51 protein-coding genes and 7 pseudogenes (2 of these 58 only partly in view) are annotated in these 56383 nt (G+C 59.6%); 22 read left to right on the top strand and 36 right to left on the bottom strand.

The annotated features are described in order from the left end of the window. The 4 genes from ACR9ZQ_RS40665 to ACR9ZQ_RS40650 form a co-directional block, all read right to left on the bottom strand. On the bottom strand, positions 1–2034 hold the 5' portion of the coding sequence (locus ACR9ZQ_RS40665; RefSeq protein ID WP_481430792.1) for a TonB-dependent siderophore receptor. The gene continues 447 nt to the left of window position 1, outside the view; 2034 of the gene's 2481 nt are visible here — the first part of the coding sequence; the start codon lies at positions 2032–2034; its stop codon lies off the left edge, out of view. 106 nt (positions 2035–2140) lie between these two features. Beyond that, on the bottom strand, positions 2141–3115 hold the full coding sequence (locus ACR9ZQ_RS40660) for a FecR family protein (protein ID WP_481430791.1): 975 nt from the start codon (positions 3113–3115) through the stop codon (positions 2141–2143). Positions 3116–3165: 50 nt separating this feature from the next. Further along, positions 3166–3675, bottom strand: a complete 510-nt coding sequence (locus tag ACR9ZQ_RS40655) for an RNA polymerase sigma factor (RefSeq protein ID WP_481430790.1) — start codon at positions 3673–3675, stop codon at positions 3166–3168. 1078 nt (positions 3676–4753) lie between these two features. Further along, entirely contained in the window at positions 4754–5644 is an 891-nt protein-coding gene (locus ACR9ZQ_RS40650; RefSeq protein ID WP_481431008.1) for an AraC family transcriptional regulator, read from the bottom strand. 173 nt (positions 5645–5817) lie between these two features. Here ACR9ZQ_RS40650 and ACR9ZQ_RS40645 point away from each other — a divergent pair, with 173 nt between their 5' ends. From ACR9ZQ_RS40645 to ACR9ZQ_RS40630, 4 genes are all read left to right on the top strand, one after another. After that, the gene (locus ACR9ZQ_RS40645; RefSeq protein WP_481430789.1) at positions 5818–6576 is read left to right on the top strand and encodes an SDR family NAD(P)-dependent oxidoreductase; all 759 of its coding nucleotides are present in this window, start codon (positions 5818–5820) and stop codon (positions 6574–6576) included. A 28-nt stretch (positions 6577–6604) separates the two neighbouring features. Then, entirely contained in the window at positions 6605–7279 is a 675-nt protein-coding gene (locus ACR9ZQ_RS40640; RefSeq protein ID WP_481430788.1) for a glutathione S-transferase family protein, read from the top strand. Between the two features lie 26 nt (positions 7280–7305). Then, a complete protein-coding gene (locus ACR9ZQ_RS40635; RefSeq protein ID WP_481430787.1) occupies positions 7306–7902 on the top strand; it encodes a cysteine hydrolase family protein in 597 nt (198 codons plus the stop codon). Between the two features lie 67 nt (positions 7903–7969). Then, positions 7970–8281, top strand: coding sequence for a putative quinol monooxygenase (locus tag ACR9ZQ_RS40630; protein WP_481430786.1), 312 nt, complete (start codon positions 7970–7972; stop codon positions 8279–8281). Between the two features lie 314 nt (positions 8282–8595). Here the strand turns inward: ACR9ZQ_RS40630 and ACR9ZQ_RS40625 are convergent, their stop codons facing one another. Continuing rightward, positions 8596–9249 carry a glutathione S-transferase gene (locus tag ACR9ZQ_RS40625; protein WP_481430785.1) on the bottom strand — a complete coding sequence of 218 codons (654 nt, stop codon included), beginning with the start codon at positions 9247–9249 and terminating at the stop codon, positions 8596–8598. A gap of 115 nt (positions 9250–9364) precedes the next feature. Between ACR9ZQ_RS40625 and ACR9ZQ_RS40620 the strand changes: the two genes are divergently transcribed. Beyond that, positions 9365–10570, top strand: a complete 1206-nt coding sequence (locus tag ACR9ZQ_RS40620) for a polyhydroxyalkanoate depolymerase (protein ID WP_481430784.1) — start codon at positions 9365–9367, stop codon at positions 10568–10570. A 248-nt stretch (positions 10571–10818) separates the two neighbouring features. Here ACR9ZQ_RS40620 and rtcR read toward each other — a convergent pair. Beyond that, positions 10819–12419, bottom strand: a pseudogene (rtcR, locus tag ACR9ZQ_RS40615) (RNA repair transcriptional activator RtcR). A gap of 290 nt (positions 12420–12709) precedes the next feature. Here rtcR and ACR9ZQ_RS40610 point away from each other — a divergent pair. Continuing rightward, positions 12710–14128: an RtcB family protein gene (locus ACR9ZQ_RS40610; RefSeq protein ID WP_481430783.1), complete on the top strand. Its 1419-nt coding sequence runs from the start codon at positions 12710–12712 to the stop codon at positions 14126–14128. A 32-nt stretch (positions 14129–14160) separates the two neighbouring features. Here the strand turns inward: ACR9ZQ_RS40610 and ACR9ZQ_RS40605 are convergent, their stop codons facing one another. Beyond that, positions 14161–15051 carry a LysR family transcriptional regulator gene (locus tag ACR9ZQ_RS40605; RefSeq protein ID WP_481430782.1) on the bottom strand — a complete coding sequence of 297 codons (891 nt, stop codon included), beginning with the start codon at positions 15049–15051 and terminating at the stop codon, positions 14161–14163. Positions 15052–15129: 78 nt separating this feature from the next. Here ACR9ZQ_RS40605 and ACR9ZQ_RS40600 point away from each other — a divergent pair, with 78 nt between their 5' ends. The 4 genes and pseudogenes from ACR9ZQ_RS40600 to ACR9ZQ_RS40585 all read left to right on the top strand — a co-directional run bounded on the left by ACR9ZQ_RS40600 (position 15130) and on the right by ACR9ZQ_RS40585 (position 17922). Further along, positions 15130–15459, top strand: a complete 330-nt coding sequence (locus tag ACR9ZQ_RS40600; RefSeq protein WP_481430781.1) for a helix-turn-helix domain-containing protein — start codon at positions 15130–15132, stop codon at positions 15457–15459. A 616-nt stretch (positions 15460–16075) separates the two neighbouring features. Continuing rightward, positions 16076–16271 (top strand): annotated as a pseudogene (locus tag ACR9ZQ_RS40595) (DUF1269 domain-containing protein); the annotation flags it as partial. A 213-nt stretch (positions 16272–16484) separates the two neighbouring features. Beyond that, on the top strand, positions 16485–17123 hold the full coding sequence (locus tag ACR9ZQ_RS40590) for an HdeD family acid-resistance protein (protein WP_481430780.1): 639 nt from the start codon (positions 16485–16487) through the stop codon (positions 17121–17123). A 106-nt stretch (positions 17124–17229) separates the two neighbouring features. After that, entirely contained in the window at positions 17230–17922 is a 693-nt protein-coding gene (locus ACR9ZQ_RS40585; RefSeq protein ID WP_481430779.1) for a hypothetical protein, read from the top strand. Here ACR9ZQ_RS40585 and ACR9ZQ_RS40580 read toward each other — a convergent pair. From ACR9ZQ_RS40580 to ACR9ZQ_RS40555, 6 genes are all read right to left on the bottom strand, one after another. After that, positions 17876–18292: a hypothetical protein gene (locus ACR9ZQ_RS40580; RefSeq protein ID WP_481430778.1), complete on the bottom strand. Its 417-nt coding sequence runs from the start codon at positions 18290–18292 to the stop codon at positions 17876–17878. The two genes, ACR9ZQ_RS40585 and ACR9ZQ_RS40580, sit on opposite strands and share 47 nt — an antisense overlap. Positions 18293–18345: 53 nt before the next feature. Continuing rightward, positions 18346–19827 (bottom strand): Na+/H+ antiporter NhaC family protein, encoded by a 1482-nt coding sequence (locus ACR9ZQ_RS40575; RefSeq protein ID WP_481430777.1) that lies wholly within the window; start codon positions 19825–19827, stop codon positions 18346–18348. 264 nt (positions 19828–20091) lie between these two features. Next, positions 20092–20292 (bottom strand): hypothetical protein, encoded by a 201-nt coding sequence (locus ACR9ZQ_RS40570; RefSeq protein ID WP_481430776.1) that lies wholly within the window; start codon positions 20290–20292, stop codon positions 20092–20094. A 90-nt stretch (positions 20293–20382) separates the two neighbouring features. Then, a complete protein-coding gene (arcA, locus tag ACR9ZQ_RS40565; RefSeq protein WP_481430775.1) occupies positions 20383–21642 on the bottom strand; it encodes an arginine deiminase in 1260 nt (419 codons plus the stop codon). Positions 21643–21655: 13 nt separating this feature from the next. Further along, on the bottom strand, positions 21656–23092 hold the full coding sequence (locus ACR9ZQ_RS40560; RefSeq protein WP_481430774.1) for a basic amino acid/polyamine antiporter: 1437 nt from the start codon (positions 23090–23092) through the stop codon (positions 21656–21658). Between the two features lie 862 nt (positions 23093–23954). Next, positions 23955–24209 carry a YMGG-like glycine zipper-containing protein gene (locus ACR9ZQ_RS40555; protein WP_481430773.1) on the bottom strand — a complete coding sequence of 85 codons (255 nt, stop codon included), beginning with the start codon at positions 24207–24209 and terminating at the stop codon, positions 23955–23957. A gap of 177 nt (positions 24210–24386) precedes the next feature. Here ACR9ZQ_RS40555 and ACR9ZQ_RS40550 point away from each other — a divergent pair, with 177 nt between their 5' ends. Further along, a complete protein-coding gene (locus ACR9ZQ_RS40550; protein ID WP_481430772.1) occupies positions 24387–24629 on the top strand; it encodes a hypothetical protein in 243 nt (80 codons plus the stop codon). An 84-nt stretch (positions 24630–24713) separates the two neighbouring features. Beyond that, the gene (locus tag ACR9ZQ_RS40545) at positions 24714–25418 is read left to right on the top strand and encodes a VIT1/CCC1 transporter family protein (protein ID WP_481430771.1); all 705 of its coding nucleotides are present in this window, start codon (positions 24714–24716) and stop codon (positions 25416–25418) included. Between the two features lie 190 nt (positions 25419–25608). Here ACR9ZQ_RS40545 and ACR9ZQ_RS40540 read toward each other — a convergent pair whose 3' ends face one another. Both ACR9ZQ_RS40540 and ACR9ZQ_RS40535 read right to left on the bottom strand, forming a co-directional pair. After that, on the bottom strand, positions 25609–25884 hold the full coding sequence (locus tag ACR9ZQ_RS40540; protein WP_481430770.1) for an autotransporter outer membrane beta-barrel domain-containing protein: 276 nt from the start codon (positions 25882–25884) through the stop codon (positions 25609–25611). A 46-nt stretch (positions 25885–25930) separates the two neighbouring features. Continuing rightward, positions 25931–26542: pseudogene (locus ACR9ZQ_RS40535) on the bottom strand (autotransporter outer membrane beta-barrel domain-containing protein); the annotation flags it as partial. Positions 26543–26697: 155 nt separating this feature from the next. On the opposite strand from ACR9ZQ_RS40535, the gene ACR9ZQ_RS40530 reads away from it, so the two are divergent. Both ACR9ZQ_RS40530 and ACR9ZQ_RS40525 read left to right on the top strand, forming a co-directional pair. Next, positions 26698–27342, top strand: a complete 645-nt coding sequence (locus ACR9ZQ_RS40530; protein ID WP_481430769.1) for a plasmid pRiA4b ORF-3 family protein — start codon at positions 26698–26700, stop codon at positions 27340–27342. 311 nt (positions 27343–27653) lie between these two features. Beyond that, a pseudogene (locus tag ACR9ZQ_RS40525) lies at positions 27654–29055 on the top strand (ISKra4 family transposase). Between the two features lie 85 nt (positions 29056–29140). On the opposite strand, the gene ltrA reads toward ACR9ZQ_RS40525, so the two are convergent. The 11 genes and pseudogenes from ltrA to ACR9ZQ_RS40470 form a co-directional block, all read right to left on the bottom strand. Continuing rightward, positions 29141–30619, bottom strand: a complete 1479-nt coding sequence (ltrA, locus tag ACR9ZQ_RS40520; RefSeq protein WP_481430768.1) for a group II intron reverse transcriptase/maturase — start codon at positions 30617–30619, stop codon at positions 29141–29143. Between the two features lie 374 nt (positions 30620–30993). Further along, positions 30994–31119 (bottom strand): annotated as a pseudogene (locus tag ACR9ZQ_RS40515) (LLM class flavin-dependent oxidoreductase); the annotation flags it as partial. A 33-nt stretch (positions 31120–31152) separates the two neighbouring features. Then, positions 31153–31578, bottom strand: coding sequence for a DUF1622 domain-containing protein (locus ACR9ZQ_RS40510; RefSeq protein WP_481430767.1), 426 nt, complete (start codon positions 31576–31578; stop codon positions 31153–31155). 51 nt (positions 31579–31629) lie between these two features. Then, the gene (locus ACR9ZQ_RS40505) at positions 31630–32307 is read right to left on the bottom strand and encodes a YoaK family protein (protein WP_481430766.1); all 678 of its coding nucleotides are present in this window, start codon (positions 32305–32307) and stop codon (positions 31630–31632) included. A gap of 166 nt (positions 32308–32473) precedes the next feature. Further along, the gene (locus tag ACR9ZQ_RS40500; protein WP_481430765.1) at positions 32474–34072 is read right to left on the bottom strand and encodes an MFS transporter; all 1599 of its coding nucleotides are present in this window, start codon (positions 34070–34072) and stop codon (positions 32474–32476) included. Further along, positions 34069–34512: a DoxX family protein gene (locus ACR9ZQ_RS40495; protein ID WP_192732051.1), complete on the bottom strand. Its 444-nt coding sequence runs from the start codon at positions 34510–34512 to the stop codon at positions 34069–34071. Before ACR9ZQ_RS40495 ends, ACR9ZQ_RS40500 begins: the two co-directional genes overlap by 4 nt. Positions 34513–34673: 161 nt before the next feature. Further along, positions 34674–36656, bottom strand: coding sequence for an amidohydrolase (locus tag ACR9ZQ_RS40490; protein WP_481430764.1), 1983 nt, complete (start codon positions 36654–36656; stop codon positions 34674–34676). After that, positions 36656–36943: a XapX domain-containing protein gene (locus tag ACR9ZQ_RS40485; RefSeq protein ID WP_112853634.1), complete on the bottom strand. Its 288-nt coding sequence runs from the start codon at positions 36941–36943 to the stop codon at positions 36656–36658. Before ACR9ZQ_RS40485 ends, ACR9ZQ_RS40490 begins: the two co-directional genes overlap by 1 nt. Positions 36944–37012: 69 nt before the next feature. Continuing rightward, on the bottom strand, positions 37013–37702 hold the full coding sequence (locus ACR9ZQ_RS40480; RefSeq protein ID WP_481430763.1) for a hydrolase: 690 nt from the start codon (positions 37700–37702) through the stop codon (positions 37013–37015). A 723-nt stretch (positions 37703–38425) separates the two neighbouring features. Further along, entirely contained in the window at positions 38426–39334 is a 909-nt protein-coding gene (locus ACR9ZQ_RS40475; protein ID WP_481430762.1) for a LysR family transcriptional regulator, read from the bottom strand. Positions 39335–39509: 175 nt separating this feature from the next. After that, positions 39510–40442, bottom strand: a complete 933-nt coding sequence (locus ACR9ZQ_RS40470) for a VOC family protein (protein WP_481430761.1) — start codon at positions 40440–40442, stop codon at positions 39510–39512. Between the two features lie 119 nt (positions 40443–40561). Here ACR9ZQ_RS40470 and ACR9ZQ_RS40465 point away from each other — a divergent pair, with 119 nt between their 5' ends. Further along, positions 40562–41461: a LysR family transcriptional regulator gene (locus tag ACR9ZQ_RS40465; RefSeq protein ID WP_481430760.1), complete on the top strand. Its 900-nt coding sequence runs from the start codon at positions 40562–40564 to the stop codon at positions 41459–41461. A 24-nt stretch (positions 41462–41485) separates the two neighbouring features. Here ACR9ZQ_RS40465 and ACR9ZQ_RS40460 read toward each other — a convergent pair. Then, a pseudogene (locus ACR9ZQ_RS40460) lies at positions 41486–41569 on the bottom strand (gamma-glutamylcyclotransferase); the annotation flags it as partial. 285 nt (positions 41570–41854) lie between these two features. Here ACR9ZQ_RS40460 and ACR9ZQ_RS40455 point away from each other — a divergent pair. Then, positions 41855–42213 (top strand): annotated as a pseudogene (locus ACR9ZQ_RS40455) (SDR family NAD(P)-dependent oxidoreductase); the annotation flags it as partial. A 109-nt stretch (positions 42214–42322) separates the two neighbouring features. Here the strand turns inward: ACR9ZQ_RS40455 and ACR9ZQ_RS40450 are convergent. From ACR9ZQ_RS40450 to ACR9ZQ_RS40425, 6 genes are all read right to left on the bottom strand, one after another. Further along, the gene (locus tag ACR9ZQ_RS40450) at positions 42323–43252 is read right to left on the bottom strand and encodes a nucleoside hydrolase (protein WP_481430759.1); all 930 of its coding nucleotides are present in this window, start codon (positions 43250–43252) and stop codon (positions 42323–42325) included. Between the two features lie 14 nt (positions 43253–43266). Continuing rightward, positions 43267–44301, bottom strand: a complete 1035-nt coding sequence (locus tag ACR9ZQ_RS40445; RefSeq protein ID WP_481430758.1) for a nucleoside hydrolase — start codon at positions 44299–44301, stop codon at positions 43267–43269. Between the two features lie 29 nt (positions 44302–44330). Then, positions 44331–45329 (bottom strand): ABC transporter permease, encoded by a 999-nt coding sequence (locus ACR9ZQ_RS40440; RefSeq protein ID WP_481430757.1) that lies wholly within the window; start codon positions 45327–45329, stop codon positions 44331–44333. Beyond that, positions 45317–46372 (bottom strand): ABC transporter permease, encoded by a 1056-nt coding sequence (locus tag ACR9ZQ_RS40435; protein ID WP_481430756.1) that lies wholly within the window; start codon positions 46370–46372, stop codon positions 45317–45319. Before ACR9ZQ_RS40435 ends, ACR9ZQ_RS40440 begins: the two co-directional genes overlap by 13 nt. Continuing rightward, positions 46369–47898: an ABC transporter ATP-binding protein gene (locus tag ACR9ZQ_RS40430; RefSeq protein ID WP_481430755.1), complete on the bottom strand. Its 1530-nt coding sequence runs from the start codon at positions 47896–47898 to the stop codon at positions 46369–46371. Before ACR9ZQ_RS40430 ends, ACR9ZQ_RS40435 begins: the two co-directional genes overlap by 4 nt. 197 nt (positions 47899–48095) lie before the next feature. Continuing rightward, positions 48096–49097, bottom strand: a complete 1002-nt coding sequence (locus ACR9ZQ_RS40425; RefSeq protein ID WP_481430754.1) for a BMP family lipoprotein — start codon at positions 49095–49097, stop codon at positions 48096–48098. A 275-nt stretch (positions 49098–49372) separates the two neighbouring features. Between ACR9ZQ_RS40425 and ACR9ZQ_RS40420 the strand changes: the two genes are divergently transcribed. Together ACR9ZQ_RS40420 and ACR9ZQ_RS40415 are read left to right on the top strand one after the other, a co-directional pair. After that, positions 49373–49957: an amino acid synthesis family protein gene (locus ACR9ZQ_RS40420; protein WP_481430753.1), complete on the top strand. Its 585-nt coding sequence runs from the start codon at positions 49373–49375 to the stop codon at positions 49955–49957. Further along, positions 49954–50550: an amino acid synthesis family protein gene (locus ACR9ZQ_RS40415; protein WP_481430752.1), complete on the top strand. Its 597-nt coding sequence runs from the start codon at positions 49954–49956 to the stop codon at positions 50548–50550. Before ACR9ZQ_RS40420 ends, ACR9ZQ_RS40415 begins: the two co-directional genes overlap by 4 nt. 86 nt (positions 50551–50636) lie before the next feature. Here ACR9ZQ_RS40415 and ACR9ZQ_RS40410 read toward each other — a convergent pair whose 3' ends face one another. The 3 genes from ACR9ZQ_RS40410 to ACR9ZQ_RS40400 form a co-directional block, all read right to left on the bottom strand. Beyond that, positions 50637–51836, bottom strand: coding sequence for an amidohydrolase family protein (locus tag ACR9ZQ_RS40410; protein ID WP_481431007.1), 1200 nt, complete (start codon positions 51834–51836; stop codon positions 50637–50639). A gap of 244 nt (positions 51837–52080) precedes the next feature. Continuing rightward, positions 52081–52620, bottom strand: coding sequence for a MarR family winged helix-turn-helix transcriptional regulator (locus tag ACR9ZQ_RS40405; RefSeq protein ID WP_481430751.1), 540 nt, complete (start codon positions 52618–52620; stop codon positions 52081–52083). 84 nt (positions 52621–52704) lie between these two features. Next, complete coding sequence (locus ACR9ZQ_RS40400) at positions 52705–53346, bottom strand: cysteine hydrolase family protein (RefSeq protein ID WP_481430750.1); 642 nt, start codon at positions 53344–53346, stop codon at positions 52705–52707. On the opposite strand from ACR9ZQ_RS40400, the gene ACR9ZQ_RS40395 reads away from it, so the two are divergent. From ACR9ZQ_RS40395 to ACR9ZQ_RS40380, 4 genes are all read left to right on the top strand, one after another. Further along, entirely contained in the window at positions 53345–53548 is a 204-nt protein-coding gene (locus ACR9ZQ_RS40395) for a hypothetical protein (RefSeq protein WP_481430749.1), read from the top strand. The two genes, ACR9ZQ_RS40400 and ACR9ZQ_RS40395, sit on opposite strands and share 2 nt — an antisense overlap. Before the next feature lie 75 nt (positions 53549–53623). Then, entirely contained in the window at positions 53624–54991 is a 1368-nt protein-coding gene (locus ACR9ZQ_RS40390) for an ABC transporter substrate-binding protein (RefSeq protein WP_481430748.1), read from the top strand. A gap of 185 nt (positions 54992–55176) precedes the next feature. Then, positions 55177–56100, top strand: a complete 924-nt coding sequence (locus ACR9ZQ_RS40385; RefSeq protein WP_481430747.1) for a sugar phosphate isomerase/epimerase family protein — start codon at positions 55177–55179, stop codon at positions 56098–56100. Positions 56101–56113: 13 nt separating this feature from the next. Then, a protein-coding gene (locus ACR9ZQ_RS40380; protein ID WP_481430746.1) for a carbohydrate ABC transporter permease crosses the window boundary here: on the top strand, positions 56114–56383 show its start. It continues 636 nt past the right edge of the window; 270 of the gene's 906 nt are visible here — the first part of the coding sequence; its start codon is at positions 56114–56116; the stop codon falls past the right edge of the window.

Genomic DNA, 56383 nt, shown 5'->3' with positions numbered 1-56383 from the left:
GCTAAGCTCCACGCCGCGTACCCGCACCTCGCCGCTCTGGACGCTAAAGCCGACATGCGTCGCATCGGGATCGTCGGTCAGGACGTTCTGCTGCGTCAGGTCGAAGACCGAAGCCTGGACGAAACTCTCGAGACCCTGCGGCTGGTATTTGACGCCCACTTCGTATTGTTGTGCCGTGGTCGGATCGAACTGGTTGCCATCGAAATCCGTTCCCGCCTGCGGCAGGAACGATGTCGTGTAGCTCGCGTAGGGCGCAAGACCGTTATCGTACAGATACACCGCGCCGACGCGCCAGGTAAACGCATTGCTTCGTTCCGTTACCGTCTCGCTACCGGGCGTGAGCAGGTCTTTCGTACTGGTCTTTGCCCAATCCTGACGGATGCCGCCGAGGAAGCGCCAGTTGTCGAGCTCGATCTGGTCCTGGGCGTAAATGCCAACCTGCTCCAGCTGGCCCTTGTCGTGTGCGATGACTGGTGCGTCCGGAATGGCAGCGCCATAGACGGGATCGAAGACATTCAATGGCGGCACGCCCGCCATGACCCAACGGTGCGTAACTGTTGTCCACTGATGCTTGTAGTCTAGGCCGAGGAGCATGGTGTGGCTCAGCATACCGGTGTCGAATTTGGCTTCGGCCTGGTTGTCGACGGCGACGGAATTGAGGATGCCGTCGGTTCCCCAGTTCCATCGGCTGATTTCCGTGTTCGTCGCATCCGTAAAATCATTCGGCTGGACTTCGCGATAATGACCTCCCGCATGAAGAAAACGGAAGTTTTGACGAACCGACCAGGTTTCGTTGAAGCGATGCGAAAACTCGTAACCGATGGAGGCCGTTTCGCGATCGAGCTCGTCATAGTCCGGTTCACCGAAATAACGGTCGCGCGGAATTTTTCCGCTGATACTCGGCAGGAGTGTCCCCTGCAAGGGTAGTGAACTGAAGCCCAGTCCGTCGGGATCGCGCTGGTAGCTGCCAAGGATGGTCAGCTCCGTATCGGCGTCGGGCTGCCATGTGAGGGAGGGCGCGACCGCAATACGCTCGTTTGCCGTGAAGTCGACCTGAGTTCCTGTGTGATAACCGACACCCGTCAAACGGTAGAGAAGATCGTTGCCGTCACCAATCGGTCCGCCGAAATCAAATCCGCTATAGGCACGGCCGTAGCTTCCGGTTCCCACAACGACCTCATGAAGCGGCTCCTCGACGGGTCGCTTGGATCGAAAATTGACGATGCCGCCTGGCGCCGCCTGTCCATAGAGGACCGAAGCAGGGCCGCGGAGCACCTCGATCTGTTCCAGCATATAGGGGTCGATCGTCGGCGAGTTGACATAAGTGTCGCCCGGCAGGCTCAAGCCATTCCAAAAGAGCAGGCTCGGGTCGTCGCCAAACCCTCGAATATAGACCTGAGCATCCAGAGTGCGCGAATCGTTGCCAAAGAAGCCGGTCGCAACGCCGGGGGTATAGCGTAACGCTTCGGGAAGCGATTGCGGGTTCTGCGCGTCAAGCTGTTTGCGGTTGACGACGGAGACGGAATATGGCGTCTCGACGATCGGCGTCTCGCTTTTTGTCCCGGAAACCGAATCTTCGGCGATGAAGCCCTTTTGTGGGCCGAACCCGTTTTGGTCACCCTGAATGACGATCGGCGCAAGAACTGTGGCATCACCCGTGGAAGCGGCCGTAGCCTGCGCCGCGGAGCCGATCGTCGCGCTGTTCGGCCCGGTGAAACGGTAGTTGAGGCCGGTACCTGAGAGAATTCGGGCAAGCGCCGCCTGCGAACTGAGATTGCCGTTTACGCCGGGCGAACGAAGCCCCTGCGTCACCGAGCTGCTGTAGAGGACCTGCACGCCGCTTGCCGCGCCGAAACGCGCCAAGGCATTGTCGAGAGAACCGGCGGGAATGGAATAGCTGACCGTCTGTTGCGCAAGCGTGATCGAAGGATTGGTCAGAATGGCGGCGCATGCAATTGATGCAGATAACCTCGCAATTCTCCACCGGTGTGTCCTTGCCAGGCAAAAATGCTTTTCGAAACCAAACAGCCCCATTCCCAATGTCCCTATCAACCTTGCCGCGATACCCAAAACGCGGCCCTACTGATAAGAACGATGAGAAATCGCCGACCCGAAACGATCGGCGAAATTTTTTTATTTGCTATTGGAGCAGCACCACGCCGCCGAACAGGTTGATCGGTCGGACTTGAAGCGTGTCTTCCAGATGGGCCAGAATTTCTTCCGGGCGCGCAAGATGGAAGACGCCGGAGACATGCCGCGACCGAAGATCGCGCCTGGCTATCATGACCTTGCCCTTGCGGTGGCGGTTGAGGTCCGACACGACGTCACCGAGCGGACGGTTCTTGAAGATCAACAGGCCCTTGCGCCATGCAGCTGCCGTTTCCTTGTCCGAAACGGTCTTTTCGCCAAGCCCGAGTGAAGAGTAACTGATGCTTTCTCCTTCGACGAGTTCAGCAGTACCAAGACATTCCACACGCATATTGTCTCTAAGACAGTCCACCGATATGTCGTCGACCCCATGCGTCACCGACAAAGAGCCACCTGAGGTGACTGAATTGCCGGCCTGCGCCGTTACGATGAATGGCTTTCGATCGTCCACCACAACATCGAAGACGGCTGCTCCCGTCGTGAGATGAATATTTCGGGCCTGTTGCGTGAAATCGAGCGAAAGTGTCGTTCCGCCATCAAGCATCGCGGTCGAACCATCCGGCAATTGCACCGTCCTTTGTTCTCCGACCGCCGTGGCATAGTCCGAGAGCAACGCCCCGATTGTCGGCAGGAGGCCAAGTTGAGAAAGGCCGAACCCTACGCCCGCGGCTCCGGCCGCCAGGCTCCCTGTCGCAAGAAATGCCCGTCGCGTCAAAGCGGAACTCGACGACCTGCCCCTGCTCCCCAGGGCGGGGCCAAGATTCCTCCAGAGCCGAGCCGCCTCCTGAAACGCCCGCTCATGCGCCCCGCTTCGAGCGCGCCAACGCAGGAGGTGGTCGGCATCCTCCTTTGTTGCCTTCCCCGAGGTAATTCGGACGATCCATGCCGTTGCTTCTCGTTTGAGAGCTTCGAAATCGTCGCCCAATACCTGCCCTCCGGATAGCCAGCGTTCTGGCGGGACGCTCATGCGCCGTGCCTCTATAGCTATAAACGATTGAAAATGAAAAAACCGAAACGTTATATTCGATTTATTTCATCAAGCCGTGCGCTGCAATAGTCCAGCGCCTTACGAATCTCCAGCTCGATGGTGCGTACGGAGACGGCGAATTCGGCAGCAAGCTCGGCATGCGGCCGTTGGTGAAGTCGGGTCGCGACGAGGATCCGGCGCTGCCGCTCGGGAAGCTCGGCCATGATGCGGGTCAGCATCCGCAGCTGATCCCTTCCATCGATCTCGTGCTCAGGATCCGGACGCTCATCCGCGACGGACAAGAGATCATCGACCTCGACGCAGGTCAATTGGCGCCTGCGACCGCGGCCATGGTCCAGCGCCAACGTCCGGACGATCCGCATCAGATAGGGAACCGGGGCGGCCAAAGCCGTGGCGCCGTTTCGCGCGAGCTTGATCCAGGCTTCCTGGGCAATGTCTTCCGCGTCCTGACACGATCCGGTTGCCTTTGTCAGATAGCGCTTGATCTGAGGCTGGGTGCTGAGAAAGGCGGACAGCAGATCGTTATCATAACTCGTCATCGTCGCCCCCTTACGTTCCTACCCGGACGCTCGATCTGATAGCCGCTAAGCAGTGAGGTTACAATAGTGGAGTTTAATACTCACGTTTTTGGGATTGATCCAATGCCCGTATGTTGCGCATTGGGTACAGTCTCGGTTGTAACAGAACGATTTGGAGACGACCTGATCGAAAATTGCCAGCCGTGGCGTAATCGACGGCTGATCGTCTTCAGTTGGTCAGCACTGTGGAGGCCATTTATAGGACTTCCTCCGTTTCTCGATTTCCGACGCGGCGCACGCATCCCTTCAACTGGTCCGCTTTTTACCCTACTTCTCGCCATGCGGGGGAACAACTTCGGAAACTACGGTATTGACAATCCTGCGTATATTGTTCGGAAAAATTGCAACCTTTACTTCTCTCCGTCGATGTCCAGGGGTCGCACGACCGGCATCCAATACCTTCCCGGTCCCGCAAGCCTCTCTGCTGCCGACAGAAATCACGAACCGCTGCAAGGCGGGTTTCACGCAAGCAATGAAGAGCATCGGAGAAATCAGCATGGCGCCACCGCAAGGCGGGATTTCGAGCATTCTCGCCACGCTAGGAGTCGTCCGTGAACTATCCCTACCTCGCTGATAGTGCTCGGTAATTTCCGCTTTCCTGCGGCGAAGTGTTGCAAGAAAGGCGCTCGCTGAGGGTGCTTTTCCTGCAATCTGATTTTCCGGTTTTCTGTTCGCAGAGACCGCCTGCTTCGCTTGGGAGGAAGCTGTTGGCACCTATGCTTCGCCGGTAACGTCTTGGATACAAAGAAGCGTGAAGCCACTTTGTTCGACGTTCGGATTAAGGGCGGGCATTGTCGTTTTGCATTTAATTGGGGTCTTCCTCACTTTGTGTGGTGGTGGAATTTGCGGTGGGCGAAACGCTCGGCGCCGCACGGGCGGAGGAGAATTTCCGTGAAGTAGCTGCCATGCAGAGATCAGATCAGCCGATTGAAGACGATCAAGCGGGCGCCTTATGGCAGAATTGACCGGGAGCATGCTCGGAGAACGCATGCTACCTCTCAATTGACTGGGTCACCAAACAAAGTGAGGAAGACCCCAATTAAATGCCAAACGACAACTGCCTGAGTTTGCGCACGTCGCGGACGGGCGGAGCCCCGAACTGCCGCAGGTATTCGCGGCTGAACTGAGAGGCGCTTTCATAGCCGACCGCATAAGCGACATCAGAGGCACTACGGTCGCCGGCGAGCAGCAACTGGCGTGCCTCCTGAAGTCGTAGCTGCTTCTGATACTGGATCGGGCTCAACCCAGTCAGCGCGAGGAAGTGTCGATGCAGACTAGCGCGGCTCATGCCGGCGGCTTCGCACAGCGCCTCGATCCGCAGCCGGGTGTTGCCGTGGTCTCGAATCCACTCGACCGCACGGCGGATGCCGCCGATCGCGCCTTCTGGCCGGGCGATGTGACGCAACAGTCGCCCCTGCGGACCCTGCAAGAGACGATAGAGCAGTTCGCGTTCGGCCATCGGCGCGAGCGCCGGGATGTCCGCAGGCGTGTCGAGCAACGCCAGCAGTCGCAGCAGCGTGTCGCGCAGCGGCGGCGTCATCGGATTGATCGCGATGCCGCTGCCTGGAGATTCTGCGTCGCGCACCGCCGGCATCGTCGATGCGACCTCGGCGAGAAGCGCCGGATCGAGGACCAACGAAACCGCCACATAGGGACTGCCGTCGGCGGCGTCATGGATCTGCCCGCTTAAAGGCAGATCGAGTGCACTGACCAGATATTGAGACGCGTCGTAGCGCAGCAGGTCGTCGTGGATGGCCACCTCTTTCGATCCCTGCAGAATGAAGCAGATCATCGAGCGGTAGAGACACGGCGAGGTTCCCGAGGTTGCCTGTCCTACGCCGATTTCCAGGCGTGGGATTGGCGTGAGGGTCATCCCGGTCCGCCCGTGGCGGAGCGCGAGATCGCGAAGGGGATTTAGGTTGTCGGTCATGCCAAGGAGTATGACATCAATATTCACGCATGCAAGCGCTTGAGACAATTAGGCAAGCAATTGAGAGTATTAGGCGGCGCGTGGGACGCAGCAAGCGCCTATCTGACCGGGATGAATGGTTACGCCTCAGCGGCGTGCCGTCTGGAAAAATCAAAATCACAAGGAACGTAGCCATGTCTCAGAAGATCGCACTTATTACTGGTGCCAGCCGCGGCCTCGGTCGCAACATGGCGCTGCATCTCGCCAGGCGTGGTGTGGGCGTCATCGGTTCCTACCGAAACAGCGCCGCAGAAGCCCAGACGCTGGTTGACGAGATCGAAGCCTTGGGCGGCAAGGCGGCGATGCTGGCGCTCGACGTCACCGACACGGCAAGCTTTTCCGACTTCACGCAGGCGGTCACCGACACGCTGGGGGCGACCTTTGGCGTCGATCGGTTCGACTATCTGGTGAACAACGGGGGCGAAGGCCTCTACGCAATGGTTGCCGAGGCGAGCGAGGAGCAGTTCGACCAGATGGTCGACATGCACCTGCGCGGGCCGCTGTTTCTGACCCAGAAGCTGCTGCCGCTGATCGTCGACGGCGGGCGCATCCTCAACGTCTCTACCGGCTTTGTGCGGACGACCATGGCCGGTTATGGCCTCTATGCCGCGGCTAAGGCGGCAATGCAGACGCTGACCAAGTTCATGGCGGTCGAACTGGGCGCACGCCAGATCCGCGTCAACGCGATCGCGCCGGGCGCCATCGCCACCGACTTCGCCGGCGGCCGGGTGCGCGACGACAAGCACATCAATGACTTTGTTGCCGGTAATATCGCGCTCGGCCGCGTCGGCCAGCCCGACGACATCGGTGGCGCGGTCGCCGCCATCCTGTCCGATGATCTCGGTTGGGCCAACGGCACGACGTTCGACGTCTCGGGCGGCCAGTCGCTTTGATCCGTTTTAAGCACATCGAGACACCGTCATGACCGAGCAAAACCTCACTCTCGTCAGCCACCCGCTGTGCCCATTTGTCCAGCGTGCCGCGATCGTCCTCCTTGAAAAGGGAGTGGCGTTCGACCGGGTCAACATCGATCTATCGGCCAAGCCTGACTGGTTTCTGGCCCTGTCGCCGACCGGCAAGGTGCCGGTGCTGAAGGTACGCCAGCTGAACGGTGAGGAGGCGATCCTCTTCGAAAGCGTGGTCATCTGCGAATATCTGAACGAGACGCAGGGTGGCGCGGCGATGTATCCCGACGATGCATTGCTGCGTGCACGGCATCGCGCCTGGATCGAATTCGCCACCCAGACCTTTACGGAGGGTTGGCAGTTCCTTCACGCCAAGGACATGGCGACCGCCGACGCCAAGCGGGCCGCCTTCCGTGATCGGCTGAGCAAGATCGAGGCGGAACTCGGCGATCGCCCGTATTTCGCCGGGGCGGACTTTGGTCTGGTCGATGCGGTCTACGCACCGCTGTTCCGTTATTTCGGGATCATCGATCCGGAAGTGGCGGACCCGATCTTTGCTGGCCTCCCACGTGTGACGGCGTGGCGCGCGGCACTTGCTGAGCGATCCAGCGTCAAGAACGCCGTGATCGACACCTATCCCGACCTGTTTCGCGACCACCTGCGCCAGCAAGGAGCGATGATCGCGGCTTAACAACCAGAATTCCAAGGAGTGATATCATGACCGACCCATCCAATAGCGCGCTGATCCTGATCGAATATGTCAACGACTGGCTCTCCCCGACCGGCGGCATTTATCCGGCGTTTCAGGACCGGGAGCAGGTCGACACCGCTGTCGCCAATTCGAAGATCATCATCGAAGAGGCTCGCCGTCGCGGCCTGCACGTGATCCACGCAGCGCTGAAGTTCGAGCCGACCTTCAAGGTGCTGGGCGAGGCCAAGTACGGCCTGCGCAAGATGACGCGCGACCATGGCGCGTTCCTGGGCGAGCAGGCCGATTTCTTCCCCGGCTTCGAGCCGGCGGAAGGCGAGCATGTCGTTCGCGAGCGCGCCGGCGGCAGCAGCGTTTTCGTCGGAACCACGCTCGACGGCTACCTGCGCAACAACCGCATCGATGAGATCTACCTGTCGGGGTTTTCGCTGCGCCAGTGCGTCGAGTCTTCGATGCGCAACGCGCACGACCTCGGCTACCACACCAACGTTATCTACGACGCGTCGGCCGGCTATACCCGCAAGCAGCAGGACGACTTCGTGGCCGAGATTGCGCCCTTTTACGCCAACGCCATCACCGCGCAGGAGTTCGTGGCGAAGGCATAATCCGCCGCTAGGCCCGGCCCGGTTATAGGGCCGGGATTCCGTCCGGCCGTAGATGCGAGGCTATACAATGATCGGAATGATGGTCGAACTCACAGTCACGCCGGGCAACACCGACACATTCGAACGAGCCTTCGCGGTTCAGGCCGCCGCAGTGCCTGCCAACGAACCAGGTAACCGTCTGTACGAACTGTTCAGGTCGCGCACCACGGCCGACAGCTACACGCTGATCGAAATCTACGAGAGCGAGGCCGCGCTCGCCGCGCACCGGGCATCGTCGCACCTGGCGACAAATCGACCGCTGACCGCGCTGTTCCTCGCTGCACCGCCCACTATGCACGCATTCGAGGTCTTGCCACACTCCCCATGGCTATGTCGATAGCAGCAGGCGGGCGCCACAGTGAACCGGGCGCGGAAGAATTCGTTGTCTACGCGCGCGCCCTCCCCGCCCATGAGGTATCGCCTAGGCGACCCATGTCGCGGCGAGGCTGCTGAGCATGAAAGGCTGTATTGCGCCGAACGCGTTTGCCGATCCCGTCGTGGTCGACGACGAGCCGCTACCGGCATTTTAAAGTGACACGTTATTCGCCTTGAAGGGATCCTGACCGCCGACCCCCCTATTACACGATCTTGCAGTCGAACCAATTCGAACCGCCGCTTTCGTGTAAGCGGCGTGCCAGGCGAATCCCGCTCCCCTCAGAATTCCACTTCCAGCTCGACGATTTCGTCCGGCTCGGCGATCGCGCCGGCTGTCCATTCGATCATGAGCGGCCAGGACAAGACGGTGTCGGCGTAAGCTGCCAGTTGCGGTTCGAGTTCCACGGCATAGGTGCGGAAACGCGTGCAGACGGGCGCGTACATGGCGTCGGCAACGGTCGGAGCACCACCGAAGAGCCAGGGGCCGCCGCTGGCATCCAGGCATTCGGTCCAGATCGTCTTGACGCGCTCTACATCCGGCCGCGCCCCCGAGAAGATCTTGAAGCTCTCGTGCCTTGACTTCAAGTTCATCGGCAGTGCCGAACGCAGATTGTGGAAGCCCGAATGCATCTCGCCGGAGACGGATCGGCAGCGGGCGCGTATTGCCTGCGCGGCGGGCCAGAGGCCGGCCTTGGGAGCGATCTCGTGCAGATATTCGGCAATCGCCAGCGTATCCCACACAGTGACATCGTCGTGGGTCAGTCTTGGGACGAGCACCGAAGGCGAAAGCAACAGAAGCTCCTGGCGGGCATTGTCATCCAGTTCGACGAGCACTTCGGTGAAATCTAGCCCCGCCATCCGGCACAGTAGCCAGCCGCGCAGCGACCACGAGGAATAGTTCTTCGAGGAAATCGTCAGTGTCGCTTGCGTCATTCTACCCACATCCTTCGAACAACATTGCTTTCGCGGACAATCTTCTCGCATCGCAAGAAATATTGCACTAGCATTTTTGCATCGCGAAATTCTGTTGCGATGCAGGAGATGCGTCATGCTCTACCAAGCCTATCAGTTCCAGGAAGACCTCTTCGCCCCGATGCGCGACTGGGCGCGACGCCTCGAGATGTTTTCCTCAAGCTTCTGGAGCGGCGACCTGAGCCGCTACTTCGAGGCGGCGATGGAGATGATCTCCCGGTTCCAGCTAACCCACGAACGTCCGGATTTCGCCATAACATCGGTGACGATCGGCAATCGCGATGTGCCGATAACCCTGGAGACAGCCCTCGATCTGCCTTTCGGCAAGCTGCTGCATTTTTCCGCGGACGTCGATACGAGACGGCCACGGGTGCTCGTCATCGCCCCGCTCTCCGGCCATTTCTCGACACTTCTGAGGGGTACGGTGCAGACGCTGCTGCGCGACCACGACATCTATATCACCGACTGGGCCAACGCCCGCGACGTTCCGCTTTCCGCCGGACGCTTCGGCATGGACGATTACGTGGACTATATCATCCGCTTCCTGGAGGAGATCGGCCCCGGCGGACATATCCTTGCCGTCTGCCAGCCCTGCGTTCAGGCGCTCGTGGCGGTTGCCGTGATGTCGGAAGTTAGGCATCCCGCCACGCCAAGAACAATGACGCTGATGGCCGGTCCGGTGGACCCGCGCGAGAGCCCCACGAAGGTCAACGAACTCGCCGTCTCGAAATCGCTCGCATGGTTCGAGAATTCGCTGATCAGCTGCGTTCCGTTGCGCTTTGCCGGCGGCGGGCGGCGGGTCTATCCGGGCGTCGTCCAGCTCAGCGCCTTCATGAGCATGAACATGGAGCGCCACCAGACCGCCCATCACAAGCTCTTCGAGCACCTGGCAAAGGGCGAGACGGCCGAAGCCGGGAAGATTAAGACCTTTTACAACGAATATTTCGCAGTGCTCGACCTTACGGAAGAATTCTATCTCGAGACGATCGACCGCGTCTTCCAGAAGGCCGAACTGGCGATGGGCGAGTATACCCATCGCGGGCGCAAGGTCGATCCGGGCCTGATACGCAACACGGCACTGCTGACGGTCGAGGGCGGGCGCGACGACATCTGCGCCCTGGGCCAGACTTCGGCCGCCCACGACCTCTGTCGTTCGCTGCGCCCTCACCTGAAGCGCCACCACCTGCAGGCCAACGTCGGACATTACGGCGTCTTCAACGGCCGCCGCTGGGAGACGGAGATCTACCCTGTCGTGCGCAACATGATCCTGGCGATGGAGTAGGAGACCCGTCCGACCGTCTGAAGGCCTGCGTCCCTGTAACCACTTTCAACCAGATTCCAGATACGCAAACGCCCGCTGTGCTACACTGGGCGTTTCTGCAATCGGCCGACAATCAGCGCCGGCGAATAAAGCCGCCACAGCCTTTGGGAAATGTCGCTTGTACAGGCCGGCTATGCCCAAGAAGATGCCGATCCGCCTACCTAAGCTCTTGAAGGGGCTCGAACCGACGACCCGCTCCGTCTCGGACATCACTTCTTGAGGTCCTCGAACCGGAGATCGAAACGCGCGAGATACTTCGTCAGACGATCTGCATCATTGCTGCTCTTCTTCTCCAGGCGCGAGTTTGCGAATAGGGCTCTGCCGGCAGCGCTTGCCGTTGGGTGTTCTCGGCAGGTGTGAAGGACGGTGGCAAGTTGCGCGGTGTCAAAGCGATCGAGACGATCGGCAACTTCGGCGCCCAGGAATTCAATGACGATTGCGTCGGCTGCAGCGCCGTCATTTGCTGTGCGCCAAAAGGCCTTCAGTCTTCTGACTTCGTCATCGACAACGTCGGTCGTGATGCGCCCATGCGGCGCGAGTGTCGCCATGCGCGTCACCGAGGCCGACAGATCACGGAAGTTGGCGCTCCAGGCGGCTTGCGGGCCGGCCGCAAAGGCAAGATAGCGTTCGCGCGCTTCCTTGTTGAAGGTGACGTTTTCGCCTTCACGTTCCAGATAGCGCTTGAGCTCGAAGTCGAGATTGGGCTCGATATCTTCCTTGCGCTCGCGGAGAGCCGGCAGTTGGAACGTCCAAAGGTTCAGGCGGGCATAGAGATCTTCGCGGAACCTGCCTTTATGGACGTCCTCGCCGAGATCGCGATTCGTGCCGGCAAGCAGTTGAAAGTCTGCGAGCGCCTCCCGGTCTGCCCCCATCGGCAGAAACCTCTTCTCCTCGATCGCGCGCAGGCACATGGCCTGTTCATCAAGGCCGAGTTCGCCGATCTCGTCGAGAAACAGCACGCCCTTGTCGGCGGACTTGAGCAGGCCGGCGCGCTCACCGGCAGCACCGGTGAACGCGCCTTTCACATGGCCGAACAGGGTGGACATAGCCTGGTCGCCGCGCAAGGTCGCACAATTGACCTCGACGAAAGGTCCGCTGACCTTGCGCTGGCTCTTTTTCAGTTCGTAGATCCGGCGAGCGAGCTGCGACTTGCCGGCACCCGTCGGCCCGGTCAGGAGAACGGGCGCCGTCGAGCGGATCACCACCCTTTCGATCTCGTCGATCATTCTGTTGAAGGTGGTACTGCGGGTCGAAATCCCCGATTTCAGGAAAGAGGCGGCGTCTTCCCGCTCGGAGGCGAAGCGCTTGGCGATCTCGTCATAGCGGGAAAGGTCGAGGTCGATGATCCGGTGCGTGCCGGCGAAATCCTGTTCTGGCTCTCGGTCGCGGGGCGGCGAGAGCTGCAACAACTGGCCGGGAATGATGCGGGCTTCGGTCAGCAGGAACCAGCAGATCTGCGCCACATGGGTGCCTGTGGTGATGTTGACGAGATAGTCTTCCGTGTCGGGGTCGAAGCTGTAGTTGCGGGCAAAGTCCCTGAGCTTCGTATAGACCTCCGAAAAGTCCCAGGGATCGCGGAAATTGACGACAGTGCTGCGCACCTCTGTCGCCGGCGAAACTGCCCCGATGTCACTGATGATACGATGACACAGCGGCTGCGCGTGATTGTCGTGAACTAATTCCAGTCGATCGATGAAGAGCCCGGGTTGCTGGCAGAGCGCGACATTGGCCGCCAGCGGCTCCAGCGATTTTCCCATTTCCCCGCATCCAGGGTGGTTCCCAATATGCTGATAGCCACACGTCGTTTCATGTCTTATCCAAAATTATAAGATCATATAAGGATGGATAATATTCGCCGATTTGCCAATCCTGCAACTAGAGATTTTTACGACGAAGACGGAAATTTTTACTCCATTAAAACAGTCAGATACGAGGATCTTTCGTTTTCTTGACGCTCATTTCTCCCAGTTGGCACGCCACTTGAAATGTATCTTGCACGAACCGTTTCAGAGCGGCCGTCACGGTCCTCCGGCACGGTTCGTCGCCAAACAGCGCATAGAAGAGAATTGAACAAGAAGGACTGCAGACGCAGAAAAGACAATGATAGCGGTAGTGAGCGGACAGGATTTGATCGATGCCGGCATGAGCCAGGGGAAGTGGTTCCGCCCGGCTCTCGATGCGGCCAACGCGGTTTTGGAAAAGGGTGGCTCGGTGGCTGATGCTCTGGAAGCGGCAAGGGCCTTCCAGCCCGGGCCGACGCTTGCCTTGAGGGCGGACAACGATATCGAGATCTACTCCAACATCCGCGCCGAGAATGCCTTCGAACAGGACAATGTCGAGAAGGTCAACGCGACGATGCGCGCACTGGTGCGCACACCGGTCGTCCGGGCCGCGGCTATCATGCCGGACGCCTGCCCGGCCGGCCCGGTCGGAACGATCCCGGTCGGTGGCGTCGTCGCCTCCGAAGCAATCCATCCCGGCATGCATTCGGCCGATATCTGCTGCTCGATGGCGATCTCGATCTTTCCAGGCACGGACCCGAAGTCGCTCCTGGATGCCGTGCATGCCGTGACGCATTTCGGTCCCGGCGGCCGTCCGCGCGGTGCTCAGCTCAAGCCTTCTGCGGCGACGCTTTCGGCCTTCGAGCAGAATCCTTATCTGCGCGACGGTGCACTGAGCGCTGGCATCGAGCATTTTGCGACCCAGGGAGACGGCAATCATTTCGTCTATGTCGGAACGATGAAGTCGACCGGCGAAACCGCTCTTGTCACCCATCATGGATCGCGAGCACCGGGTGCACGGCTCTACGACAAGGGCATGAAGGTCGCGAACAGGTTTCGCGAACTGATCTCGCCCGAGACGCATAGGGAAAACGCCTGGATTCCGGCCGATACAGAGGAAGGTGACTTCTACTGGTCAGCGCTGCAGACCATTCGCCAGTGGACGAAGGAAAACCATTATGTCCTTCACGACATGGCGGCGGACAAGCTTTCGGCAAAGGTCGCGGATCGTTTCTGGAACGAACACAACTTCGTCTTCCGGAAGTCGGACGGGCTGTTCTACCACGGAAAGGGTGCGACCCCTGCCTTCGACAACTGGGCGAATGATGCGACCGATCTGACCATCATTCCGCTCAATATGGCGGAACCGATCCTGATCGTTCGGGGCTCGAATGCCGCGCATGGTCTCGGCTTCTCGCCGCATGGCGCAGGCCGAAACTTTTCGCGCAGCGCACATATGAGGCAGTTGTCTGCGGAGTATGGGGCGGATTCGCGAGGCCTTAGCCCGAACAATGTCGCGGCTATTGTGGAGAAGGAAACAAGCGGCCTCGACGCGCGGTTCTTCTCCGGTTTCGCGGATGTGTCGGAACTGCCGAGCGCCTACAAGAGTGCTGCGAACGCGCGGTCGCAGATCGAGCACTATGGCTTGGCCGAAGTGGTCGACGAGGTGATCCCCTACGGGAGCATCATGGCCGGCGACTGGCAGAAGAACGCGCCCTGGCGCAAAAGGCGCCAGTAAAGATAGGGGAAGGCAACCAGGTTTGCCTTCCCTCACCTGCCCGGCCGCGCGAGCGATCGTGCGATATCGATGATGTCGTCGCGGGTCGCCGTCGGATCCTCCCTGTTCCAGGCGACACCGAGCCCGATCTTGAAATCGATCCCCCGCACCTTCTTCAGTTCAAAGCCGCGATTGGGCAGATCCTGCGTCCATTCCGGCACGAAGCCGATGCCAAGCCCGGCTGAGACCAGTGACACCAGTGAGAAGGTGTCGTCGCATGTATAGGCGACATTGCCGGTCAGATCGTGCTCCTCGAATTTTTCGGCGAAATAACGCTCACTGTAGGAGAGGTTCTGACGGGAAAAGGAGATGATCTTCTCATTGCGCAGATCCTCGATGTCGATCTCGCTCTTCAGCGATAGTGGGCTCTCCTTGGCGACGGCCAGCAGGTAACGCTCGTGAGCAATCGAGAAGAAGCGCAAGGAGCCGATATTCTCCACCGGCCGGATGAAGCCGAGATTGATGCGGCCTGCCTCGATATGGCGGATGATGTCGTCGGTGGTGCCGCTTTCGATATGCAGGCGGATATCGGGATATTTGCGGGCGATGCGCGCAAGGAAGGACGGCAGCACGCCGATGGTGGCGGGATAGACGGTACCGATCGCAATCCTGCGCGCCGCCTTGCCGGCCACCGACCGGGCGATCTCGGTCGACAGATCGACTTCGCTGAGGATCCTGACCGATCGCTCGTAGAAGGCCGCCCCTGCCCGCGTCAGCTCCACCCGCCGTGTCGTGCGGATGAAGAGCTGCACGCCGAGTTCCTTCTCGAGCGCCATCACCTGGTTCGACAGTGCCGGCTGGGCGATATGCACCTTGGCTGCCGCGCGACCGAAATGCAGCTCCTCGGCCACCGCAACGAAGTAGGATAGCTGGCGTAGTTCCATGATGCCCACGTTTTGTTCTTTAATTTCACAACGTATTGTACATGGACCCGTGGTGCCCGTCATGAACAAAATGTGGGCATGGAGACTTTTTCTTCGAACCTCAAAAAGCGAGCCGAACAGCTTGGAATTTCAAACGCCGAGGTCGCTCGACGCGTCGGTTTGAGTGAACGCAGATACGGAAATTATATCTCCGGAACCAGGCAGCCGGATCTCGCTACGCTTGTAAAAATCTCATCGGTATTGAAGATGAGCCTTGATGAGTTGCTGTCGGACGATCTCAAAAAATCCGAGAAAAGCACGAAGCGCAATCTTCAAGAGCGAATATCGTCTGCGGTGGAAGTTCTGAACGAGGAAGATCTCTCCCGGATTGCTATTATGTTGGATGCATTGGCAGCAGCCCGCTCATAGCAAAGCTTCGGATCTGACCCTGCAATAAAATGATCGCTTTGGTTGCATAAAGTTGATTTATGGAACTTAAGTTCCGGCGGACATCAACAGCCGCGGCGACCTTACCAATCAAATGGTGCTCGGCACCCAGAAATTGAACATTGAGGAGCTGCGGCGGCCCAAAGCCCCCCGACCAGGACCGCGCGAATGTCGGGATGGATCTGGTTGATGTTCTGATCCGAAGGCGCGCGGCGCTGCAGCGCGACACGACTTTGCGCAAGCGCTTTCAGCGACCAATCGAATCCCTCTGGAAATTTTGCAGATTGCACGCTAATATTGCGACAACAAACTTTATGTTATAGAAGTGGTGCCCTGGACAACCGCTTCAAGTCATAGGCGCGTTCCAGAGTTCATCCGGCACCACCAACGGTACGACACCTGATCGGCTTCCGCACCAGCGCGGATGATGCCCACATTGGTGGACCTGGGAGTTTGTGCGATGATGGCCAAGGCTGATCAGAATCTATCCCTGTGTGCTCTCACCGCGAATCGTTGTCGGCTCCACCGATGCCGGTATCTCGCACCCGCGGACATACGGCATTTCGAAAGGGCCGTTCAGCGCAATCGTCGCCTGGCGGACAACTTCATGAAGGAACTTGCCCCGGGCCTTCAGCCAGGCAATGCTGCGCTCTTCATTTTGGTGAAGGAGATGACTGAAGATAAGGTGCTGAAGGAGATATCGCCGTTTGGCGGCACCATTCTGAGGACCTCTCTAGATGAGAGCAAGGAACAAGTACTAAAGGGACGCTTTACAGCAAGCGAGCGTTGCGTAGTGCGCTCGTGCTGGTGGCAAACTGAACCGATCCGCCAGACTTAGGACCGAACCCGCATTTTCCCTTGGATTGGAGCCGACCTGAAGAGGAGAACATGCGGTGCTCAGAGTCCAACAGCGAACTTCGTCTGTCCGAAACCACGCGAGGCGCTAGCACACCCTTTGCGCGTATTCGAACGCTCCTATCCAGAACTCCTCCAGTCGGAGCATGGTCGTGGCAAAAAGCAACGGAAGTAACGAGGTATCCAGGGTATCTCACGACACCCCTCCGGCATCAGTTCGCGTGGTGCTGGGCGGCGTTTTGCTTCTGGCCGGATTGGTCGTCCTGACGGATGTGGCTTTTGCATCGGTCGTTACTCCGGGCTTTATTGGAACCTCTGCGATCTTGGTCGGCACATTCGAAATTGTCCACGCCTTGTGGGCGAGAAGGTGGGGCGCACTGTCATGGCAGACGCTGCTAGGATTTCTGTACATTGCCCTTGGATTGATGCTCACTAATGTCGTCGGCTCGCGAGCAATGGAGATTCTGACAAACGTCGTGGCCCGGTCTCTACGCACACAAGAGTTGTTGCAAAGCTACACAATCGGCCTGCTGTTCATCTTCTCGGGCATCGTCAGGATCCTCGTCAGTATACGCCACTGGCGTGAGGGGGGATGGACCATGATGTTGTCGGGCGCCTTCGGCGCCGGCGCAGGTCTCGTCATTCTGGCCGACTTCCCATGGATGGGTCTTTGGATCCTCGCGATCTTGCTTGGAATAGATTTCCTGGTGCACGGCGTCGCGTGGCTGAGATTTTCCTATTTCCCTCGCCCTGACTCGGATCAAAGCGATCCAGCATCACCTTCCGCGTAATCGGCCGCCACCTCCAAGCCGGACAACTCCGAAAGCCACCTGCTGGACGGTATCCCTCCGGTGAGAGCCGCGCGAATATCAGAGATGTCGCAGATCATTCGCGTCAGTGCCGAAGATCTCGATTGCACCGTGGAGGCCGGCGTCACCTGCCGTTGTTCCAATTTCGCAGATTGCGTTGCCCTGCCCCATTGTGGCAGTACCGGCATGCATCGATGGCCGAAAGGTAGTCTTCTCGGACTTCAAAGCCAAGAGACTGTCGTTGCAGCGACGAACGTTTGCAGGCTCGTGCCCTTATTATGGACTGGATATGACTGCCTCACTTTATGCCGATTATATTCAAGACCTGAAGGCAACACTGGACGATCTCTTCGAGCGCCCTGATCGCTATCAGACGTTCGATCTTCACATTGAGCTTGCGATGGGTACAGCCCTCCTCGTCTACGAAACCAAAAGGCAGAAAAGCCAAACGGATGCGATCGCCTATGCCCGGACGGCGAAGGGAAATGTCCAGGTGTCGCCAGCGCTCGCTCATCAGAGGATCTCATCATTCCTGGCGATGCAGGATCATATTGCATTGACCGGCGATCCCATGATCGGCCTCAATGAGAAATATCCGCATGCGGTCATGCGCTTCGAGCACCGCATCAAGGGCGCGCCGCTCAAAAGCTCGATGAAGATGATCTTCGTTGGGGTCAATGATGCCGAGGATGCCAGTCGCTACGTCGAAATGGCGGGCGCACCTGCGGCCATCGTCACCACGCGACCGCACCATTCCAAAAACCTCTGGGAGTGGAAGTAAAAACTGCGTCCTCCGTGTCGTGCTCACCCATCAGCCGATAGGCTAAGGCATCGATGAAACGCAGGCCGCGCATTTCTTGCTGGCACGCGAAATGACGGAGGGCAAGGGGATGGCTGAACAGAAAATACTTCATCACGCGCTCAGCTCGGGGCGAAGATCGCAAATCCTCCGAGGCGTTAGGCAACTGCAACTTACGGGGCCGATCTGCGCCTTCCAGGCGATGTCGCGTCACCTGTGTCGACAGGCCAAAAGCAAGCAGCAGCGCTGTGGCGCAAATGGCTGCAATCGCTCGCTGATGCGGGGCAGCCGGCAAATGCAGTTCGTGCGCAGGTCTCGGCAAGACCAGTGCCGATACCGCCAGCATCAGCAAGACCGAGACTATTCCGCGGCGTCCGGCTCTCCAACTCCGGTTCCCGCGCGTTGTCAGTCCGTGTCCGATTGGGCCGGCGAGGTCTCCTCGACCATGCCCGATCCACGCAGCATCCGCACGCCAGCGAAGGCAGCTGCGATCACCACCAGCGGGCTGATCAAGTTGAAGATGGCGTACGGGGCATAACTGAGCGTCGCCACGCCCAAACTCGCGGCCATGTAGGCACCGCAGCTGTTCCAGGGAACCAGCGCTGACGTGGGTGTCGCCGCGCCCCCGATGGTGCGTGACAGCACGACTGGAAGGAAACCACGGGTTTCTAAGGCTCTTTTGAACATCCGCCCAGGCAGAACAATCGCAATATACTGGTCGGCGGTGACTATGGAAGTAGCAAACACGGCGGCGACAATCGCTGCGACGAGTGCGCCGGTCGATTTCACCGCCGCGATGACGGGGCTGATGATCTTGTCGAGGACGCCTGCTTTTTCGGCCACGCCGCCAAAAGCGAGCGCGGCGATCACGAGCCAGATCGTATCGAGCATGCTTTCCATGCCGCCGCGCGATAACAGCTGATCTATATCCGCGACCCCCGTAGTGGACACATACCCGTTTGCGAACGCCAGCCACACGCCCTTGAGAAGCACGAGCCACTTCGGAATATCCTCGCGGCCGGCAGTGCCGGCGAATTCCACCACTCGATCGGGCGCGACGACGACAGCAAGTGCGCATGCTATGATCGCGCCGATGAAGATTGACGTGAAAGGCGGAATCTTGAGGAGCGCGAGACCCACCACGACAACAAGCGGCAGGAACAGCATCGGGGATATGTCAAACGCGCCTTCTATGGCGGCGATCTCGTTGCTTGTGTTGAAATCAGTGGGCCTTCCGAGCATCCAGAACACGAAAAGCGCGATGGCCAGCGCGACGGACGATGTTAACGCCGTTTCGCGGACATGCTCGTAGAGATTGACGCCGGCGACACCGGCGGCAAGGTTGCTAGAATCGGAGAGCGGGGACACTGTGTCACCGAAATAGGCTCCCGAGATCACGGCACCGGCCGTGATCGCGGCATCCATGCCAATGCTGACGGCGATGCCCATGAGCCCGATGCCTATGGTGCCGACAACTGTCCATGAGCTGCCGATACAGAACGAGACCACCGCGCAGACGAGCGCGGACGTCAGGTAGAAATAGGCCGGGCTGATCAGTTGCATCCCGTAGTATATCATCGCGATGAGAGTGCCGCTCAACGCCCAGGTGCCGATCAGCGCACCGACCGCGAAGAGAATGAAGATCGCGCCGATCCCCGAGCTTACGCTCGCCGTTGCCGCCGCGTTGAGTGACGAAAGCGAATGGCCGCGCCGCCAGGCGACGAACACCGTGATCATGGTGGCCACCGCGAGGGCGACCTGCGTCGGTCCGGATGTGCTTGCGTCGCCGAATAGATAGTAGGCGAGTGCGATCAGGAAGGTCAGACTGACAACAGGAAGGAGCGCTTCTGCGAGCGTGAGCGGCTGCGGCTGATCGGGCTCACTCATGGACCTCACCTCTCCAGCCGAATTCCCACTTTGCAGTAAGGACGGCGATCAAGCGGCTGATGCAAGCCGGCCCACTGCAGCCGCGATCGATCACGAGTTCGGCAGCCTGGCGAGCGATCGAGTCTTGCCTCATCCAGTCAGAATTCGACACTTCCGCCGACCGTTCGCAGGCAGATTGTAACGGTCGACAGGTCTGCGCAGGTAATAGCCAACATATCTCACGGGTCGCCGCAAAAGAGAGGCCGGGCATACTTGTGGGCTTCATCAGCGCTGGCCGCGATTTCGTCGGATGATCTTGCGGACCAAAAGGACCAGGCCCACGGCAAGAGAAACGACCCCTCCGGCGATGTACCAGGCGTTCCCGGATCTGTAACCCGCCGTTGCCAGCAGGAAACCTACAATGACGAGGATCAACCCGCTGAGCTTGTTGATCAAAGGGCTGGGCATTTCATCGCCTGCAGCCATAGCGAACCTCCGCGTTAGATTGGGCCTGCAACGACTTATGGAGCGAGGGAGAGCAGGTCACTCATGGGAGTCGTCTCGGCAGCTCCGCCGTCAGAAGTCGACGGCATCCCGGATGATCGGGCACGTCATGCAATGGCCGCCACCACGACCGCGGCCAAGCTCGGCGCCTATGATGGTAATGACCTCGATGCCCTGCTTACGCAAAAGCGTGTTGGTATAGGTGTTGCGGTCATACGCGAAGACAACACCTGGGGCAGCGCAAACGAGATTGGCACCACTGTCCCACTGCGTGCGTTCGCGCATATAATCATTACCACCCGTTTCAACGATACGTAGCGCCTTGAGGCCTAGAGCGTCTCGGACAGTCTCGACAAATGTTCCCTTATCCTTGTGCAATTCGACCGTTCCCGGCGTTGCACCGGGCCGATACGAAAAGGCGGAGATGCCATTGACGATATCGGGATAGAGCAGCACGCAGTCGCGGTCGGCAAAGGTGAACACTGTGTCGAGGTGCATCGCGGCACGCAGCTTCGGCATCGCCGCGACAATGACCCGCTCGGCTGCACCTTGCGCGAAGAGATTGGCGGCAACCTGGCTGATCGCCTGACGCGAGGTGCGTTCGCTCATGCCAATGAGCACATTGCCTTTGCCGATCGGCATGACGTCTCCGCCCTCGAGCGTGGCAAGACCCCAGTCCTTGGTCGGATCGCCCCACCATACCTTGACCTTGCCGGCGAAGTCGGGATGGAATTTATAGATGGCGGTAGTGAGTATAGTCTCCTCGTGGCGTGCCGGCCAGTAGAGCGAGTTCAGCGTCACGCCGCCATAAATCCAGCAAGTCGTATCGCGGGTGTACAGCGTGTTGGGCAGCGGCGGCAGCAGATATTCGGTGACGCCAGCCGCCTCGCGTACCAGCTTCAGCATCTCGCCGCCGTGCGTCTCAGGAAACTCCTGCGTGGACAGGCCACCAATCAGAGTTTCCGCCAACTCGCGGTTGGACAATCCTTCGAGATAGCTGCGGATCTCATCGACGAGGCCTAGACCGACCTGGTTTGGCACCACCTGGTTGTCGAGGATCCACTTCTTGCCTTCAGGGACCGCAACGGTTTCGGCGAGCAGATTGTGCATCTCCACCACTTCGATGCCGCGGTCGCGCATTTTGGTCATGAAGTCGAAATGATCGCGCTTGGCGTTGTCGACCCAGAGAACGTCGTCGAAGAGCAAGGCGTCGCAATTGGTCGGCGTCAGGCGCTGATGGGCACGACCAGGCGCGCAAACCATCACCTTTCGCAATTGGCCGACCTCGGAGTGAACGCCAAAGGTGGGCTGGGTGGAGCTTTCAGAAGGCATGGCCATCTCCCTTTCAAATTGTCAGGTAGCCGGTGGACAATCCTATGACCGCGGCAATGCAGCCGATGACTGCAGCGGTGAAGATCAGCCAGTCGACGAACGTATTGAAGATGGGCTTGCCCCGCTCCCGCCTGGCCCAGAAGTAGAGGACCGTGCCGGGGGCATAGAGAAGCGCTGACAACAGGACGAACTTCATGCCGCCCGCGACAATCATGAAAACCGTGTAGATCGCGGCGATACCGGCGACGATCAGGTCGCGGTTGCGTTCCTGTGGCCGGATGATCTCGTAGGTCGTGCCGCGTCGCGCGAGCAGTAACCCGAACGCGGCAACGAACAGATAGGGGATCAGCGCCATTGCGCTGGTCAAGTTCAGCATCAGCGCGAACGCGTCCCGCGACCAATAGGTGCTGATGACGAACAGCTGGACAACGATGTTGGTGAGCCATAGCGCGGCCGCAGGCACCTTGTTCTGGTTCTCGGTGCCGAAAAGCCGGGGCATGTCGTCCGTGCGCGCGGCGACGTAGAGTACCTCAGCGCACACGAGGGACCAGGCGAGGTAGGCGCCGAGCACCGAGACGATCACGCCGGCGCTGATGAAGACCGCGCCCCAGGGACCGACGACGGCCGCAAGCACGCCGGCCATGGACGGCTGGCTCATGGCTGCGATCTCGCTGCGCGGCAGGGCGGCGTAGGGCAAGAGAGTGACCAGCACCATCAGCGCGGTGACGCCGATGAAGCCCATGATCGTCGCCGTGCCGATATCGGAGCGCCTCTGCGCATAGCGCGAATAGTTGCTCGCGCCTTCGATGCCGATGAAGACGAAGACCGTCGCCAGCATGGTCGCCTGGAGCTGCTGGAGGAGAGTGGCCTCCGGCATGCCTTCGCCGCCCCGGAAATTGAGCCGGAACAGGTCGAGCTTGAAGAAGAAGAACAGGATGATGATAAAGGCGATGATCGGGACGACCTTGGCGACCGTAACGACGGTGTTGATGAACGCCGCCTGCTGAACCCCTCTCAGGATCAGGAAATGGAAGAGCCATATGCCGATCGAGGCAACCAGGATGGCGACTATGGTGTTGCCGTCGCCGAAGACTGGGAAGAAAGCCCCGAGCGTCGATTTGATCAGCACCCAGTAGGAGACGTTTCCGATGCAGCTGCCGATCCAGTAGCCGAAAGCGGACAGGAAGCCCGGATAGTCGCCGAAACCGGCTTTGGCGTAGGCATAGACGCCGGCATCGAGGTCGGGCTTGCGTTCGGCGAGCGCCTGGAAGACGCGCGCCAGCATGTACATGCCGCCGCCGGCGATGCACCACGCGATGATTGCGCCGAATGGGCCCGTCGCGATGCCGAAGGTGCGCGGCAGCGAGAAGATGCCTGCGCCGACCATCGAACCGACCACCATCCCGGTCAATGCGAACAGTGACAGCTTCTGCTCCGCTTTGGTCGCCATCGCACTGCTCCCTAATTTTGCCGTCATATCGGTGCTACGGTTCACGCCGGGGCAAGCCATGTCCCGCGAGCAGACTGACGCCTCACGCGGTACTGTAAGGCTCCCGCACAGCGCTAAGTTTGAACTGCGCACGAACCCAACAATATCTTCTCTCGCCGTAGTTGAAGTTAGCGTAGAATCTCACAGCCGTGCGCTGCGTCTCTATTTTGGAGCGGCCGGCTAGCGGAACACATTCGGGGGAATTTCCCTCTGACTGACGACCGCGTAGAAGTGCTCAGCCGGCAAAGCTAGAGATAAAAATCTCCGGTCTTAGAAGGGGAAGCCCCACGAGCGAAGGCGACGGCCATGGGCTAATACCAAAGTCTGATAAACGGTATTGAAGTCAACGACTGTACGGTAACACACACTTTCGGAACGAACGTGTTGGCAGACGACCGGTGAGTTCTTCACCGGCCGCGATCCTTGGCCCCTTATCTCGTTTCCATTCGGATTACGCGTCCGGAACCCGTAACTGTACATTTTGAGAATGTAGTGTCGGGTGGCCATCGTCAGTAACCAGGTGGGGCCGGTCCGCGCGGCCGCTTTGACGACGCTTGCTCCACCTCGAGCACTCTGACATCGATCGCCCGTCGGCTGCACGCCCGTAGAGCCCGAGCCAGGGCGTTGCTGAAATCAGGGAGCGGGGTGGCAGCGGGAGTTTGGCCGCATGCGGACGGCTTTTTCGCTGGCATGTCGTATTGCGTGGCAGCAACCGCCTGAAGAAACCAGGCAAGCCACTCGGCGATTGCACTGGTTTCAGGCATGCCCTTGTTGGTCGCCAGCAGAGGCCGCCAGACTACCCGTCCCAGTACTCCCTCATCTCCTACCGGCATCTTGCTTCGAATGTGCGACCCGAGCGATCGCGATAAACACAATAGCCTCGGCGTTCAGTCGATCGACCAATAAGGGCTCCGGCGACCCCGCCGGCGACCGCTCCTACCGCGGCACCCCCCCAACTATTGGAGACCGCGCCGCCAATGACTGCGCCGGTTCCCGCTCCAATGGCTGTCCCTTGTTCAGTTGCTGTACAGGATGCCAGGGCGCTCACAACAGCACCAACGAGTATAAATTTCTTCATGGTATTTCTCCTTGTGCTTCAGCCCAGAATACAACTAGGGCAGTATTCAAAAAAAGCGATGCACCGATAGGTTATACCATGGGCGTCGCCTACGCTCGTTGGCCAGCCGGCGGGCACGTCGACCGCGCTATCGAGCGACTTCGTGCGGGGATAACATTGAAATAAGGAAATCCTGCCTTGGACGGTCCTACTGGCGTGAACCGGGCGCAGCAGCGCGACCGCCGCCGCCCACGTGCCACAGGCGAGCAGAACCGCCATCGCCCATCCCATAGGCGACGGCCAGTAGCTGAACTTGAACAGCACAACCATGTGAAGACTCGGCGCCCGTTCTACGACATCGGCCCACCCGTCAATGCCGGCAGGAAGATCATGGCGGCTCTGAAGAGCGCGATCGTGATCATGATCTGGCATGCTCGGTGACGGTATGCATCTATGCAAACGAAGGACAATGGTGCACGGGAGTTGGAGCAATCGGTTCGCCGGCGACCCGTACTGGATTCAGCCATGAAAAGTATTGCAACTGCTTTGCTTACGAGGCTTCGTTTGGCTGTCACGGATTCAGGCTCTCGTCGCGCCTGGGCACTCGCCGCGAACGATGGCATTGTTGCAACCGCTGGCATATTGGAAGGGTTTGCTGGGGCAGGCGCAGATGATGCGACCCTTGTCTTGGCAGGGGCGACCGCGACGGTGGCAGGGATGTTTACCGCCGGTGGCGCGAAATGGGCTGAAGCGGCGGCGGAGCGGGAGGCGCAGCTAAGCGTGATGAAGGAAGAGAGGTCGGAGCTCAAGCGTCAGCCGCGCGTGGAGCTCACCGAACTCGCAGCCTATTATGAGAAAAAAGGGCTGAGTCAGGTGTTGGCACTCGAAGTGGCTGTTCAGTTGATGAAGCACTCTCCGCTCAAAGCACAACTGGAAAGCGAACACGGTATTCTCCATGTGATTTCACGCGCTGATGTCGCACAGGCAAGTCTGGGTTCGGCAATTGCGTACGCATTGGGTGCGGCAGTCCCGTTTTCCATCACCGTTGTGATGCCGATCCGACTCGAGACATGGATGGTGCTGGTGTCTGTGGCCGTGTCGCTTGCGTTCATATCGTGCGTAGGCGCGCGTGCAGGCCAACTGAATGTCGCACGGACACTTGTGCGTACCCTGATTATTGGCATCGGTACTGTCGCGATAAGCTACCTTGTCGGGATGCTTGGCTTCTGACGAAGGTGACGGAGCCCTGCCCGCTTTTCGCTTGTGTGTTTATCATTAGAACGGGGCCGGCAGTTCTCATAATTTCGACAACCGGGAACTTTGCCGGTATTTTACGTTTCACTAATGGATTGCGTGACGAATTGTTTGTCCCTCAACCTTCCGCGGCTCGGTTGTGCGGTCCGCTTTTCCACTCCCCCTACTACGGCCCGCTCTGGCGGGCTTCTTTTTGCACGTTCCCGTACTCGTCGCGATAAAGGTCCATTCCGAGCTGGAGAGCTCCGAAACGGTAGTCGAATTCCGGTGCGCCGCCATAGATGCCCAAAGGCGCTCCATCGCGATGTCCCCAGTAACCGATACCGCGACCCCACACTCCATTGAAGTTGGTGCCGTCGGAACGATCGCCCGATAACTGCTCTTCTTCGCCCACGCGCTCGTGGAGCGTATCGATCAGATGTCGGCCATAGATTGCCGCCATCGGTGGAATTGCGGCGTAGAGAGTCTTCCTGGCGAAAAAGCGGAATGGGTGTCGGGTCCGAACCCGGAGGGACCGGCTCGGCCTCCGAACGTAGATACCAGTTTTCGGGACCGTTTCCATCGAGGCTCGAGCGATACAGTAAATATTCGTAAGGCCCTGCAACCGCCGGAGCGTCGAGTGTGAAGGCACCGGGCTGCGTTGTCCCTCCATTTATGGCATCGACGACAAGGATACCGTTGCCGTTCGTCACCGATCCGGGCCCGCCGACATTGTCTGTGACCAAGCCAGTGAAGCCGGTTGCAGTACCGCCATCGATGACCAGCCGATCCGAAGGCGCGCCGTCGCCCGCGAGATAGGTATTGAGATTGAGGATACCTCCCAACCCGATATAGTCGCCCCTGACGGTGAGGTTTGTATCGGCCTGGCCTCCGGTCCGGACAAAGCCGGCGTTCTGCAGGCTCGGCACAGTCTGATCGAAACCGGCGAGATCAAGCGCGCCTTCGCTTTGGACGATATGCACGGAGTTGGGACTGAAGGTATTGACCGCACCGGCTTGCAGTGTTCCCGCGGAGACAGTTGTCGTACCCGAATAGTTGTTGACCCCGGTAAGCACCGTGGTTCCCTCGCCAGTCTGCGCGACCGCCCCGGTGCCTGAAATCGTGAGAGCATGAGGAATTGTGTGGCAGTGCCTGATCTAGCTTGAATGGGCTATGGAGGTGGCGATGATTTTCGCGGAGGCCCATGGTTTTGAAATCAACAACCAAGAGACGTCAGTCGGCGACAAAACGTCCATTGAAGCCGGATGAGTCTCTCATGAACCTGCAATTCCGGATCTTTCTGAAAGACGTGAGCCCCATGGTCTGGCGGCGGGTGCACGTGCCCTCGACCATGACGCTACGCGAGTTTCACGGTGTGCTTCAGGTCGTGATGGGCTGGGAGAGCATTCACCTTTATCAGTTTGTCATTCGTACGGTGCGTTACGGCTCCTGGGAAACGGCCGCTAACTCTCCGAAGGTTGCGCTTGACGATCTGAAATTGCGCAAGGGTAGCCGCTTTCTGTATGAGTACGACCTCAACATCCCATGGGAGCACGAGATCCGACTGGAAGAGCGCGGGAGCGTCAATCCGAAAACTCGCTATCCGAATTGCTCCGGAGGGGACGGCAATTGCCCGCAGGAGGATTGCGGTGGCCCGGAGGGCTGGATGTGGCGACAGGACAACGCCTTCGGATACGAAATGGTCGATGATCTGGCTACGACGGTGGCGCTTTTCCAGGAAATCAGCGAAACGAAGTCCTTCGCAGTACTGGAGGACCCGGGCCGGTTGGAAGAATTCCGTGAAACGCTTGAACGGATTGAGCAGTGCGCTTCTTGGAATGGCCAGCCATTCGAACGCCGGAAAGTGAATGAGCGCCTGCGGCAGGGCGACCATCTTGTGCTCATGCATCAGCAGATGTGAGCCGCCTTATGCGGCGATTTTCCGAGAGAAGATTGGCAGCCAGAAGCGCCGTCTTGTCACCAACCTGCGCATGGGCGCAGGTGATCGCCGCCTTGCTTTGCGGGTAATCGATCCCTCCTGATCGGGATGCTTGCGATAGCACTTGCGGCGCGGTCTATCGAAGTCATGGCGGCTTACCAAAGAATTTTCGGATTACTAACTCATGCGGAATATCACCGGCCCCGACAAGACTGGAGAACGGAAAAGCATGTTGCAGGCGCAATCTATTTTCCATTCCGGTCATTATGGAAAACGCGTCACGGGAAAATGATATGCGGGCACGGGTGGTACTGGAAATGGTGGGTGACAACGGCGAGACCATCGCGACCGAGACGGTTGCCGATCTGGCAAAAGTGACGAAAGGGGCCGAGGATCTCGGTTTGTCGTTGTCGGAGGCGAAGACCCTTCTCGCGAAGCTTCAGCAGAAGATGGTGGAGACGCAGGTCGATGTGTGGCTCCGGCAGTACCATGAGGGTGATGGGCGTGCGTTGCGGCACAAGGGATATTACCCTGTCACATTCCACACACTGTTCGGGCGATGTTCGCCTGAAGAGTCCGCGATACTGCCTGCCGCGCAGCGAGAGAAGCAACGGCCCGGTAACAGTATCGCCTCTGAGGCAATTGATCCCCGATCATGTCGCGCCCGAGCGTCTTTATCTCGAAACGCGCTGGGCTTCGCTGGTGCCCTACGCAGCGGCGGCAGAGTTGTTGGCGGATGTGCTGCCGATCGACTGCGGATCCAACGCAACGACGGTGCGGCAACATGCGCTGCGAACGGCCAGCCGGATCGAACAGGAACTGACGGAAGAACGGGTTTCCTTCATGCAGAATTCCTGTCCACGCGACTGGATGGACTTGCCCATTCCTGATGGGCGGATCGTCATAGGCCTGGATGGCGGATATGTTCGCGATCGCGACGACCGCAAGAGAAACTTCGAGCTGATCGTCGGCCGCTCGCTGCCCGAAGACGGCGATCCACGTTACATCGGCTTCGTTCATGGGTACGATCGCAAACCGCAGCGCCGGATTCTCGACCATCTCAAAAAACAGGGAGTGCAGGCCAACCAGGATATCACCTTCATCACAGATGGTGGCGAGGAAGTCCGCTCACTCGCGAAAATGATTGCACCGGCCAGCGAACATGTGCTGGACTGGTTCCATATCACCATGCGGATCACCGTTCTTCGCCAGTTCGCACAAGGGCTCGAAAACCACGATGAACAGGCCGGGCTGAATATGCTTGACGCCCTCAAAAGGATCAAATGGTATCTCTGGCATGGCAACGGATACCGTGTGCACGGCGAAATCAGCGATTTGTACTGCGTCGCTGAAGCAATCGAAACGGCTTATCCGAACATGCGGAAATTCCTGATGGCTATCGGCGAATTCCGTTCCTACATCGCCGCAAACGATGCCAGCCTGATCAACTACGGTGAGCGCTACCGGTCTGGCGAGCGGATATCTTCGGCCTTCGTCGAAGCCACCGTGAACGCCGTCATCAGCAAGCGTTTCGCCAAAAAGCAGCAGATGCAATGGAGCCGGACCGGCGCGCATCTTTTACTACAAACCAGAACGCAGACCCTCGACAGCTCGCTGCGCTCAACCTTCGAGAAATGGTATCCAGGCATGGCAAACGACAATCACGAACCCGGCAACAATTCCGCCGCAGCCTGATTGCCACACAATTCCTCATGCTCTCTGCCCATTACTGGGCACCCCCCGCACAGATCCGGACGAGCGGAATTCCCGCACCCGGCTCCTACCTTGGGTGTTTGACGGCGAAGCGTATACGCGGCCAAGGGTGAAGGATCCGGGGGCGCGGGAGCCAGTCATTGGCAAGCCGTATCATTCTCTCCCAGATCAATCGATGTCTCTGGCTCCGCCGCCGAAGCGTCTGAGCCCAGAGCCTGATGATGCGGTCGCGAAAGGCGCCGAGCGACCGAAAATTGGTCGGTACAGCGTGATAGGCATAGTAGCCAGCAAGCACCTGCTTCAGCCATCGTCCCTGCTCTGGGATGGGCCAATGCATGCGCCGTCGCAACTCATTCTTGACCTCCGTCAGCTTCGCCATTCTGCGGTCCCTCCGGCTTTTCCGGAGGATCTGGAACCGGCCATGCCGGGTTTTGCCACAGATGTGCGTAAAACCGAGGAAGTTGAACGTCTCCGGTTTGCCAAGCCCTTTCCTGCTGCGGGCCTGAGCCGCATAGCGGCCAAACTCGATCAGTCGGGTCTTTTCCGGATGGAGTTGCAACGCAAACTCCTGCAGCCGTTGCCGCATCATGTCCCGGAAACGCCGGGCATCGGCTTCGTGTTCGAAGCCAACCACGATATCGTCCGCGTAGCGCACGATAATCACGTCGCCGGTGGCCTCACGTCGTCGCCAACGATCGGCCCAAAGATCAAAGACGTAGTGCAGGTAGATGTTGGAAAGTAGCGGCGAAATCACCGATCCTTGTCCCGTTCCCCTTTCACCTACAGTAACGATCCCGTCTTCCAGAACACCCGCCCTGAGCCATTTGCGGATCAGGTGGATGATGCGCCTGTCACCGACGCGGTGCTCCACGAAACGGACCAGCCAATCCTGGCTGACGCCGTCGAAAAAGCCCGCAACGTCGGCGTCCAGAATGTAGCTCACCTTCCGCGTTTCGATTCCGACAAACAGAGCGTCCAGCGCATCATGCTGGCCGCGCTCTGGTCGGAACCCATAGCTGAACCCGAGGAAGTCCTCCTCGTAGATTTGGTTCAGCACCGTCGCCGTCGCCCTCTGGACAATCTTGTCTTCAAGGGCGGCAATTGCGATCGGTCGCTGCCGTCCGTCTGGCTTCGGAATATACGTCCGCCGGGCCGGAAGAGCACGATACACTCCCCGTTGAACCCGACTATGCAGGTCCACGATCCTTTGATCGAGGTCTGCTTCGTAGGTTCGCCACGTTTGTCCGTCCACGCCGGGGGCTGCGTTACGCTTGAGTGCGTGGAACGCCGTCCTCAGCATCTCTGGATTGATGTGATGGAAGAGAGCGGTGAACTTCTCCTTCTTCCTTTGCCTTGCAGCATTCCGTATGCGGTCCAGCGCATGGGACACACTTTCCCGGTCCTGTGCCCGGCGCGTGCTTTGCTGATCCGCATTCCCCTTGGTTCCTGCCCTTGGCTCCCCTTGCTCCGCCACCGATACTCCGGCGTTGTTCGCAAGCTTCGTTGCTACTATGGCAGGATCTGACTCCTCGAGATCGTTCTTCACCGGATTCGGCTCCTCGCCTTCCCGATGCGGACCAGCAGTGGCATCCCACTCTGGCCAATCCCGAGGTCTCCCGGTTCCCGCGCAAGGAGCGTCCGTGCATGCCAGGGTCTCAGACCACGCCGGGTTGAATCGACACTCGCGCTGTCGCACCGATTCATATTGCCTTCCATACACAAGACGAACGTCGGCACCCGAGAAGCGTCAATTTCGCGGTTCAATGGCTGGCCTACACGCTCCCCTGTCAACGCTTCACGCCCAGCCTCACGGCTGACCGCGCATGACTCGGGGTCAATGTGAATCGCTACTCCTTCATTGCAATGGACTTTCACCATCTACTCCTTGCCGGTTTCTACCGGCGCACCTTGTTCTGACCCCTTGTCGGCGAGAACCGCCTCCTCGACGACATTGCGGATCACCTGCGACTGGGGAAGCAGCTGCCCATCGGCGCCGGTGGTCACGTCACCGAATGTATCAAGGCCGAATTCGAGAGCTTTTGTCATGGTCGGTTTCCGATCGGATGCAATTGAAGGATGTCAGCGCCCGTCGGGCAGCGAAGACGATGGCGAATGGGTCTGTGGGCCCGGCATCGAGTTCTTCGTCCACGGCCACTGGCCTTCGATCTCGGCTTCCAGGGAGAAGCTGAGAAATGTCCGGATAAGCACGATCAGGCCAAGAAGTCCGACACTTTCCCACGTAAGGGGAGCGATTATGGTGGCGATGATGTCCGCACCTATCAGGATCTCCAGGCCGAGCAAGATTCCGCGACCGAGATTGGCGCGGTAGCGTTCGTAAGCCTCGCGTTGCTCGGTAGAGAAGACATCACGCGCGTAGCCGATGGTGGCGATCAGAACGCCGACCAAAATCACGCCCACGCCGAAGAATTCCAACCCGGTCGCAAGCGGTTTCAGAATAGGGGCGATCAGGCTGGCGACACCGCCTGTTTCAATATCGATGTCCATAGTGGTGTCCTTTAAAATTCGACGGATCAATATCGGAGGGGCTGTCGGGTTTCAGGACTCGGCACCTGCGCTGCTTGCAAAGAGCGCGACCGTGGCAAGTATCGCAGGAAAGCTGAACGCCGCTGCGGGAGCGTACATGTAACCGACAGCGCCGACACCGCAGCCGAGGGCGAAGGTCGCGACGGCTGCTGCCATCTTTTTAACCCGTGCTTTCGCTGTTACGACTTCGTCGGCTTTCGGATCGGCCAGAATGTCCGCGAGATCGAGCATGATCTGTGTGGTCGTGCCGGTCATCAGCGTGGAAGGCGGCGCTTTCGACAGATGCGCCTTGTGAAGCCCGTTCTGAATAGCCATCGCCGAGACCAGGGCCATGCCGACCGTCAGCGTGACGGCGCCTTCTTCAGCCCGAAACGGGCCATGATAGAGTGCGTAGGCAGCAACTCCCACGAACAGTAGCAGCTTGACGACCAGCATTGGCCGGATCGGTGAGCGATCCCGACTTTGAAGTATCAGGCAGACCAGTCGTGACACAAAGACAACCAGACAGAACATCGGTAGTGCCAGGAGTTTGGACAGTGCTCCGTCCAGACCGTGCGCCAACGTGGCGCCCAGTGTCACGAAGTTTCCAGTGACGTGGGCGGTGAACAGCCCGGAAAGCGCTAGGAAACCGAGTGTGTCGACATAACCGGCATTGAAGCTCAGGAGCGTGGGGAGGGAAGGAGATTTCATGATCGTGACCTCGATTGATGCTGTTGCCGTATTCCGTGTCTCGCACGGCACCTGAGTTTTGCCGCTGACCGTTGGATCTCGCAATTGCATCAATTGTGTCGAATTCATTGCGCCAGGCGACATAATGGAAAGGGCAGCCGAAGCCGCCCTGCCCTTTCCGTTTTCGTTATGCGGCACCAGGCCGATTGATCGTCAGGAAGTGACGGACAACAGGTTTCTCGGGACCGACATGGTAGGTCAGCACTTTGCCCTGCAGGTCGGCGTCGGCATTGGAGACCCGCTTGTGCTGGCGAAGATGTTCAGCCCAGGATTCCACCATGAACCATTCGACGATCTTCTCCGGGTCAGCCAAGTCCTCGGTAACACCCCAGCCATAGGCGCCATCGCGGCGGCGTTCGTTGGAAAGATGATCGATGGCGTGCAGGAAGGCGCTGCGGTGCTGTTTCTCGACCTTGTATTCGATCAGGATCAGAACCGGACCACGGTCATGGGCAACGGGTTCGGCAACAAGTGGTTCGGGCCAGTGGTTGGACGGGACCATGTCGGCATCGCCTGCAGGAAGCTTCACGCGGTGCATGATGAACCCGGCGACAAGCAGCCCGGCGGCTCCGATGAGCAGGGTCGATTGGATACCAACAGCCTCGCCGACTGCGCCCCAACCAAGGCTCCCGGCAGTCATCGCACCATTGAAGACGGTGAGGTAGACGGCAAGGCCGCGACCACGCACCCAGTTGGGAAGAACAGCCTGGGCCGCGCCGTTGAGCGTTGTCAGGGCAGTGATCCATGCGCCCCCGAGAAACAGAAGAACGATGATAGCAACGATCTTCGGCGGGGCGAGTGACAGGATGCCCATGACGGCTGCGGTGATCAGAGCCGCACCGAGTAGAAGGCCGTCGGAAGTCAGGCGTTCGCGCAGTTTTGGCATGATCAGCGCACCACCGATCGCACCAGCTCCAACCGCACCAAGCAGGATGCCGTAGAAGCTGGCATCGCCACCGAGCAACTGCCTGGCAACGAGCGGAAGAAGTGCCCAGACGGCACTGGCGAAAGCAAAGAAGATGGCGGCACGCAGAAGCACCACATGCAACGGCCTGCTGGAGCGGGTGTAACGAAGGCCTGCGCGGAAGGCGCCTAAGAAGTTTTCCTGAAGCGCATCGTTGGCGTTCTTTGCACGCGGCCACCAAACGAGAGCAGCAATGACAACGATATAGCTGGCAACATCAGCACCATAGGTGATCCCCGCCCCGAAAGCGGCAAGAAGCAGACCACCGGCGGCAGGCCCGATCGAACGAGCAATGTTGATGCCGAGCGAGTTCAGCGCTACGGCGCTCTTGACATCCTCGCGTTTGACCAGTTCGGGGACAATGGCCTGCCATGTCGGTCCCATCAGAGCAGCGCCAATGCCGCCGAGGAAGGTCAGACCGATCAGCGCGCTGATCGACAGCATGCCCGTCTGGGACAGGACCATAAGTGAGATGCTGACGGACGCCAGCAGGAGCTGGACGGCGATCAGGAACTTGCGGCGATCAAGGATGTCGGTCAGAACGCCCGCAGGAATGGCAAGCAGGAAGATCGGCAGGGTTCCGGCCGCCTGGACCATGGCGACCGCGGCCGGCGATGCCGAAAGATCCGTCATCAGCCAGGAGCTTGCGACGTCGCGCATAAAGCTTCCGGTATTGCCAAGGACAGTGGCGATCCAGAGAACCGCAAACACAGGCTGTGCGAGCGGCGCGAAGGTTCCGCCGGATGCTTTTGCAGCGCTCATTTGCCTGCTCCCTTGGCGAGGTCAAATGCGGCGACGAAGAGGAATGCGCCAGCGAGGCCAACATGTTCAAAGAAGGCGTTGGTTGCCATCATGCGGTCCATGCCGGGCGCCATCTCCCAGAAGCGGAGAGCGATGAAGGTCGCGAGAAGTGTGAAGCCAGCCAGCGCCAGGGCGCCTGCCCAACGCAGGAAGCCCGAGACCACCATGGCTGAAGCCGCAAGTTCGAACACGATGACGGCAACTGCGAAGAAGGCGGCTGGGTGGAGACCGAAGTGGTCCATTTCGGCCAATGCGCCGTTGAAATCGAAGATCTTGGTGAGCGGGCCCTGAATGTAGGCGGCGCAGAGCGCAAGTAGCGACACGGTTCGCGTGACCGGAGAAGCGACGATGCGTGCCAGACTGCTCCGGACTGGATTCGACATATGGGATTGGTGGGTCATATCTGCTCCTGCATGTTCGCCGATCTGATCGAGCGGCTGCGTTTGATGGAGCGATATTGGCTGGTTACCGACTTACCAACAATTGCAGCAATCGTTTCGATTTAATTGCGGTTTTTGAAATGCTCGGGCGGCAGCGTGGCCGCCCGAGCGCAAAGCTGAGTTTAGACCGCCCAGCAGGAGCAGCCGAGAGCGCCGAAGAATCCCTTAAGGTCGGCGATCGGAAGCTTAGATGTCCAAGCACCGGCATGATCGTGGCCGTGCACGCCGCAATCGCTGGCACACCCGCATGTGGAGATCGCCGTGCGGCGCAATGAGCGCGCGCCTGCGCCTTCGGGTTCGCCCCAGGCCGCGTAACCGCCGAACTTGCGTACGGGAGACCAGTCGGGCATCGCAGGCGGGATGTCGTTCTCGTCGAGCGTCTTGAAGTCGCCCGCGCCATAAACGATCTTGCCGCCGACCATGGTCAGTTCCGAGGTGAGGAACGAGATCTCGTCCTCGGCGCAGGAGAAGAAGTCCTTGTCTGGCACCACGAGGTCGGCAAACTGGCCCTTCTCGATACGACCCTTCTTGCCCTCTTCGTTCGAGAACCATGTGACCTTTTCGGTCCACATGCGTAGCGCCGTCTCGCGATCGAGGCAGTTGGCTCGCGGATAGAGCTGCATACCGCCGACAGTCTTGCCGGTGACCATCCACGACAGCGAGACCCACGGATTGTAGGAAGCGACGCGGGTGGCATCGGTGCCTGCGGAGACATTCACACCCTTGTCGAGCATGCGCTTGATCGGCGGCGTAGCCTCGGCCACGCCGTGACCGTATCGCTCGACGAAATATTCGCCCTGGTAGGCCATGCGGTGCTGCGTGGCGATGCCGCCACCGAGTGCGGCGATGCGGTCGATCGAGCGATCCGAAATGGTTTCGGCATGGTCGAAGAACCAGTTCAGTCCTTCGAGCGGAATGTCCTTGTTGACCTTCTCGAATACATCGAGGGCGCGGGAGATGGTCTCGTCATAAGTGGCATGCATGCGCCAGGGCCAGCGGTTCTCGGCGAGAACCCGGACGACCTCTTCCAGCTCGCCTTCCATTTCCGGAGCCATTTCCGGACGGGGCTGGCGGAAATCCTCGAAGTCGGCAGCCGAGAAGACGAGCATCTCACCGGCACCGTTGTGGCGGAAGTAGTCGTTGCCCTGCTTGTATTTGACCGACTGCGTCCAGTTCAGGAAGTCCTGTTTCTCTTCTTTGGGCTTCTGGGTGAAGAGGTTGTAGGCCAGACGCACCGTCATCTGGTTCTTATCGGAGAGCTTCTGGATGACCTCGTAGTCGTCTGGATAGTTCTGGAAGCCCCCGCCCGCATCGATCACGCCTGTCACGCCGAGGCGGTTCAGTTCGCGCATGAAGTGACGGGTCGAGTTGACCTGGTAGTCCAGAGGAAGCTTTGGCCCCTTGGCGAGCGTCGAATACAGAATGCCCGCATTCGGCTTCGCGAGCAGCATGCCAGTCGGGTTGCCGTTGACATCGCGCGTGATTTCGCCGCCGGGAGGGTTCGGCGTATCGCGGGTGTAGCCGACGGCGCGCAGGGCCGCGCCATTCAGGAGTGCCCGGTCGTAGAGATGCAACAGGAAGACCGGGGTATCGGGAGCAATCGCATTGATCTCCTCGATCGTCGGCAGGCGCTTTTCGGCGAACTGATGCTCGGTAAAGCCGCCAACGACGCGCACCCATTGCGGCGCGGGCGTAATCGCCACCTGGCGCTTCAGCATGTCCATCGCATCGGCGAGCGACCGAACGCCGTCCCAGCGCAGTTCCATGTTGTAGTTCAGGCCGCCGCGCACGACGTGGGTGTGGTTGTCGATCAGACCCGGCAGGACGCGCTTGCCCCTGAGGTCGACGATCTTCGTGTTGGCACCAGCCAGCGCCATAATCTCGCTGTCGGATCCGACTTCGAGAAACAGGCCATCCTTGATGGCGATCGCCGTGGCGTTCGGATTGGTCCGGTCGAGGGTCGTCACGCGGCCGTTGTGGAGGATCAGGTCGGGATGCATGGTGTCTACTCCGGTCTGGTTGGGATCGGCGGCTTTCGCCGGGGAGAAGAGGTTCGAGAACGCCAGGCTCGACGCGCCCCCAAGAAAGGATCGACGAGTCGTCATCAGCTCCGCTCCTCCGCTTTCGCCTCCGCCTGATGGGCGAGGTCGATAAGATCGCCGCCCTTAGGCAGGTGGCCGAACATGTGCGGCTTGATCTGATGAAGCCATGAAACGGCTGCTGGCTCCCTGCTCCACAAGGTCTTTGCGAAAGGGATGATCTGTTCACCGACGAGAATGCCGAGAAGGCCGACCAAGGCGATGACAGGCGGAGCCGGCGAGCGGACGTTCAGGAGGCTGTAGACGATGCCCACAAGCAGACCTGCACCGAGAGAAAGAAGATAGATTTTCACGGGATGCCCTCCACGGTTAGAGAAAGGCCGCTCCGACGGGGTTATCGGAGCGGCCTGATCAGCAGGCCCTTACTTGGCGGGGTTCGGGCCGATGCGCTTGCCGTGCTTGACGCGTTCCTCTGCGCCGTGAACCATCGTGTAGGCGTAGTCGACGCCCATGCCGTATGCGCCGGAATGCTCCTTCACGAGGGTGGTGACAGCATCGTAGGTTTCCCTGCGAGCCCAGTCGCGCTGCCACTCGAGCAGGACCTGCTGCCAGGTGACCGGGATCACGCCTGCCTGAACCATCCGGTCCATCGCGTATTTGTGTGCGTCGGAGGACGTGCCGCCGGAAGCATCCGCGACCATGTAGATCTCATAATCTGGAACATCATGCAGGGCCGAGAGTGCGAAGGTGGTGTTGCAGACCTCGGTCCAGAGACCGGAGACGACGATCTTCTTGCGGCCCACGGCGGCGTTCTTCGCCAGCGCGTCACGGACGTTCTGGTCGTCCCAGGAGTTCATCGAGGTGCGCTCGAGAATATCGTTCTCCGGGTAGACGGCAAGCAGTTCCGGAAAGGTGTTGCCCGAGAAGGATTGCGTCTCGACCGTGGTGATCGTGGTGGGGACGTTGAAGATCTTGGCGGCCTTGGCGAGGCCGACGACATTGTTCTTCAGTACCTGGCGATCGATCGACTGGACGCCGAACGCCATCTGCGGCTGCTGGTCGATGAAGATGAGCTGGCTGTTCGCGGGGGTCAGGACTTCGAGCTTGGACATGAGATTTTCCTCTTCGGGTGTTTGGACCGCGAATGCGGCGGGTTATAAATTGGGCAGGGCCTGTGAGAGGGCCCTGAGTGGGTGGAAACCGATGCTTCCCTTCACTCGTTGCCTCGGTTGCTGAAAGGAAAAGTAGTGTGATTTGCGCTTGTGCAAAATTGCAATATTAGTTGCGAATGAGTTGCCTTTATCGCAACAATTACACTGGCGTTCAGTTGACCTCCAGACGTCGCGCGAGGCTGCGCTACGCGACCATTCGGTCCAGGATTTGCTCAGGAAAATTCCATCTGGACTGGCGTCCCTCAGGTAGTCTGCAGGGTCGCTGTTCATGCTATTCGGCGTGGAGCGATTTGGCTGATTTCGCTTGGGGAGAGACAGCCCGTGGACAACAGGAGAGAAGCGTGTGAGCCGCGAAATGCTTGCCGGTCTGCCATTGAGCATTGACGCGACTAGATGGTGAATGCGCTATACGCGCAGGGACTCATATCGCGATTACTTTGTCTTCTACTTGCTCTCAACAGGCGTTGCTCCAAATTCAGAGATCGATTTATGTCGAACAAGGAGGCGAGTGCCATGTCACGGCACCTCCCATACAGGAAAGGGCCATCACCCAGTCCGCGCTGTCCGACGACGGATCAAATCAGCCGTGGGAAATATCTTCAAAGGAGAGAGTGGAGAAGCCCGTCGTTGTGGAGTAACTATCCATCGATATGGATAAAGCGATCAGGCCGGTGCGGTGCCATCGTCATAGGCAGAAAACACGCCCGCGACCCAGTCTGCAAATACCTGATACTTAATGCTTGGAAACCGGCCTGCTGGCCTGACTATGTGAACAGGATAACGTGGTGGCGCCCAATCGTTCATGATTGGGACCAGTGCGCCACGAGCGATATGCGGTCGTGCCAAGAATTCGAATGTCTGTCCAATACCCAGTCCTGCTAATATTCCATGCAAATGCGCCGTCGCATCACTGGTGGAGAGCCTGATGGGGCTATAGATTTCGACTTTCTCGTCACCATTCATCAATCGAACAGGTGCAGCTTTCAAGCTGCGTGCGAAAAAGTACTGCACGAAAATATGATCACGCTGCAGGTCTGATGGCAAAGCTGGCACGCCGTGCTTTTCAAGGTAGGACGGGGTTGCGCTCTCAACGCTGCATAACTTCCTCGCAACAAGAGATGCACTGGGCAGATCGCCGGCACGAATGACGCAATCTATGCCCTCTTCGACGATATCGGCCTGACGTTCGGTTACACCAAGATGCAACTCGATCTCTGGATAGAGCGCGTAAAATTCTGGCAACCGAGGGATCAGAATCGTATTGGCGAAGGTTCCTCCCACGTCAACCCGAAGTTTTCCCCTGGTAGCAAGGCGCCCACGGGTCGCCTCATTGTTCATTTCATCGAAATCTGCGATCAGGCGGATAGCGCGCTCGCAATACGCAACGCCCTCAGGTGTCACGCTGACTGAACGTGTGGTGCGTTCGAGCAGCTTGATGCTCAGGTTTGCCTCAAGATCCTGAACAAGCTTGCTCACGGTCGATCGTGGCGCACCCATCGTGTCTGCAGCCTTTGCAAACGATCCGGCTTCGACCACGCGAACAAAGGCTCTGATAGCTCCCAATTGATCCATTGCATCTCTCCATCGAAGTTATGCGTGCAAATGTTCTTGGGGCTTAACTATCGATTGTTGCACAGCATATCAGGCGTATTCGAATGTCTGAAAATCGTCGTTGCAAAAGCCTCATGGTGCCGCCTGGGTCGACATGCGGCGTCCCGAAATCGAGAAGCCCCAGTTAATGCCATGGTCAGGCTGCCAGTGGCTCGAGGTTGGCCTGGATCTGGTCGCGAAAAGCTTCATATCGGTCCGGTAGCTTGAGCGCTTCCCCAAGGTGAGCCGTGTCTTCGTCGCGATTGAAGCCCGGCTCGTTGGTGGCGATCTCGAACAGCACGCCACCGGGCGTGCGGAAGTAGATTGCCCAGAAATAATCGCGGTCTATGACGGGCGTGACCTGATAACCGGTGTCCATCAGCGCCTTGCGAACCTCAAGCTGCTTTTCGCGGTTGTCGACCGCAAACGCGATATGATGGACCGAACCGGCACCTTGACGGGCAAACGGCGTCTTTGGCAGAGCTGCGATATCGATTGTATCCGCGCCGTTTCCGTTGGGGATGATGAAGCGGGTGACGTCACGCTCCTTCCCGGCTCGCTGGTAACCCATAAAACCGAGAAGCTCTTCGGTCGCGGCCGCATCATGCAGGCTGAAGCGCGCGCCGGCAAAGCCGCGGATCGCTGCATCGCTTGGAATGCTGTCCGCCAGCCATGGCGCGCGGACGTCATCGGCCGATTCAATCAGTGCAAGGCTGTCTCCGTCTGGACCCATAAAGCGCAGTCTGTTGGCGCCGAAGACGGTGTCCGTTTCCAGACCGTCGACGCCCTGGGCGACGAAGCGATCCTGCCAGAACTTCAGCGAGCCCTGGGGAACCGAAAACTGCGTTTCGCCGACTTCGCCGACGCCCGGCCGTCCAAGCATCATGTTGGGAAACGGGAAGTAGGTCATGACGGTGCCTGCGGAACCGTTCTCGTCGCCGTAGTACAGGTGGTAGACACTCGGGTCGTCGAAGTTCACGGTCTGCTTGACGCGGCGCAGGCCCAGCGTGTCGGTGAAGAAGCGGTTGTTCTGCCTTGCATCCGAGGCCATCGAGGTTACGTGATGCAGTCCCTTGATATCCCTGATCATGTCCTTGCCTTTCAGTGTCAACGTTAGTGTTTCGCTGTTGACGAATATTTAGGCGGATTGATCAACTCAGAGAATTGCAATATTCATTTCGATTGCGTTGCTATTTTGGAAACAATGACATGAACGATTACAAAGCTCTTCGAACCTTCCTGCTTGCTGCGGAGAAGCGTAATTTCGCCCAGGTGGCGCGCGAACTCGATATGACGCCGGCGGCCGTCACCCGCGCCATAGCGGCACTGGAGGCCGAGCTCGGCGTGCAGCTGTTCGTGCGGACGACGCGCCAGGTTTCCCTGACCACAGATGGTGCCATCTTCGCCGCCCAGATACAGCCGGCGGTGAAGACGCTCGAAGACGCGCGCCGCGATGTGATGAATGCCCATAAGGCGGACCAGGGAAGGCTGCGCATCAGCGCCCCCACATGGTTCGGCAAGGCCGTATTGCCGCCGATCCTGTCGGGCTTCAAGGAAAAATATCCGAAGATGAGCTTCGAGATTTCACTGTCCGACGGGCTCGTGAATATCGTTGATGACGACTACGACCTGGCGATCCGCATCTCTTCCCAGCCATCGGACAAGTTCACAATCTGGCGGAAGATTCGTGTCGTGCCGCGCATTCTCGTTGCCGCACCGGGAAGCCGGTTCGTGGAAATGCAGCATCCGAACGAACTGACGCCGGACGACTGCCTGGCCTATAGCGGCGAAAGCCGGCGTGAGAACTGGGTTCTGTCCGACGGCGGCTCAAGCATGACAATTTCGGCGGGCCGGGCATTCAGCGCCAACAATGGCGAGGTGCTCGCCGATATGGCCGCCGACGGCTCAGGTGTTGCCATGCTGCCAAACTTCCACGTCTCAGAGCATTTGCGGACCGGGCGCCTCGTGCATGTGTTCAAGGGCTGGGCGCCGCCCGATCTGTGGCTGACATTGTATTACCCGCCCTATCAGGCGCTGCCTCCACGCATCGCCTCTTTCTCGAAGTTCTTCGAGGAGCAGGTGGCGGCTCAGATGGTCATGCTTGATTGACGTCACGCCACCCCGCCCGCCAGGTCAGTGCTGCTTTGCGGTGATCTCGGCGGCGACCAGCGCTTGCAGGTTCCAGAGGTTTCGGTCGCGGATGCCTTCGGCTTGAAGGGGGCAGAACAAGATTAGTGCGAAATCGTACGTATAGCCGAGAAAGTGATGATCGAGATCGATACTCGTTCCAAAACTAGGCCCTAAATAGCATTTCCGCCTAGAACTTTATATTCAGCACAAGGCGCAAACTACGGAAATTATGCACAAATTCGGCTAGCGTACGATTTCGCACTAATCTTGTTCTAACCCCTAATGGCGGCAGCCTCGACCTCATCGAACTCGACCTGGCATCGCTGGCAAGCGTTCGCGCTTGCGCGGATGCGCTGCTCGTGGATGGTGGCGCGGGGTGTGCGCGCGACGGCGGTGCATCCCGGCGGCATCCGCACGGAACTCACCCGTCATCTGGATGACGGAACACTGGAGGCGATAGTTGGCAAGATCAACGAGGAACTCGCAGCCGAAGGCAAGCCCCCTATGAGCTGAAGTCCATCCCGCAGGTTGCTGCTACGTCCGTATGGGCCGGCATTGTTGCTGCCGCTGACGAGGTCGGCGGACTCTACTACGAGAATTGCCATGTCGCGACCGTGACGGTGGACCCCGCCAGCCGCATCAGCGAGGGTGTCCGCGCCTATGCACTCGACGCCGAGCGGGCCAAGGCCCTGTGGAGCAAGAGCGAAGAAATGGTCGGCGAGCGTTTCTGATAAGTGAGCAATCTCGCAACGTACCTCGCGATGGCGGGGCTAAAGTGCTGCCACACTGTCCTCGCCTTGAGGGACTCTCACCCAATCTTGTAGACGGCTACCGCCCCGATCATGGGTCACGCAACAGATCAAACATCAACTTGAAGAATCGATCCGCATCCACCTCATAGGCAATCCGAGCATTATCAGGCTCGCCCCGCTCCTTCCAGAAATCCGCGACAGTCGCGCCGAAAGCATAGGTGCCGGAAAGATCGACGCCGATATGCGCGGGGCGGGTCCGCACCAGCGTAGGATCAATGGCGAGCGCCAGGGCCAGCGGATCGTGCATGGCGCCGCCGACCCCCATGGAGTTGCGGTGAAGCTTCTCGTAAAACCGAAGCCAGTCCATGACCAACTGACCGAGCGGCGTGTCGATGGTGGCGAGTTCCGCATATTGCGGCGCCTCGATCAGAACCTGCATGGTCACGTCGAGCCCGACCATGGTGATTGGCACGCCGCTGTCGAGCACCAGCTTAACCGCCTCGGGATCGCAGAAGGCATTGAATTCAGTCGACGTGATGATTTCGCTCTTGCGATAGAAGACGCCTCCCATCCAGATCAGTTCCTTGATCTTCGGAAGGACTCGCGGATGCTTGAGCACAAGAAGACCCAAATTGGAGAGTGGCCCGGTCGCGACCACGATCATCGGTTCGGGTGCTGCCGTGAGCTTTTCCGCCAGGAAATCGACAGCGTGCTGTGCGATCGCTTCCCGCTGCGGCTGAGGCAGATAGGGCGAGCCTTCGAGCCCGCTCGGGCCGTCCGCGGTACCAAGCACCAAGGGGCGGGCAAGCGGGCGCACGCAGCCGGCGGCAACTGGCACGTTGCTTGCGCCGATGAAGTCGAGGACGCGGATGGCATTCGAGGTGGTTTTCTCAAGCTCGGCATTGCCGCAGGTGGTTGTCACACCAATGAGCTCAATATCGGGTGAACGATGCGCCATCACCAAGGCGATCGCATCGTCATGGCCGGGATCGCAATCGTAGAGAATAGGGGTCGGCATGTCAGAACAATCCTTCAGGCTTTGGTTACGGGGGCAGCGGTGCACTCGTAGCGCGCCATGGCCGCCTTGAAGATCGAGAGGAACCGGCGGCCGTCGAGCCCGGTAGCTATGCGCGTGGTCTTGGGTCCCTCGCCGCCCGGCAGGATCTGGTGTCCGCGATAGGCGACCGTCTGGCCGCGAGCGACGCCCTTGTCGAGCACCACGTCGGCGAAGAGCGGCTCGGTGGTGGTGACCAGTTCGGGCGCGAAGCAAAGCGCCACGGTGATGACATCGTCCATCGGAAAACCGACAAGCCCGAAGAACTCCCGCCAGATGTCGATATAGATCGGGAAGGTATCGCGGATCATGGCGACGACCGGATTGTCGCCCATAACGGCCGTCATATCGGCAATGTCGTCGCGCGTCAGCATGCTGTCGGCCACGCGATTATCCTCGCAGACGTCGAGCGGTACGAGGATCTTGACGACATCGGCATTGAGCACGATGCGCGCAGCCTCCGGGTCCGCCCAGATATTGTATTCCGACAGCGGCGTCATATTGCCAGACGTCGTGAAATTACCCCCAAGAACGAGCATGTTCTTCAGCAGCGAGGGCAGCCTTGGCTCCTGGAGAATGGCCATGGCGGCGTTGGTGGTCGGCCCCGTGGTCACCAGCGTGATCTCCCCAGGATTGGCCTTCGCTGTCTCGATGATAAAGTCCACCGCATGGCCGGGATTGGCGGGACGCTTCGGCGCAGGCGCAGGTGGATTGAAGTCTTTCAGCCTCTCGCCGAAGCGGGCCGTTAACCGCTTCTCGAAATGGACGGGCGCCTCCATGTCGGCCTTCGAATTGCCGACGATCGGCCGCCAGGCGCCGGCATGAACGGGAATGTCGTCGCGTCCGGCGAGCAAGAGCGTGTTGAGGACGACATTGGTCACCTGGGTGATCGGCCCGGCCGCGCCGGTAACGGTCGTCACACCCTCCAGCTTGATTTCCGGATGAGCGGCGGCAAAGAGCACGGCGAGGATATCGTCGCCGGCGGAATCTACGTCGAGGATGATGCGCTGCATGGGAAGCCTTCGAAATCGTCTGGAGGGTTTCAGGAGCGGGGAAGCGGCGCGTCTCGCACCTCTTCCGTCGAGGTGGGATGGGCGAATGCACGACGCATGGTATCGAGCGTCTCGCGGATCATTTTTGGCCGCCCGCGCCAGGAGAGGGCGAAGAGTGCGGCAAGTGCTACGGCATAGGGCACGGCGAGAACGAGATAGGAGGGAAACCCGAAGGTCTGGAGCCTAAGCGACAAGGCGTCGGCAAAGCCGAAGAGCAGGCATCCGCCCAGCACCTTCAAGGGATCGCCTGCCGAGAAGATCAGGATTGCGACCGCCATGAAGCCGCGCCCCGATGACATGTTTTCGGTGAACATGGTGATATAGCCGAGCGACAGGTGCGCGCCCGCAAGCCCCGCTAGCAAGCCGCAGAGCAGAGCGGCGGCATAGCGCACCCCGGCAATCGAGATGCCCAGCGCCTCGGCCGCTTCAGGCTTCTCGCCCACCACCCGGATATAGAGTCCCAGGCGCGTGCGGCCGTAGAAGAGGACGAGCAAGGGCACGGCGATGAAGGCCACATAGACAAGGGGAGTGTAGCCTGAGATCAACTGCGCGTAGGCCGGCCCCAGCACATCGCGCGCGCCTGGTACCTGTAGCTTCGGCAGGCCGATAATACCGCGCCCGACGATCGAACCGCGGGTGCCGAAGATCGCCTTCATGAGCGAGACGGTCATGCCGCCGGCAAGGATGTTGAGCGCCAGGCCCACCACCACCTCGTTCGCCCGGAAGCTGACGACCAGGACGGCATAGACCAGGGCGAAGGCGAGCGCGGCGGCAACCCCGATCAGGAGTCCGCCAAGCGAGGAACCGGTCCAGATCGAGCCAATCACAGCAAAGAAGGCGGAAATCAGCATCTGACCTTCCAGCCCGATGTTGAAGATACCGGCCTTGGTGGTAAACGAGCCACCGAGCGCTACAAGCAGGATCGGCGCCGTTGTGCGGATCGTCGCGACTAGCAGCGCGACATTGAAGAGATTGTTCAGAATTTCCATCGACGCTCCCCCGTGCGGTCGCCGCGCCGGCGCATCAAAAGGTCGGCCGATACGGCCAGAATGATCAGAGCTTGAATGACGGTGATGATCTCGCGCGAGGCGGTGGTGTCGACTTCGAGAAGCAACGAACCGGACCTCAGCGCTCCGAAGAACAGGGCGGTGAAGATGGTGCCGATCGGCGAGCCATTCGCCAGCAGCGCCGCGATCACGCCGTCGAAGCCGAAGCCCGGCGCGAACCCCTCCATGAAGCGGTGATGTACGCCGAGCGTCTCGATACCGCCGGCAAGGCCACCGACCGCGCCGGAGGCAAGCAGCACGCCGAAGCCAACGCGGCGCACATCGATGCCGCCATATTCGGCAAATTTCGATGCAGATCCGACCATCGTGACGGAATAGCCGGTCGAGGTCCAACGGAAGAAGGCGGCGACCGTGATGGCAAGCGCCAGTCCGATCAGGAGACCGATATTGAGCCGGGAAAAGGAGAATAGCTCCGGCAGAAAGGCACTTTCATGGATTGGCGGCGTTTCCGACCAGCCGCCCGGCCGCTTGAACAGAAAGATGGTGAAATAGGAGGTGAGCAACGTCGCGATGTAGTTGGCAAGAATGGTGGATACCACCTCGTTGGTGCCGAAGCGTACCCGGAAAAAGGCGGGTACGGCCACCCAGGCGGCCCCCGCGACAACTGCGAGCGAGATGGCCGCCAGCACATGCAGAACCGGCGGAAGATCGAAAGTGAAACCGACCCAGGCGGCGGCAAAGCCGCCGAGAAAGAGCTGCCCTTCGATGCCGACATTGAACATGCCGCCGCGCAGACCGATGCAGGCGGCGATGCCGCAGATCAGGATCGGCGTCGTCTGCAAAAGCGTGCCGGCAATCTTCTCCTCATCGCCAAAGGCGCCGCGCATCAATGTCAAAAACACGGCGATCGGGTTTTCGTCGATCATCAAGATTATGACGGCGCCAAGTGCCATAGCAATGAGAATGGCGAGTGCCTGGCCGGTCAGTGTCCGCGTCAGTCGATCGGAAATCAGGCGGGGTCTCATAAGGTCTCCTTGGCATCTGCCGGGTCGACACCGGCCATCATCAGTCCGATTTCTTCCTCATCCATCTCCCCACCGTCCATCTCTCCCATGATCCGGCCGTCGAACATCACCAGGATGCGGTCGGCGAGGGTCTTGAGTTCGTTGAGCTGGGTCGAGATGAGCAGAACGGCCTTGCCGGCGTCGCGCTGACGCATGATCTCGTCATGAATCGCTTCCTGTGCGCCGATATCGACGCCACGCGTTGGCTGGTCGATCAATAGCAGATCGCCAGCGGCAGTGAATTCCCGCGCTAAAACCACCTTCTGGATATTTCCACCCGATAGGCTGCCGGCTGTATCCTTCGTTCCCCGTGCACGAATATCGAACCGCTTGATCAATGCACTCGTTTCGCCGTGCACCGCCTTCCAGTCGATGAGGCCGTAGCGGGCAAAGGGACGCCGGCGCTGACGACCCATCAGCATGTTGACCGCGAGCGAAGCATTGCGATCCACCCCGCGCACCATCCGGTCTCCGGGCACATGCGCAAGCCCGCGCGCACGGATCGCGGCGGGCGGCATATTGAGGATCTCATGGCCATGCAGAAGCGCGCTGCCGTGGCTCGCCGGCCGCAGACCGGACAACACCTCGGCAAGCTCCGTCTGACCGTTGCCGGCGACGCCCGCAATGCCGACGATCTCGCCGGCCTTGACGGAAAGATTCACGGACTTCAGGGCGGCCAGGCTCCGGTCATCGCGAGCCCAAAGATCGGAAACCGCTAATACGGGCGCGCCAGACGAGGCCGTGCGCGGTCGACGGTCAAAACTCACGTCGCGCCCGACCATCAGGCGCACCAGTTCGCGCTTCGACAGACCCGCCGTAGGCCTGGTGGCGACCTTGCGCCCGTCACGCAGCACCGTGATGGTGTCCGAAACGGCCATTACCTCTTCCAGATGATGGGAAATGAAGATCACCGTCATTCCGTCATCGACAAAGCTGCGCAGGGTCAGGAACAAGTCGCGGCTTTCCTGCGGCGTCAGGACAGCCGTGGGTTCGTCAAGGATGATGGTGCGGGCGTTTCGGGCGAGGACCTTGAGGATTTCGATGCGCTGCTCGATGCCGACCGACAAGCCTGCCGCCCGCTCCTCCGGATCCACCCGCAGGCCGAACTTTTGCGACAGCGCCCGCGTCCGCTCCACCTGCGCGGCACGATCGATCAGGCCGCCATGACGGATCTCCATGCCGAGAAAGATATTGTCAGCGACGGTGAGCGACGGCACCAATTTGAAATGCTGGTGCACCATGCCGAGACCTTCGTTGATGGCGACCGCCGGGCCATCAACCATCATTGCTTTGCCGCCGATCGAGATCGATCCCTCGTCTGGCTGCAACAGGCCAAAGAGGATGTTCATCAGCGTCGTCTTGCCGGCACCGTTCTCCCCGATGATCGCATGAATTTCACCGCGCCGGACAGAAAGATCGATACCGTCATTGGCGGTAAAGGCGCCGAAGCGCTTGGTGATGCCTGTGAGTTCTACGGCAAGGTCCATGAAGCATATACTTACGAATAAGGGGGAAAGAAGGAGCGCGGCGATCCAGACCAGACCGAGTCGCCGAACCGGCATTCTCCAACCGACTCTCTTATCTGCGCCGGCAGAATACCGTTTCGACAGTCAAGAGCCATGCCGGAATACAACGAATGAAAGAGATGCCGGGTGTCCCCAGGCATCTCGTCACTTCGCCCCGATCACTTCGCCTTTGCGATCTGGATCTTGCCTGCAATGACGTCCTTTTGCAGCGCCGCCAGCTTGTCCTTGATCTCGGTCGGAAGCTTGGCGGCCACGTCTTGGCAGAGTTTGACCTCGACACCGCCGGAGGCAAGGTCGAAGGTACGCGTCCCGGGACTGACCTTTCGGCCTTCCACTTCATCCTTGATGATCGCGTAGACCGCGACATCCCCGCGCTTCAGCATGCTGGCGAGTACGTTGCCCGGCGCGCTGCCGCACATGTCGATATCGACGCCGAGCGAATATTTGTCGGCTGTGGCGCTTGCCTGCATCACGCCCTCGCCCGTCGGGCCGGCGACGTTATAGACAATATCGGAGCCTTGGCCGTAGAGCGTCATGGCAAGCTCGCTGCCCTTGGCCGGGTCGTCGAAGGTACCGGCAAAGACCGAATTCACCTTCACATCCGGCGCGGCATATTTCGCGCCCTGCTCGTAGCCGCCGAGGAAGTTGCGAATAACGGGAATGTCGCGGCCGCCGACAAAGCCGATTGCCTTGCCGTCGCCGATCTTGTCGAATTTCGGCCCCATGTCCTCGACCATGCCGGCCAGAGCGCCGGCGACGAAGGACCCCTGCTCCTCGGCAAAGTTAGCGTAGATCATCTTTTTGCTGTCGAGCACACCATCGATGAAGACGAAGCGCTGGTTCGGATAGGCGGCACCGACCTTTTGCAGCGCGTCGGCCAATTCCCATCCCATGACGAAGATGAGATCGTACTGGCCGCTCTTGGCCAGGTTGGTGAACTGCTCTTCATAGTCGAGGGCACGGTTGCCGGTATCGACAAGCTTCAAGTCGATGCCGAAGTCGTCCTTGGCCTTGTTCAGCCCATTGACGATGGAGACGCCGAAGCCCTGCGCAAAATAGCCCGAAATCGCGGCGACATGCACCTTTTCGGCGGCAAGAGACGGTATGGCGGAAACAGCCAGCACGACGCCGGCCGCCCAAAAGCGAGTGAAAATCTTCATAGCGGTTCGATCCCTCTGGTAGCCTTATCGGCGGTTCCATCACTCGGTCTTTGATCGCCGATTTATTTGATGGTCATACGAATATTGTTTGGTGTCCGGTGGCTTGTCAATCCTTTTCTTGGATCTTTGTTACAAGGCAATAATGTCCGATATTATCACATATTGGCCAACGAATGCGGCTATTCACAACGGGCCCGCCGCACTTCCCTTCTAGTCACTTGACAAATTCAAGCCAGAATGGATTGTTGCTACTCTAACAAGTTTTGGAGAGATTCATGGCGAACGTCATAGTGCGCAAATTTGTCGTCTCAGTGGATGAAATCTTTCATGAAGGCGGGCCAGCGGCCCAAACGCCGCTGAAGCGCGTGGCGGCGCTGGCTGTTATCGAGAACCCTTTCGCCGGATCCTACGTGGAGGAGATCGCCTCTTTCATGGAAGCCTTGAAGCCGCTCGGGCTTGAAATGGCCCGCCGGATGATCGACGCACTGGGTGGTGATCCCACCGTCGTTGAGGGCTATGGCAAAGGGGCGATCGTTGGCGCCGGCGGTGAACTGGAGCATGCGGCGCTCTGGCACAATCCGGGCGGCTACGCCATGCGCGAACTGCTCGGTGACGCCAAGGCCATCGTTCCCTCGACCAAAAAGGTCGGCGGCCCCGGCACGCGCCTAGACGTTCCTGTCACCCATATCAATGCCTCCTACGTCCGTAGCCATTTCGACGCGGTGGAGGTCGGCATCAACGATGCACCTCGAGCGAATGAAATGGTGGTTGCACTCACCATGACGACGGGCTCGCGCATTCATGCTCGGGTCGGCGGCTTGAAGGCAAGCGAGATCAAGGGCGAGGATGGCCTGCGATGAGCGAGCACAAGGGAATCGGCCTGCGCCGGATCACGACGATTGTGGAAGAGACGCTGATCGAGGGCGGCCAGAAGCTCGACAAGCCCACACGGCGCGCGGCCTCGATCGCGGTAATCGAGAACCCCTTTGCCGGCCGCTATGTGGAGGACCTTTCGCCATTGATGGATGTCGGACGGGCGCTCGGCCGGCTCTTGCCCGAGCGGGCGGTTGCAGCCCTCGAGATCGCTGGCCACGAGGTCGAAAGTTTCGGCAAGGCCGCGCTGGTCGGAGAGGATGGCGAGCTCGAGCATGCGGCGGCCCTGCTACATCCCGAGCTTGGCGCACCGTTTCGCGATGTACTTGGCGGCGGCGCGGCTCTTATCCCCTCCTCCAAAAAGCGCGGCGCGCCCGGCGCACCCTTCGACGTGCCGCTCGGCCACAAGGATGCCGCCCGCGTGCGCAGCCATTTCGACGGCATGGAAGTACGTGTGCCGGATGCTCCGCGCGCCGGCGAGATCGCGGTCGCCATCGTCGTCACCGACTCGGGTCGTCCCCATCCACGTGTCGGCGGGCTGACCAAGGACAAGATCCAAGGCAAGGATGGCGTCATCTAAACCGCGCCTCGGCAATATGTCAGGACATAACAAAGCGCCGCAGTTCAAACCGAACGTGCGGCGCTTTCATTGAAGTGCCTTGTTTCTTACCCGGTCATGAGTTCCGGCACGAAGATGGAGGGCGGCGTGTTGCGGCTGCGCCCGACGCGTAGAACGCCGTTGACGAGGATCATTCCGATGCCCGGCATGTTGCCGAGCGTCATGCTGTCGAGCACACCGTCGCCTGCCCCGCCCATCGCCTGATCGATAAAGACAAGATCTGCGGCAAGACCCGGCGCAATGCGGCCGCGATCCTCAAGGCCGCGAAGCTTGGCAACATTGCCTGTGGCAAAGCAGATCGCCGCTTCAGGAGCAACATTTCCGAGCGACGCGAGCATCGTGACAAGACGCAGCATGCCGAGAGGTTGAACGCCAGAGCCCGCCGGCCCATCCGTGCCCAGCACCAAACGGTCGAGTGCACCGATATTGCGAATCGTGTCGAGCACGAAGAGCGCTGCGCGCATGTTGCCGTTGTGCACGATTTCCAGTCCGCGACGGCTTTCCTCGCAGATCAGCTTCAGTTCCGATTCCGGCAGGGAGGTCGGCCCACCGTTCAGGTGCGCGGCGACATCCGCATCGACTTCCAGCACGGTTTCCGCGCCGATGCGCGCCGAACCGGGAATAGAATGGCCGCCCGTATGGGTCATGGAGGTCATGCCGTTCTGCCGCGCCCAGTCGATCATCATTCGACCTGTCGGGCCGTCCTTGACGCTGCCAAGGCCCACTTCGCCGACCAGCGTAATGCCTGCGGCCGCAAGCTCGCGGAAATCCGCTTCCGTCAGCCCGTGCTCAAGGATCAACGCACCGGCAAGCACCTTCATGCCGGAGGGCGAGAAGGCACTGAAGGCGCGCTGCGCAGTAATTGCCAACGCCTTGACGCCGACAACATCGTGCGGCCGGCCGGGCACATGGACCTCGCCGGCGGAGACGAGCGTCGTCACGCCGCCATGCAGGGTGGAATCGATCCAGCCGATCTGGTTCTGGCGCGGCGTCCAGTCGCCCATCACGGGATGGGCATGATTGTCGATCATCCCCGGCATGATCGACGAACCCTTGGCGTCGATGACACGCATCGCCCCGGACAGCGTCATGTCCTTCTCGCGCCCGACAGCGGCGATCTTCCCGTTCTCCACAAGGATCACATCGGCCTCAGCGATCGGAGCGGCGAGATCACCCGTCAGCACGAGGCCGAGATTTCGGATGACGAGGCGGTCGGGGCCGCCGGTTGGGTTGGAAGAATGCGGCATCATGTAGTCCTTCGGTCTGATTTCCGGACTTGGTCCGTGGCAATATTTTCGATTTGCCCGGCGATTTGGACGCACCTCTTCCTTCGCCCGGCGAGTTCGCCGTACGGGCCGATATCCGTTCCTCACTATCTATCGGGCCGATGCGCCCTTAAGCGCATCCAGATTTCCTTCGCCGGCCAACTTCAACGCCGGATGGGACAGAATTACCGGTCCAGCCGGAGCATGCCGCCACCGGTACCGTGCCCTACTCCGCCGTTTCCGAGCCGCCAATGCGATTCAAGAGATCGAGGAGCGTCGCCTGCTCCCCCGGCGTCAACGGCGAAAGCAGGCGGCGCGCGACTTCCATGCTCAGATCCAGCAAGGGCAGCGTGAACTGCACACCCGCATTCGTCAGAGTGATCATGGTCATACGCTGATCGGTATCGGATCGTTTGCGCGCGATAAGTCCCCGCTTCATCAGCGCCTTGACGACAAGACTGATTGTTGAAGGGTCCATCTGGGTCATGCGGCCGAGATGGTTCTGCGATAGTTCGCCATGCTTCAGAAGGGTTGCCAGCGCAGCGTGCTGGGTCGGGGTCAGATCGCCAACCGGCATGATCTCCTGGAAACAAGCGGTGGCGCGTTGATGCGCTCGGCGTAGCAGATGAGCCGGATGATGCTCGAGCGCATAGCCAGTGCGCGCATAATAGGCCAGGATCTCCTCATGTCCGAGCGCCGGCGCTTCGGGTGCCGTTTTTGCGCCGCTTTCCGTGGAGATCTGGTTCATCGTATCGAGTGTGCTCAAATCCGGTTCCGTTCGCTTGCCTACGTCCGGCAATGCCGCCAGCCGTCCTGTTTCATGTCCTTGAGAAAGGTAATCCCCGCTCACTCAAGCCGCAATCACATTGGTAATTGCAGCCCCACTGCTGAGCGAGGCAACCACGCTTTCCGTATCCGATACGACCCCGAAATGCGTGGCGATATCGTAGAGTGAACTCTCCTGTTCCCGCGAACCGGTCGCGGCACAGGCATCCGCCGGCACGACCACTTCATAGCCGTTGAAGAAAGCGTCGTGCACCGTCGAGCGCACGCAGATATTCGTGACGACACCGAAGACGACCAACTGGTCGATCCGCATGTCTTTCAGGGTCAGGTCCAGATCCGTCTGGAAAAAGGCGGAATAGCGCCGCTTGATCACATGTATCTCGTCCGCCCGTGCGCCCAGATCCTCAATGATCTCGGTGGCCCAGGTGTTTTCCAGACCATGCGGCGTGCGCTTGGCCCATTCCCGCTCATGGCGCATGCCTGGACGATGGGCGTCATGCACCCAGACAACAGGCGCGGCGGCGGCGCGCGCTGCCGCGATCAACGCGGTCTGCGCCGGCAGGAGCGCCTCATAGCCCGGCAGCACCATCTTGCCGCCCGGCTTGCAGAATTCGTTGATCATGTCGATCACGAGGATCGCTGTACGCTTGGGGTCCAGGCGGACCTCATGTTGATTGAGGTGAGCGGAAAAGACGTCGAGCGACATGGTCGGCTTCCTGTTCCAGAAGGTGGAATGGTACGCAATTTATTTGATGATCAAACAAGCAAGTGAAGCTCCACAAAGTCAAGTACTTTCTCCAGCCCCATCACCAATTTCAGTTGATATTGCCGCTTTTGTGGCACTTCTAGCAACATTTCAGACGTCAGAATTTCGCTCTTCAAATCGCTTGACAAGCGAAGATCCTTGATCCTTACTCATATGACCATCAACGATATGGTCTCGACACCACGCGTCGAATACAAACACAAAGAGGGGTTCCGTCATGCCTGTTTCTTTGCCTGTCTCCCATTGCTTACCTCACCGCCCACGCATCACAGGGGCAAACCGCCTGCTGGCGATCGCGATCGGGTTCTCCGTTGCTTTTCTGCCGATCGCGGCAGAAGCGGAGGGCATCACGCTCAACATCTTCGGCGGTTCGTCGCTCGACGTCCTCGCACCACGCGAACAGCCGGAGGTGCAGACACGCATCCGCGGCGAAGTTGTCTCCGGTTTTCTGAAAGCCCATCCTGAGGTCTCTGCCGTGGAATGGGATGCACAGGGGCCGCAATCCGGCTCCCTGCAACGTATGATGACCGCCAAGCTTTCCAGCCAGGAGATGGACCTCGTCGCCTGCTCGGCTTTCTGGGTGAATGGCGCCTATGTGCGGCGCGGCCTGCTCCGCACCATCACTGAGGAAGAGGCGAAGCCCTTCGCAGACAACGTCGACAAGGCAAGCTTCGGTGCTTTCACCATCAACGGCAAGCTCTACGGCGTGCCGATCAGTTCGCTCTCCACCTCGACGATCTTCTACAATGCCGATCTCTTCAAGAAGCTCGGCATCCCTAATCCGCCAACGTATGAAGACCTCAAGGCTGCCGTGCCGAAGTTGAAGCAGGCGGGCGTCATTCCGCTTCTGCACCAGGGCGCGAATGCCGTCATGTGGCCCATGTGGTTCTTCGAGACGGTATCGCAGTCGAGCGGCGACCCCGTCGGTCTTACCCAGTCGCAGCTCGAAGGCAAAGAACCGTTTGATGACGCGTCGAGCGTCGAGGCGTTCCGCCTGATCAAGCAATGGATGGACGATGGCATCCTGTCGAAGGACTCACTGTCAGTCGACATGGAAGGCATGCGGGCCGCCTTTGCAAGCGGCAAGAGCGCCATGTATTACGGCGGCACCTGGGAAGTCCCGTCCCTCAAGGAGAACGTCAAAAACTTCACCTGGGGCGTATTCCCCTTCCCGAAAATGCCGGGCACGAAAGGCGATCCGAAGCATGGCGGAGGTGCCGACAACGGCATGTGCCTTTCGGCTTCCATCCCGGAAGAAAAGGTCAAGCCTGCGCTCGACTTCATCGCCTATCTGACCAATCCCGAGGTCGCCAAAATTTATCTCTCCGCCGACCAGCCGATCGCTACCTCGATCAAGGGCGTGGACGGCGTGGATGAAGCCTATGCCAAGGATCTGCGCGCCACCACCTTCCCGAACACGATCATGTTCCTTGATTGGATCTGGCCGAGCGAGGTGACGACGGCCGTGGCCTCCGGCATCGCCGGAGTCGTCGGTGGCACGGCGACGCCCGAAGACGCTGCTAAAAGCGTCCAGGCCGCTTTCGAGACCCTGATCGACGACGGCAACTGGCCGCCGAAGAATTGATTGCCAGCGCTGGCAAGTCCAGGCGCGAGTGGGTGAGTGACCGCAATTCCTGATCCGTTGCCACGGCTTGCCTCGTCCGCCGCCACGTCCTTTCGTGTCGGCCGACACCTGCAACCCTCCCGCCGCCCGAGGCGCGTCCCCGCATCCGCCGCAGAAAACGTGGCAGAAGAAGAAAGAAGAGCCCCATGACCCGTTCAGCCCGACAGCGCTTCTCGATCGGCTATCACCTCAACAGCTGGGATCTCACAGGCCAGCCGCTGCGCCCTGCGCTCGAATTCCTCGCCAGCGAAGGCTTCGGCTGGTTCGAGATCCTCGCTTTCACCAGTCTCTCTGACCAGTTCGCCCGCAAATACATGCAACTCGGCGATCTCGCACCATCAGGCGTGACGACGGATACCGATATCCTTCGCCGCTATGCGCTGTTGTCCGAGGCGCAAAGCGATCTCGGCATCCGCCTCTCCTCGCTCTACGTCAACGCTACCTTCGTCAATCCGGTGCTGTGGGAGTATGAACGCGGCTGCCTCATCTCTCTCGCCCGCTTGCTCAAAGGCTTCGGCGCGCCGGTCCTCATCCTCGGCGGCGGCCCCTCGGAGGCCTCCGGCAACAGGCATGGCAAAGAAGACTACAAAGCCTTCTGCCGGTCGCTTGAGGATATCGGCCGGCGCACGGCCGATCTCGGTATCGCAACTGTCTATCACCCCCATCTCGACACATTTATCGAACGGCGAGACCAGCTTGACCGGATGATGGACGAACTCGATATCCGCCATGCAGGCCTGTGCATCGATCCCGCTCATCTCGCCCAGACTCATTCCGACCCGGTGGCCGCACTGAAAACCTATATTTCGGCCGTGCGCTATATGCATCTGAAGGACACCAAGGTGGACGATAGTCTGGTCGGGCCGGAACGCTACGCGGCTTTCTGTGAACTCGGCGCCGGGGTGGTCGATCTGCGTGGCCTCGTCGATGTGCTGCTCGACGTCGACTACGAAGGGCTCGCCATCGTCGAACTTGATGCCTCGCAGAAGACGGCTGAGCAGAGCGCGCGCGAAAGCATCGCCTATCTGACCGGCACGCTCGGCCTCACGCTTAATCCCAGCAAGGTCTGAAGGGACGAGCGAGATGGCTATCACGGCGAAACGACGCATCCAGCTCGACAGTGACGGCATGGTGGCGACGCTGATGCTGGCGCCGGCGGCCGGGCTCTTCTCGCTATTCTTTCTCGGGCCCTTCGTCCGGGGCCTCTGGATCAGCTTGACGCGCTGGGACGGCTTTTCCGCCCCGGTCTTCATCGGCGCGGGCAACTACCTCAAGCTCCTGCGCGACGGCCTGTTCCTCGGCGCGCTGGAAAACAACCTGATCTTTGTCGTCCTGATCCTGATCTTCAAGAAT

The sequence above is a fragment of the Rhizobium sp. KNZ14-9A genome (genome assembly GCF_056755015.1).
This window is presented reverse-complemented; position numbering and strand designations above follow the sequence as displayed.

Bases quoted from the DNA above. Each gene is read 5' to 3' on its own strand.
- ACR9ZQ_RS40490 (WP_481430764.1), bottom strand. From the start codon at position 36,656: ATGACGACTCGTCGATCCTTTCTTGGGGGCGCGTCGAGCCTGGCGTTC.
- ACR9ZQ_RS40655 (WP_481430790.1), bottom strand. From the start codon at position 3,675: ATGACGAGTTATGATAACGATCTGCTGTCCGCCTTTCTCAGCACCCAG.
- ACR9ZQ_RS40575 (WP_481430777.1), bottom strand. From the start codon at position 19,827: ATGAGTGAGCCCGATCAGCCGCAGCCGCTCACGCTCGCAGAAGCGCTC.
- ACR9ZQ_RS40605 (WP_481430782.1), bottom strand. From the start codon at position 15,051: ATGGAACTACGCCAGCTATCCTACTTCGTTGCGGTGGCCGAGGAGCTG.
- ACR9ZQ_RS40635 (WP_481430787.1), top strand. From the start codon at position 7,306: ATGACCGACCCATCCAATAGCGCGCTGATCCTGATCGAATATGTCAAC.
- ACR9ZQ_RS40410 (WP_481431007.1), bottom strand. From the start codon at position 51,836: ATGCCGCATTCTTCCAACCCAACCGGCGGCCCCGACCGCCTCGTCATC.
- ACR9ZQ_RS40445 (WP_481430758.1), bottom strand. From the start codon at position 44,301: ATGCAGCGCATCATCCTCGACGTAGATTCCGCCGGCGACGATATCCTC.
- ACR9ZQ_RS40610 (WP_481430783.1), top strand. From the start codon at position 12,710: ATGATAGCGGTAGTGAGCGGACAGGATTTGATCGATGCCGGCATGAGC.
- ACR9ZQ_RS40480 (WP_481430763.1), bottom strand. From the start codon at position 37,702: ATGTCCAAGCTCGAAGTCCTGACCCCCGCGAACAGCCAGCTCATCTTC.
- ACR9ZQ_RS40450 (WP_481430759.1), bottom strand. From the start codon at position 43,252: ATGCCGACCCCTATTCTCTACGATTGCGATCCCGGCCATGACGATGCG.
- ACR9ZQ_RS40385 (WP_481430747.1), top strand. From the start codon at position 55,177: ATGACCCGTTCAGCCCGACAGCGCTTCTCGATCGGCTATCACCTCAAC.
- ACR9ZQ_RS40475 (WP_481430762.1), bottom strand. From the start codon at position 39,334: ATGGATCAATTGGGAGCTATCAGAGCCTTTGTTCGCGTGGTCGAAGCC.
- arcA (WP_481430775.1), bottom strand. From the start codon at position 21,642: ATGCCTTCTGAAAGCTCCACCCAGCCCACCTTTGGCGTTCACTCCGAG.
- ACR9ZQ_RS40470 (WP_481430761.1), bottom strand. From the start codon at position 40,442: ATGATCAGGGATATCAAGGGACTGCATCACGTAACCTCGATGGCCTCG.
- ACR9ZQ_RS40505 (WP_481430766.1), bottom strand. From the start codon at position 32,307: ATGAAATCTCCTTCCCTCCCCACGCTCCTGAGCTTCAATGCCGGTTAT.
- ACR9ZQ_RS40510 (WP_481430767.1), bottom strand. From the start codon at position 31,578: ATGGACATCGATATTGAAACAGGCGGTGTCGCCAGCCTGATCGCCCCT.
- ACR9ZQ_RS40425 (WP_481430754.1), bottom strand. From the start codon at position 49,097: ATGAAGATTTTCACTCGCTTTTGGGCGGCCGGCGTCGTGCTGGCTGTT.
- ACR9ZQ_RS40440 (WP_481430757.1), bottom strand. From the start codon at position 45,329: ATGGAAATTCTGAACAATCTCTTCAATGTCGCGCTGCTAGTCGCGACG.
- ACR9ZQ_RS40500 (WP_481430765.1), bottom strand. From the start codon at position 34,072: ATGAGCGCTGCAAAAGCATCCGGCGGAACCTTCGCGCCGCTCGCACAG.
- ACR9ZQ_RS40660 (WP_481430791.1), bottom strand. From the start codon at position 3,115: ATGAGCGTCCCGCCAGAACGCTGGCTATCCGGAGGGCAGGTATTGGGC.
- ACR9ZQ_RS40430 (WP_481430755.1), bottom strand. From the start codon at position 47,898: ATGGACCTTGCCGTAGAACTCACAGGCATCACCAAGCGCTTCGGCGCC.
- ACR9ZQ_RS40545 (WP_481430771.1), top strand. From the start codon at position 24,714: ATGAAAAGTATTGCAACTGCTTTGCTTACGAGGCTTCGTTTGGCTGTC.
- ACR9ZQ_RS40530 (WP_481430769.1), top strand. From the start codon at position 26,698: ATGAACCTGCAATTCCGGATCTTTCTGAAAGACGTGAGCCCCATGGTC.
- ACR9ZQ_RS40640 (WP_481430788.1), top strand. From the start codon at position 6,605: ATGACCGAGCAAAACCTCACTCTCGTCAGCCACCCGCTGTGCCCATTT.
- ACR9ZQ_RS40645 (WP_481430789.1), top strand. From the start codon at position 5,818: ATGTCTCAGAAGATCGCACTTATTACTGGTGCCAGCCGCGGCCTCGGT.
- ACR9ZQ_RS40600 (WP_481430781.1), top strand. From the start codon at position 15,130: ATGGAGACTTTTTCTTCGAACCTCAAAAAGCGAGCCGAACAGCTTGGA.
- ACR9ZQ_RS40415 (WP_481430752.1), top strand. From the start codon at position 49,954: ATGAGCGAGCACAAGGGAATCGGCCTGCGCCGGATCACGACGATTGTG.
- ACR9ZQ_RS40555 (WP_481430773.1), bottom strand. From the start codon at position 24,209: ATGAAGAAATTTATACTCGTTGGTGCTGTTGTGAGCGCCCTGGCATCC.
- ACR9ZQ_RS40540 (WP_481430770.1), bottom strand. From the start codon at position 25,884: ATGGCGGCAATCTATGGCCGACATCTGATCGATACGCTCCACGAGCGC.
- ACR9ZQ_RS40560 (WP_481430774.1), bottom strand. From the start codon at position 23,092: ATGGCGACCAAAGCGGAGCAGAAGCTGTCACTGTTCGCATTGACCGGG.
- ACR9ZQ_RS40465 (WP_481430760.1), top strand. From the start codon at position 40,562: ATGAACGATTACAAAGCTCTTCGAACCTTCCTGCTTGCTGCGGAGAAG.
- ACR9ZQ_RS40390 (WP_481430748.1), top strand. From the start codon at position 53,624: ATGCCTGTTTCTTTGCCTGTCTCCCATTGCTTACCTCACCGCCCACGC.
- ACR9ZQ_RS40395 (WP_481430749.1), top strand. From the start codon at position 53,345: ATGGTCGGCTTCCTGTTCCAGAAGGTGGAATGGTACGCAATTTATTTG.
- ACR9ZQ_RS40625 (WP_481430785.1), bottom strand. From the start codon at position 9,249: ATGACGCAAGCGACACTGACGATTTCCTCGAAGAACTATTCCTCGTGG.
- ACR9ZQ_RS40620 (WP_481430784.1), top strand. From the start codon at position 9,365: ATGCTCTACCAAGCCTATCAGTTCCAGGAAGACCTCTTCGCCCCGATG.
- ACR9ZQ_RS40400 (WP_481430750.1), bottom strand. From the start codon at position 53,346: ATGTCGCTCGACGTCTTTTCCGCTCACCTCAATCAACATGAGGTCCGC.
- ACR9ZQ_RS40435 (WP_481430756.1), bottom strand. From the start codon at position 46,372: ATGAGACCCCGCCTGATTTCCGATCGACTGACGCGGACACTGACCGGC.
- ACR9ZQ_RS40420 (WP_481430753.1), top strand. From the start codon at position 49,373: ATGGCGAACGTCATAGTGCGCAAATTTGTCGTCTCAGTGGATGAAATC.
- ACR9ZQ_RS40650 (WP_481431008.1), bottom strand. From the start codon at position 5,644: ATGACCGACAACCTAAATCCCCTTCGCGATCTCGCGCTCCGCCACGGG.
- ACR9ZQ_RS40630 (WP_481430786.1), top strand. From the start codon at position 7,970: ATGATCGGAATGATGGTCGAACTCACAGTCACGCCGGGCAACACCGAC.
- ACR9ZQ_RS40495 (WP_192732051.1), bottom strand. From the start codon at position 34,512: ATGACCCACCAATCCCATATGTCGAATCCAGTCCGGAGCAGTCTGGCA.
- ACR9ZQ_RS40570 (WP_481430776.1), bottom strand. From the start codon at position 20,292: ATGGCTGCAGGCGATGAAATGCCCAGCCCTTTGATCAACAAGCTCAGC.